Raw genomic sequence first — 47623 nt, forward strand, 5'->3', positions numbered from 1 at the left:
CGCGCGGGGCGGGCGGGGGCGGGGCCGGGGCGCGCGGGCGGGGCCGGGGCGCGCGGGCACAGCGGGGCGGGCGGAAGGGTGGAGGCGATGGGATGCCGCGTCGGCATACGCGGGGTGCCGCGAGTGCGGTAGCTTTGTTACCGGCGAGTAGGATTCGAGCATCCACGCGTTGGGAGGCTGCTGTGCCCCGTCAAGTCCGCGAGATCGTCTTCGTCGACGGCGTCCGCACCCCGTTCGGCAAGGCCGGCGGGATGTACGCCGAGACCCGCGCCGACGATCTGGTGATCCGCTGCATCCGAGAGCTGATGCGCCGCCATCCGCAACTACCACCGGAACGGGTCGACGAGGTCGCCATCGCGGCCACCACCCAGACCGGTGACCAGGGCCTGACCCTCGGGCGCACCGCCGCCTTGCTGTCCGGGTTGCCCAAGACCGTCCCGGGCTACGCCGTCGACCGGATGTGCGCCGGCGCGATGACCGCGGTCACCAACATCGCCGGCGGCATCGCCATGGGCGCGTACGACGTGGCCATCGCCGGCGGCGTGGAACATATGGGCCACCACCCGATGGGCGACGGCGTGGACCCCAATCCGCGCATCCTGGCCGAGAAGCTGGTCGACCCGTCCGCGCTGGTGATGGGCTCCACCGCGGAGAATCTGCATGACCGCCTGCCGGGCATCACCAAGGAGCGCGCCGACGCGTTCGGTCTCGCTTCGCAGGAGAAGACCGCCAAGGCGTACGCGAACGGCAAGCTCCAGCCCGACCTGGTGCCGGTCGCGATCCGCAGCGCCGAGCAGGGCTGGGGGCTGGCCACCGTCGACGAGTCGCCGCGCGAGACGTCGATGGAGAAGCTCGCCACCCTGAAGACCCCGTTCCGCCCGCACGGCCGGGTCACCGCGGGCAACGCCGCCGGGCTCAACGACGGGGCCACCGCCGCGCTGCTCGCCGACGAGGGCACCGCCCGTGAGCTGGGCCTGCCGGTCGCCATGCGGCTGGTGTCGTACGGTTTCGCCGGGGTCGAGCCGGAGATCATGGGGTTCGGCCCGATCCCGTCCACCGAGAAGGCGCTGCGCCTGGCCGGTCTCACCATCGACGACATCGGCCTGTTCGAGCTCAACGAGGCGTTCGCGGTGCAGGTGCTGGCGTTCCTGGACCACTTCGGCATCGCCGATGACGACCCGCGGGTCAACCCGTGGGGCGGCGCCATCGCCGTCGGGCATCCGCTGGCTTCCTCCGGAGTACGGCTGATGACCCAGCTCGCGCGGCATTTCGCCGAGCACCCGGAGGTGCGGTACGGGCTGACCGCGATGTGCATCGGCATCGGCATGGGTGGCTCGGTGATCTGGGAGAACCCGACCTGGGAGGGGAACGACAAGTGACCACGCTGCCCGACTACCCGAACGAGGTCGTGACCCAGGCCCTGCTGCGCATGGTGCGCGTGCCCGGCCTGGACAAGCCGGCCGCCCTGATCACGTTGGACAACGGCTTCGATCACACGAAGCCGAACAGCTTCGGGCCGGGCGGCCTGCGCAGCCTGGATGACGCGATCACCCGCGCCATGGCCGCGGAGCCGGCGTTCATCGCGCTGACCGGTAAGCCGTACATCTTCTGCGTGGGCGCCGACATCACCGGCATGCCGTATCTCACCGAGCGGGACCAGGCCGTCGCCCTCGGCGAGCTGGGCCACGCGGTCTTCGCCCGGCTGCGGGACAGCACGGTGCCCACCTTCGCCTTCGTGAACGGTGCGGCGCTCGGCGGCGGCCTCGAGGTTGCCCTGCACTGCCACTACCGCACGGTGTCCGGCGGGGCCGCCGCCCTCGGCTTGCCCGAGGTCGCGATCGGCCTGGTGCCCGGGTGGGGCGGCAGCCAGCTCCTGCCGAACCTCATCGGCATCGCCGGCGCCGCCCAGGTCATCCTGCAGAACCCGCTGACGCAGAAGACGCTCAAGCCGGCGCAGGCCGCCGAGCTGGGCGTGGCCGACGTGCTGTTCGAGCCGGCCGACTTCCTGGAGCGCTCGCTGGAATGGGCCGCGAGCGTGGTTCGCGGCGAGGTCACGCCGCAGCGCCCGGAGGTCGACCGGGAGATGTGGGACGGGGTGATGTTCTTCGCCAAGCAGCAACTCGACGAGCGGCTGCACGGCGCGGTCCCGTCCGCCAACAAGGCGCTGGAGCTGCTCGCGTTGGCCAAGGAGGCCGACTTCGCCGACGGCACCGCAGCCGAGACGCAGGCCCTCGCCGACTTGATCATGGGAGACGAGTCCCGCGCCAGCCTGTACGCGTTCGACCTGGTGCAGCGCCGGGCCAAGCGGCCCGTCGGCGTGCCGGACAGGGAGCTGGCCCGCAAGGTCACCAAGGTCGGCGTGGTCGGCGCCGGGCTGATGGCCTCCCAGCTCGCGCTGCTGTTCGCGCGCCGCCTGCAGGTGCCGGTGGTGCTCACCGACCTGGACCAGGCCCGCGTCGACAAGGGCGTCGGCTATGTGCGCGGCGAGATCGACAAGATGGTCGGCAAGGGCCGGCTCGACGAGGGCACCGCCGCGAAGCTGCGCGGACTGGTCAGCGGCTCGGTGGACAAGTCGGTGTTCGCCGACGCCGACTTCGTGATCGAGGCGGTGTTCGAGAACCTCGACCTCAAGAAGCAGGTCTGGGCGGAGATCGAGAAGATCGTGACGCCGGAGGCGGTGCTCGCCACCAACACCTCGTCGCTGTCGGTGAGCGCCATGGCCGCCGATCTGGAGCATCCGGAGCGGGTGGTCGGCTTCCACTTCTTCAACCCGGTCGCGGTGCTGCCGCTGCTGGAGATCATCAAGGGCGAGCGCACCGACGACTACACGCTGGCCACCGCCTTCGCGGTCGGCAAGGAGCTGCGGAAGTCGTGCGTGCTGGTCAAGGACGCCCCGGCGTTCGTGGTCAACCGGCTGCTCACCCGGTTCACCAGCGAGGTCTTCGCCGCCATCGACGCCGGCACTCCGCTGTCCACGGTGGACACCGCCCTGGACCCGCTCGGGTTGCCGATGCGCCCACTCGCACTGCTGCAACTGGTCGGGCCCGCGGTGGCTTACCACGTCGGCGAAACCCTGCACACCGCCTTCCCGGACCGGTTCGCGGACAGCCCCAACCTGAAGAAGATCGTCGACGCCGGCCTGCCGCTGATGGTGGACGACGAGATCAACCCCGAGGTGGCCGAGCTGGTCGAGGGCGGCTCGGCGCCGCTGTCCGCCGAGGACGTACGCGGTAAGGCCCTGGACGCGCTGGCCGAGGAGGTCGCGCTGATGCTCGACGACGGCGTGGTCGCGGAGCCGCAGGACATCGACCTGTGCATGCTGCTCGGCGCCGGGTGGCCGTTCCACCTCGGCGGTGTCACGCCGTACCTGGACCGCAGCGGTACCGCCGAACGCGTCGCCGGTCACCGGTTCCTCGCCCCGGGCGTGGCCTCGGTCCCGCGTTCCTGACCGCCCTCGCGCACGCCGGCGGAGGAGACTTCTTCCGTCGGCGTGACGCATCTTTCCCCGTACGGGCACGCGCGGCACCGCCCCGGCCGGTTAGGCTCCGCGACCGGACACACGATCGATGGAGCCACCTCATGTCGCAGCCGCCGCACCCGGGGCAGCCCCAGCCCGAGCCGCACCAGCCCCATCCCCAGCCGCACCAGGGCCAGCCGCACCAGGGCCAGCCGCACCAGGGCCAGCCGAGCCCGGGCCAGCCGAGCCCGGACGGTGCCGGCTGGGCTCCCCCGCCGCCACCGCATCCGTACGCCCAGCCCGGATATGGGCAGCCCGGCTATGACCAGCCCGGCTATGACCAGCCCGGCTATGACCAGCCCGGCTATGACCAGCCCGGATATGGGCAGCCCGGATATGGGCAGTCCGGATATCCGGCACCCGGCCAGCCCGCCCCGCGGAAGTCCAAGGCGCTGCCCATCGTGCTCGTGACGCTGGCGATCGTGGTGCTGCTGTGCGTCGGCGGCGGCGTCACCGCCTTCCTGGTCATCCGCGACCGTGCCGACGACATCGTCGACGCCGCCCGCGAGACACCCACCACCGCTCCCGCCGGTGACCCGCTGGGAACCACCGTGCCGACCCCCTCGGTCAGCCCCACGCCCACCACGACGATCACCGTGTCCGTGCCCAAGACGCTGGGCGGCCGCAAGAAGCTGACCGGCGGCCAGTTCGGCGGCGCGATCGACTTGATGAAGACGGCCGTGGACGTCGTGCCGGGCGCGACCAACACCGTCGGCGCGATGTACGGCAACGTCGGCAAGCGCGACCTGGTGGCCGTGGTCGCCGCGGAGGCGCCCATCGACGACCCCGCCGCCGAGGTGGAGAGCTCGTTCGTCAGCGCGGGACTGGGCAGCACCGACATCAAGGGCATCGTCGACATCGACCCCGGCGAACTGGGCGGCGCCGCCAAGTGCGGACGCGCCGAGGAGCAGTCGGTCAGCATGGTGCTCTGCAACTGGGCCGACGAAGGCAGCATCGGCTGGACGATCTTCTACTTCAAGTCGATCAAGTCCGCCAAGGCCGAGTTTCCTAAGGTGCGAGGCCAGATCGAAAAGAAGTCAAGCTGACACGCCGCGCCCTAAGATCACATAGTCGCATCCGTCCCGACACGAACGGGTAGCGGTTCTCCCCCGGACGACGGTTACGACATATCGAACCTTCAGGATGGTCGCCGGGTCCGGCTCGGCCGGCCCCGGCCCGGCCGGGTCAAGACCCGGACGGACCGACGGTGACCTGTCGATCGGTTGAGGAGTGTCCGGTGGTTCTCCCGCAGTTGCGTCGCGTTCGCTGGGCCGTGCGAGCGACCCTGCTCCTCGGGGTCGCGGCCTCGGTGATCGCGAACATCCTGCACGCCCGGGACAACCCGATCAGCCAGGCCATCGCCGCGTGGCCGCCGCTCGCCCTCCTGCTGACCGTCGAGCTCATCTCCCGCGTACCGGTGCATCGCCGGTCCTTGGCTGCCACGCGGGTGGTGGCCACCGCCACCATCGCCGGGATCGCCGCCTGGGTGTCGTACTGGCACATGGCCGGTGTGGCGGCACGGTACGGCGAAACGGGCGCGTCGCCGTACCTGCTGCCCCTCTCCGTGGACGGCCTGATCGTGGTGGCCAGCATCTGTCTGGTCGAGCTGAGCGGGCGCATCACGGCGCTGCAACCCGCGGACGCGACCCGGCCCGCGACGGCAGCGGCGCTCACCCGGGCCGTGACGGGCACCGCGTCGGCAGCGAGTTCCGCCCCAGACGCACCCTCGGTCGCGCCGGACCTCATCCCGGTGCCGGCCCGCAACGGCACCCGCCGGCAGGGCGGGACACCGAATGCGCCACGGCCGCGGCAAGTCGGCGCGACACGCACCGCGCCGGGTGCCCGCGCTCGTCGTTCACCGGCGGAGACCATCGCCGAAGCCGCGCGCATCAAGCACGACCGCCCCGGCATCACCGACGCCGAGATGGCTTCCGCGCTCGGCATCAGCGTGTCCCGCTGGCGAACGGTACGCCGCGAAACCGGCGCCGGCGACGAACTGCGCCTGGCCGCATAAACCCGCCCACGCCCGCCGATCGTGAACTGAGGGCGCCCGTGGCCTCACCGGCCCGGCACACGCCTATGCCGGTGTCGCCCGTGCGTCGCTCGCCGGCGATGACGCCGTCTCCGGGTTCTTCGCTCGCGGCACCGTCGCCGAACCCGCCAGCACCGGCGTGGTGTGTGCGCCCGGGAGCGAGACCGTCACCTCAAGCCCTCCGCCCGGCTGCGCCACCGCGGACACCGTCCCGCCGTGTGCGTCGCACACCGCGCGCACGATCGACAGGCCCAGGCCGGAACCGCGGGCGCCGGTTCGTTCCCAGCCGCCCCGGCGGAACGGTTCGAACAGCCCCGGCACGTCCGACGGCTCGACCTCGTATCCGGTGTTTCCCACGATCAGCCGCGCATGCCCGTCGACGGTGCAGGTGCGCAGCCACAGCCGGCCCATGAGGTGGTTGTACCGGATCGCGTTCTCGATCAGGTTGCCCGCCAAGCGGTCCAGCAGGCTGGGGTCGCCCACCACCGGGGCGGGTTGCAGATCCGTGGTCACGTCCAGCTTCATCCGGTCCGCCTCGCCGCGCACCGCGGACAGCGCGGTGGACACGCCGGTCGCCAGGTCGGCGTCCGTCTTGCGGACCAGCCGGCGTCCGGACTGGGCTTCGCTGCGCGCCAGCACCAGCAGCGCGTCCACCAGGCCGTTCGCTCGTTCCGAGGCGCTGCGGACCACCTTGGCCATGCGGCGGTATTCGTCCACGTCCGCCTCGTCGTCGCTGAGTGTCACGTCGATTTCGGTGCGCATCACCGCCAGCGGGGTGCGCAGCTCGTGCGAGGCGTTCGCCACGAACCGCTTCTGCGATTCGAACGCGGCGGTCAGCCGGTCCAGCATCGCATCGAACGTACGCGCCAGCTCCGCCACCTCGTCGTCCGCGCCCGCGTACCGGATGCGCTGGTCGAGCGTCTCCTGGCCGAGCCGGCGCGCGGTCGCCGTGACGTGGTGCAGGGGGCGCAGCGCCCGGCCGGCCACCGCGTACGCCCCGGCGATGCCGATCAGGCCGATCGCGAACAGCGCCAGCAGTCCCTTGATCAGCAGTTCCTGCGAGGCGCGGTCGACCAGCCGGGTCTCCCACTCCTGGGCGTTCTGCCGGGTGCCGTCGGACAAGACCACCTCGGAGCCGGCCTGCAGCGCATCGGCCGGGTGCATCGCGTCTCCCACCAGCCACCAGGCCAGCAACACCAGCACCGCGCCCGCGCCGACCAGCAGGATGCCGTTCAGCAGGGTGAGCCGCAGGCGCAGGGTGGGCCGCAGGTGCACGCGGTCCCGGCTGCGGCCCAGATAGACGGTCACTGCGGGCCGCCGGGGGTGACCACCACGGGTTCCGGCACGCGATATCCGGCACCGACCACGGTCTCGATCAGCGGCGGGTCGCCCACCTTCTTCCGCAGCGTCATGACCGTCACCCGTACGGTCGTGGTGAACGGGTCGGTGTTCGCGTCCCACACCCGTTCCAGCAGCTCCTCGCTGGACACCACGCCGCCGCGCGCCTTGAGCAGCTCCTCCAGCACGCCGAACTCCTTGTTGGTGAGCTCGATCGGGGCGCCCCCGCGGGTCACCACCCGGCGCGTCTGGTCCAGCACCAGGTCACCGACCGACAGCACCGGCGGGGCGGCCGGGGTGGCCCGCCGGCCCAGCGCCTGCACCCGCGCCACCAGCTCGTCGAAGGCGAACGGCTTGGCCAGATAGTCGTCGGCGCCGAGCTGCAGGCCCTCGACCCGGTCGGCGACCGTGCCGCTGGCGGTGAGCATCAGCACCCGGGTCAGGGCACCCGACTCCACCAGCGCGGCGCAGATCTCGTCGCCGTGCATGCCGGGCAGGTCACGGTCCAGCACGACCACGTCGTACCGGGTCACATAGGCCATCTCGTGCCCGCTCGGGCCGTCGTAGGCGACGTCCACCGCCATGCCCTTGCGACGCAGTCCCCGCGCGATCGCATCGCAGAGATTGCGCTCGTCCTCCACCACCAGCACACGCACGCTGACCCTCCTTGCGCCCGGATGCAGCCTCGCCGACGCCGTGTGAAGAGGCCGTGAATACGAGGCTACTTGAGGGGCCAGATGCCGATCGAGGCGTCCATCCGGCGGCACACGAGCACGTCCCGGGTCGTCTGGCAGTCGCCGGAGACGTCGCGGGCCGCGCCGATCAGCCGCACGGTCATGCTGTCCAGGTCGATCCGGCCGTACCACGCCACCGGGCCGTTCGATTCCTCGCGCAGCCCGATCCGGTCTCCCCCGGACGCGACGGAGTTGACCACGGTCCACTTGTCGAACGTGCCGAGCACCCGGCCGGTCGCCGGGTCCAGGATGCCCGGCCCGGCGGCGTCCACCGGACCGCTGCCTCCGTAGACGGGGTAGGCCAGCAGGTTGTCGCCCACCTGGCCGGTGGCCGACCAGCGGTACGAGCGCCACAGCTTCCGCCCGGTCGCCGCGTCGACCGCGGTGGTGCCGCCGGACCGGTGGATCACGCAGATGATCGCCGCGCAGCTCGGGTTGACCCAGCTTCCGGTCAGGTCCAGCGAGGTGCGCCAGAGCCGGGTCAGGTCGCCGGTCCGGTACGCCATCGTGCCACCGGGCACGCCGACCAGGATGCTGTCGCCGGCCTGCCACAGCGGGCCCACCGGGGTCGGCACCGTGGTGGCGGCGATCGTCGCGCCGGTGCGGGAGCTGCGCACCGTCAACCGGCCGTCCGGCTCGACGGCGGTGATGAGGGCGGTGCGGCCGGTCTCCCCGGTTTCCGGGTCCGCGAGGGCGGCGGTGACGTCCACCCGTCCCGGCACGCGGACCGACCAGCGCCGGCGCCCGGTGGCCAGGTCGACGCCCTGATACACCTCGCCCGGCCCGGCGTCCTCCGTCTGGAGCAGGAGCAGCGAGTCCGGCACCGAGATGCCGATCACCGACGCGGACCGCCGCCACAGCGCCCGGTCACCACCGGCGGTCAACGCGACGGTCACCGTCGAGTCGGCCGATTCGGACCGGTACGACACGATCAGCGTGGCACCGGCCGCGGCGGCGAAGTAGATCTGCCCGGTCACCGCCACCGTGGTCCGCGACTCCAGCCGGCCCGACGGCAACGCGTACGCGCTGACCAGGTCGGTCTCCACCGCCGCCGTCCGCGCCGGATCCTCCCGGCTCACCACGAAGAGCCGGTCCGAGGTGACGAACATGGTGTCGCCCAGCCGGGCCGGGATGGCCGTCGGTCCGGGCGGGGGCACCCGGTGCGCCCCGCCGGTCAGCGTCGCCAGCATCGCGACGGCCAGCAGGGCGAGCACGGCGCGCCGGGGCACCGGCCGGGCGGTCGGCGACGGTGCCGGGCCGCGTGCCTCACCAAGATCGATCAGCACGTCGCCCATGGGGCCATTGTGCGCGTCGCGCGGCGCAACGCCGCGGGCTCACACGCGATACGACCAGACCTGAATCCCGGCCGGCGACAGGCATGCGATGTGGCGTGTCCCGGCGCGGCAGGCCACCATGCGGGCGTCCGCGTACCCGAGCGGCTGCACCGCGACCGCGCCCGGCAGCACCGCGCCGAAGACCGTGCCGTGCGATCGGACGTTCCTGGTCACGATCAGCGGCCCGGGTTCCGGCACGTCCAGGTAGGCGTCCCAGGCATGCAGGTCGGTCCGGGTACGGCCGGTGTCCGCGTCGACCGTGCGCAGCGGCCGGACGTTCGACTCACCGGCCTCCAGCAGCGTGTCCGGGTCCAGTGCCAGCAGGCTCCGCCCGCCGTTCGGCCGCCAGCGCACCGTTCCGGTCGCCGGATTCAGCACCGCCGGTCCCGGCCCGTCGTTTGCGCACAGCACGCCCGAGCAGTTCGCCGCGCTGCCCGGCACGGGTATGTCCGGGCGCTGCCACAGCCGGCGCAACGTGGCGGTGTCGTACCCGGTGACCCTCCCACCGTCGCCGTACGCGCCGGAGTACACGCGCAGCACGTCCCCGACGATGTCCGAACTCAGCCCGGCCGCGCCGCGCAGCTCGTCCAGCTCGCGACGGCGCAGCACCGCACCGGTCGCCGCGTCACGCAACACCAGCCGGGTCGCGGTGAGCACCAGGACCGAGCCGGGCGCCGCGTCGGGCTGCGAGACGCCCACCGAACCGGGCTCGGCGGTGCGCCAGAGCCGTCGGCCGGTGGCCAGGTCGACGCCGGTGAGCACGGTGCGTTCGGGCGGTTCCCGGTGCGCCACGCCGGACGGCGAGAAGTAGAGCATGCCGGGATCCCCCGAGGAGGTGTCGTAGACGCTGCCCGGCCGGTACACCTGTTCCTGCACCACGCCGAGCCGTCCGCCGGGCACCGGGTCCACCGGGACGGCCGAGCGCCACCGCACGGCCCCGGTGTCGCGGTCCAGCACCAGCGTGTACGGGTCGAAGCTGACCAGCAGCACACCGCCCGACTCGCGCAGGGAGCCGGGACCGGGCATCAGCACGAGGCCCGGCGACGGCGCGGGTTCCGGCGGGGTCAGCGTCACGCTCCACAGCCGCCGCACCGGGTCCAGCGACCAGGCCGTGGTGACATGCCGGTGTCCTTCACCGGCGATGGTGTAGAGGCGGTCACCGACGATCTGATAGTCGGCGTCGCTGCGGTCGCCGAGCGGAATCACCGGCAACCGGTGCCAGAGCACCGACCCGGTCGGCGCCGCCCCGCCCAGTGCCAGCACCAGGAGCGTCGCCAGCAGCAGCCCGACGTCGCGGTGCCGGCGGACCGGCGGCGTCGTCCCGGCGCCCGCCCGCGGAACGGGGCGGTCGAGCTCGATGAGGGCGGCTTCGTCGGTCATGGTGATCGGCAAGGATACGACGGGATCGGGTGCGCGGGATACGGCGGAACCGGCGTCCGCCGACATCAATGAAACTGCCGGTACGCCCACACGCGCAGCTCGCCGCCGCCGGATCGGCAGATCAGCCGGCCCGCAGCGGCCTGGCAGTCGCCGGCGCCCGGGGGCAGCTCGGACAGCGGCTGCGGCCAGGAGTTCCCCGGAGCGGCGACCGCCAGCAGCGTAGCGGCGCCGGCGTCCACCACCCGGGTGACCAGCAGATGATCACCGGTCGCCGGGCCGCCCACGAGACGCCAGCCGGCCAGGTCGACCAGCAGCCGCCCGGTGCGCGGGTCGACCACCCCGATCGGATCGGTGGGCATGGTCGGCGCGGAGTAGGCGATCAGCAGGTCGCCGCGCTGCTCGACGTCGCGCCACCCGCTGCGGTGCCAGCGCTGCACACCGGTGGCCGGGTCGAGGGCGCGTACCCCCGCGGGACCGGCGAGGCAGGCGAGGTTCCCGCAGGCCCGGATCTCGTACGCGTCCCAGGCCGGGCGCCGCCACCGCGGTTGCAGAGTCTGCGGGTCGTACGCGGAGACTTCCGGCCCGTCCGCGCCCGGGTGCCGCAGCAGGAGCATCCCCCCGACGACCACCGGGTTGTCCCCGCCGTAGTTGGCCGGCGGCAGCGGACCGGTCGCCAGCATCCTGCCGGTGGCGAGGTCGTGCACCGCGGCCGTGCGGTTGTCGTGGACCAGCAGCATGCGGGGCGGGGTGTCGCCGTGACCGGGCGCCGCGAGCAGCACCGCCGTGGACGGCACGTCGACGCGCCAGAGCACCGCGCCGGTGCGCGGGTCGAGCGATTCGACCGGTCCCTGCACCCGCCGGGCCGGGCCGGAGCTGCGCACGTTCGAGGTGGCCAGCAGCACGTCGGTGCCGGACACCGACACCACGCGGCCGGCATGCCGCCAGCGCGCCGCCCCGGTGCGCAGCGACAACGCGGTCGTCCGCGGCTGCCCGTAGCTGCTGCTCCACGGACGCACCAGCACCAGGTCGGCGCCGGTGCGCAGCCGGTACGTCGCCGCGGTGTCCGTGGTGCTCCAGCGCAGCCGGCCGTCGGCCAGGTCGTACGACTGGAGGGTGCCGAGCGTCTGTGCGAGCAGTTGCGCCGAGTCGGTGACCGCGTAGGCGTCCGCCGGGCCGACCGGCACGCTGAACACCGGCTCCAGCGGCGGGGCCGGTGGGGCCGCGGATCCGCCCGCGCAGACCAGCACCAGCAGCGCCACCATCGCCGGCGGGAACCAGGGCGACGTGGTGGGCCGGGTGGGCCGTGAATAGGTCTCGGGTTCTCCGCGGTCCACTCCGAGATCGATGATCACCGTCGCGCCGCTGATGGTGTCCGGGGCCATGCTTCAAAAGTAACGTTCCGATAACGAATCGCCTCGTGAAGCGCCGTGTCCGGATTTCACACTGTGCTGCGTGACTCCGCGGGGCTCTCCTCCAGGCCGGACACGTGCTCGGTGACGTCACGTGCCACGTCCTGGGCGGTGAGACCCACCGCGGCCAGGACCTGCGCCCGCGTGCCGTGCGGATGGAAGCCGGCCGGCACCCCGAAGTCACGCACCGGCACCGAGACGTCCGCATCCCGCAGCCGCGCGGCCACCGCGTCGCCGACGCCGCCCGTCCGCACGCCGTCCTCCAGGGTCACCACCAGGCGATGCGAGCGAGCCAAGGCGGCGATCTCCACCGGTACCGGGCGCACCCACCGCGGGTCCACCACGGTCACCCCGTACCCGTGCTCGGCGATCCGCTCGGCCACCTCCATGCCGAGCGCGGCGAACGCGCCGACGGCCACCAGCAGCACGTCGTGACGGTCGTCGGTGCGCAGCACGTCGACCGGGCCGACGCGGCGCAGCGCGGGCAGGTCCGCGGCGACCGAGCCGGTCGGGAAGCGCACGACGGTGGGACCGTCGTCGATCCCGACCGCCTCGCGCAGCTCCTCGCGCAACGTGGCGGCGTCCCGCGGCGCCGCGATCCGCAGGCCGGGGACCACGCCGAACACGCTCATGTCCCAGATGCCGTAGTGACTCGGCCCGTCCGGACCGGTCACGCCGGCCCGGTCCAGCACGAAGGTGACCGGCAGATGGTGCATCGCCACGTCCAGCAGCACCTGGTCGAACGCCCGGTTGAGGAAGGTGGCGTAGACGGCCACCACCGGGTGCAGGCCACCCATCGCCAGGCCGGCTGCCGAGGTCGCCGCATGCTGCTCGGCGATGCCCACGTCGTACGCCCGATCGGGGTACTTCTTGGCGAGCGCCGCGATGCCGGTGGGCTCGGCCATCGCCGCGGTGATGCCCACCACGTCGGGACGCTCGTCGGCCAGGGCGACCAGTTCCTCGGCGAACACGTGGGTCCACTTCACCGACGGCGCCGCCAGCAGCTTGCCGGTCTCCACGTCGAAGGCGCTGCTCGGGCCGTGCAGGCAGTCCGCCTCATCGTCCTCGGCCGGCCGGTAGCCGTACCCCTTGCGGGTCACCACGTGCACGATCACCGGCGCGTGGAAGCCCTTCGCCCGGCGCAACGCCGACTCGACGGCCTGCTCGTCGTGCCCGTCCACCGGGCCCACGTATTTCAGGCCGAGGTCCTCGAACATCGGCTGAGGACTCACCGCGTCCTTTATTCCGCGCTTGACCGCATGCAGCACCTCGTAGACCGGCTTGCCCACCATCGGCGTCGAACCGAGGGCGTCCTTCACCAGGTCGAGCACCTTTTCGTAGCCCGGGTTCAGACGCAGCGTCGACAGGTGATCGGCCAGCCCGCCGATCGTCGGCGCGTACGACCGGCCGTTGTCGTTCACCACGATGACCAGCCGGTTCTTCGCCGCGGCGATGTTGTTCAGCGCCTCCCAGCACATGCCGCCGGTGAGCGCGCCGTCGCCCACCACGGCCACCACGTGCCGGTCCTCGCCGCGCAGCGCGAAGGCCTTCGACAGCCCGTCCGCGTACGACAGGGCGGTCGAGGCGTGGGAGTTCTCGATGAGATCGTGCTCGCTCTCCGCCCGGCTCGGATAGCCGGACAGCCCGCCCTGACGGCGCAGCAGGTCGAAGCCGTCCTGCCGACCGGTCACCATCTTGTGCACGTACGCCTGGTGGCCGGTGTCGAAGAGCAGCCGGTCCTGCGGCGAGTCGAACACCCGGTGCAGCGCCAGGGTCAGCTCGACCACGCCCAGGTTCGGGCCCAGATGGCCGCCCGTGCGGCTGACCTTCGCCACCAGGAAGTCGCGAATCTCGGCCGCCAGCACCGTCAACTGCTCCTGGCTCAGGCGCTTGACGTCGTCCGGCGAGGTGATCCCGGCGAGCAGGCCGGCGGGGGCGGGGAGGGCTTCGCTCATGAGGGACGAGTCTAACCAGCGGCCGCTCGCGCGCATCCGCTCTCGCCGTCCGTGCGCCCGGCCCGGCACAACGATGCCGCCGAGGTGATGACTCAGATCACTTCACGCGGTAGAAACAAGTCATGAGCGTCGATGACGGCCGCCGTACGCGCCGGGACCGCAGCCACATCCTCTACGTGTCGGTCCTGGTCGCGATGGCCCTCGGCATCATGGTCGGGTTCCTGTTCCCCGGGTTCGGCGAGAGCCTGCGCCCGCTGGGCACCGGGTTCGTGGACCTGATCCGCATGATGATCGCCCCGGTCATCTTCTGCACCATCGTGATCGGCGTCGGGTCGATCCGGCACGCGGCCACCGTGGGCAAGGTGGGCGGCCTGGCCCTCGGCTACTTCCTGATCATGTCCACCGTGGCCCTCGCCATCGGCCTGGTGGTGGGCAACATCCTGCAGCCCGGCGCCGGGCTGCACCTCAGCGACGAGCTGGCCGCCACCGGCACGGCCCAGGTCGGCGAGGAGGCGACGGGCACCGTCGACTTCATCCTCGGCATCATCCCGGACACCTTGTTCTCCGCCCTGACCGGCGATCAGGTGTTGCAGACCCTGCTGGTGGCGCTGCTGGTCGGCTTCGCGATCCAGGCGCTCGGCTCGAACGGGCAGCCGGCCATCCGGGCGGTCATCGTCCTGCAACGTCTGGTCTTCAAGATCCTCTTTATGATCATGTGGCTGGCCCCGATCGGCGCGTTCGGGGCGATGGCCGCGGTCGTCGGCGCCACCGGGCTCGACGCGCTGAAGAGCCTGGCCACCATCATGGTCGGCTTCTGGACCACCTGCCTGATCTTCGTGCTGATCGTGCTGGGTCTGCTGCTCCGCCTGGTCGCCGGGATATCGATCTTCAAGTTGCTGCGCTACCTGGCGCGCGAGTTCCTGCTGATCCTGTCCACGTCGTCCTCGGAGTCGGCGCTGCCCCGCTTGATCGCCAAGATGGGGCACCTCGGCGTCAGCCGGCCGGTCGTCGGCGTGGTGGTGCCCACCGGCTACTCGTTCAACCTCGACGGCACGGCCATCTACCTCACCATGGCCTCACTGTTCGTCGCCGACGCGATGGACAATCCGCTCTCCGTGGGGCAGCAGATCTCCCTCCTGCTGTTCATGATCGTGGCGTCCAAGGGCGCGGCCGGCGTCACCGGCGCCGGGCTCGCCACGCTGGCCGGCGGCCTGCAGAGTCACCGACCCGATCTGGTCCCCGGCGTGGGCCTGATCGTCGGCATCGACCGGCTCATGTCCGAGGCGCGCGCGCTCACCAACTTCGCCGGCAACGCCGTGGCCACGGTGCTGGTCGGCGCCTGGACCAACGAGCTCGACCGCGAGCAGGCCCGGCTGGTGCTGGCCGGCCAGGCGCCGTTCGACGAACGCACGCTCAGTGACGACCCGCACAGCGAGACCCACCACGAGCCGGGCCTCGCCCAGCCCAGCGCGACGACGGACGACGCCGCCACAGAGCGTCCTGGCGCGACGCTCGGCGCCGCCACGCATCCGGAACCGGACGGCACCGAGACCACCCACCAGCGTCCGGTCCCATGACAGCGCGTCAGCGGGTCGGGTCGGTGCCGTCCGGGGTCAGCAGCGCCACGCACTCCACGTGCTGGGTCATCGGGAAACAGTCGAAGGCCCGCAAGGCCGCCAGGCGGAAGCCGGCGGCCCGGAACGTGGCGATGTCGCGCGCCAGCGCGGCCGGGTCGCACGCCACGTAGGCCACCGCCCGCGGCCCCGCCCGGGCGATGGTGCGGACCACCGTCGCGCCCGCACCCGAGCGCGGGGGATCCAGCACCACCAGATCGACCGGGCCGGTGAGCCGGCGCCGGGTCAGCGCGGCCTGCACGGTGGCCGCGACCACCTCCAAGCCGCGCAGGTCGGCCAGATTATTTCGTGCGGCCGCGACTCCGGCCGGCGCGGACTCGACCACCACGGCACGCCCGCCGGTGCGGCCGGCCACGGCCGCCGCGAACAGGCCCGCGCCGCCGTACAGGTCCCACACCGACTCCCCCTGCGCCGGCCGCAGCATGTCCAGGACGACCTCGCAGAGCACGTCCGGCGCCGACGGATGCACCTGCCAGAACGCCTCCGTGGGCAGGTGCCACTCGCGCCCCGCGGCCGACTCGCGCACCTGCGCCGGGCCATGCCGCACGACGCCCCGCGGGCCGGGCGCATCCCGCGCGTCGTCGCCCGCGTCACCGCCCGCGTCACGGGTCGACACGCTCACCTCGCCGTCGGCGGACGTCACCACCTCGATCGCCGACTCGGTCGGCCACGACCGCGCCAGCAGATCCAGCGACTGCACCCGGGGGTGTGCGATGAGGCAGCGATCCACCGGCACGACCTGGTGCGAACGATGCTGGAGCAGGCCGGCCCGCCCGGCCGCGTCCACCGCGTACCGCACCCGGGTCCGCCAGCCCAGTGAACCGCCGGGGAGCTCCTCGACCCGTACGCCGAGGGCCTCGACCTCGTCCTCGGTCAGGCGGGCGAGCCGGGTCAGTTGCTCGCGCACCACGGCCGCCTTCCACTCCCGCTGCGCCCGCGGGGCGACATGCTGCAGGTCGCACCCGCCGCAGCCACCCGGATGCGCGTACCGGCAGGGCGGGGTGACCCGGTCGGCGGACGGCGAGTGGATCTCGACGGCGTCTCCCCGCAGATGTCCGCGGTGCCGCTCGGTGATCTCGACGGTGACCCGTTCGCCGGGCAGCGCGTGCCGGACGAACACCACCCATCCGTGGTCGCCGCCGATCCGGGCGACGCAGTGCCCGCCGTGCGCGACCGCTCCCACGGTGACCGTTACCCGATCGCCCTCCACCAGGTCCGGTGCGACGTCGTCGGTCATCGCTGCTCCGCGCCCTGCGAGACGGTCTCCCCGGACTCCCCCCGCGACCGTGGACCGCGGGCCGGCGCGCGGCTCAGGCCCCGGTCGAAACGGTCCAGGTCCTTGTCCTGGCTGGAACGCAACTGCCAGGGCACGCTGGTGACCATCACCCCGGGCTCGAACAGCAACCGGCCCTTGATCCGCAGCGCGCTCTGGTTGTGCAGCAGGTTCTCCCACCAGCGGCCGACCACGTATTCGGGGACGAACACCGTCACCACGTCCCGGGGCGACCCGCGGCGCACGCTCTTGACGAAGTCGATGATCGGACGGCTGATCTCCCGGTACGGCGAGTCGACCACGGTCAGCGGCACCGGCACCTGGCGGCGTTCCCATTCCTCCTGGATCGCCCGGGTGTCCTTGTCGTCCACATTGACCGTCACCGCGGTCAGCGTGTCCGGGCGGGTGGCCTGCGCGTACGCGATCGCCCGCAGCGTCGGCAGGTGCACCTTGCTGACCAGCACCACGGCGTGGTTGCGCGACGGCAGGATGGGGCGCTCCTCGGTGGGCTGCAACTCCCGCGCCACCCGTACGTAGTGCTTCTTGATGGCCAGCATGAGGGTGTAGATGACCACCATCGCCACCAGCGCGATCCACGCGCCGAGCAGGAACTTGGTCACCAGCACGACGATCAGCACCGCACCGGTGAGCACCATGCCGAAGGAGTTGATCGCCCGCGAGCGCAGCATCCGGCGACGGCGGTCCGCGTCGCGCTGGGTGCTCAGCAGCCGGTTCCAGTGCCGGATCATGCCCGCCTGCGACAGCGTGAACGACACGAACACGCCCACGATGTAGAGCTGGATGAGCCGGGTCACCTCGGCCTCGAACGCCACGATCAGCACCATCGCGGTGACCGCCAGGAAGATGATGCCGTTGGAGAAGGCCAGCCGATCACCGCGGGTGTGCAGTTGCCGGGGCAGGTACCGGTCCTGGGCGAGGATCGAGCCGAGCACCGGGAAGCCGTTGAAGGCGGTGTTGGCCGCCAGGAACAGGATCAGCGCGGTCACCGCGCCCACCAGGTAGAGCAGCACCGACCCGGCCCCGAAGACGGTCTCGCCGAGCTGCGCGGTGACCGTCTTCTGCACGTAGTTCTGCGGGCCGGAGATGATCTGGCTGGGGTCTTCGACGTACTGCAGATGGGTGGCCCGGGACAGCACGATGATGCCGACAAGCATCATGATGGCGATGCCGCCGAGCATCAGCAGGGTGGTGGCTGCGTTGCGGCTCTTGGGCGCCTTGAAGGCGGGCACGCCGTTGGAGATGGCCTCCACGCCGGTCAGCGCCGCGCAGCCCGAGGAGAACGTCCGCAACAGCAGGAACACGAACGCGAAGCTGGTGAGATGTTCCTCCTCGGCGTGGATGACCAGCCCGGCGCTGGGCGCGCGCAGGTCCTGGCCGAGCACGAACACCCGGATCAGGCCGGTCACGATCATTCCGACGATCACCACGATGAACGCGTACGTGGGAATGGCGAACGCGGTGCCGGACTCGCGCAGGCCGCGCAGGTTGAGCGCGGTCAGCAGGGCCACCGCGGCGAGCGCGATGCCCACCTTGTGCTCGTCGACGAACGGGATGACCGAACCGAGGTTGGACACGCCGGCGCTGACCGACACCGCGACGGTCAGGATGTAGTCCACCAGCAGCGCGCTGGCCACCGCGAGGCCGAACCGCGGCCCCAGGTTCACCGTGGCGACCTCGTAGTCGCCGCCCCCGGACGGGTAGGCGTGCACGTTCTGCCGGTAGCTGGCCACCACGGTGACCATCACCACCGCCACCGCCAGGGTCACCCAGGGGGAGTAAAGGTACGCCCCGGCGCCCGCGATGGACAGCGTCAGCAGGATCTCGTCCGGCGCGTACGCCACGCTCGACAGCGCATCGCTGGCGAAGACGGGCAGCGCGATCCGCTTCGGCAACAGCGTGTGCTGTAACCGGTCGGACCGGAACGGCCGGCCGACCAGCAGCCGTTTGACGAGTGAGGTCGAACTTGCCACAAGCGAAGAGTACGGCCGTCGTTCGCGCGCCGTATGCCGCCCCGGGCAGCGTGCGCTGACGTCACATGGCACGCTTGCGCAGGAGAGATGTACGCAGGAAGGCGCGATACTTTGCACGTGGTGATCATGGGTTGCGGGCGGCTGGGTTCGACCCTGGCCGGCAGCCTCGAGTCGCGGGGCCACTCGGTGGCGGTGATCGATCAGAACGCGGACGCGTTCCGGCGGCTCGGCGCGGAGTTCGCCGGCATCACGGTGACCGGCATCGGCTTCGACCGCGACGTGCTCCGGGCCGCCGGCGTCGAGCGTGCCGACGCCTTCGCGGCCGTGTCCAGCGGCGACAATTCCAACATCATTTCGGCCCGGCTGGCCCGCGAGACGTACGGGGTGCCCCGCGTCGTGGCCCGCATCTACGACGCGCGCCGGGCGCTGGTCTACGAGCGCCTCGGCATCCCGACCGTGGCCACCATCCGGTGGGCCGCCGACCGGATGGTGCGGCATCTGGTGCCGGAGGGCACGGTCGAGGTGTTCCGCGACCCGACCAGCGCGGTCTCGATCGTGGAGGCTCCGCTGCACCGTGACTGGGTGGGGCACACCATCGGGTCGCTGGAGGAGGCCATCGGCGCCCGGATTGCCTACCTGATGCGCTTCGGCATCGGTTCGCTGGCCGTGCCGTCCACCGTGCTGCAGGACGGCGATCAGGTGTTCGTGCTGGTCACCGACGAGACCGTGGGATCGGTGCTCGAAGTGGCGGCGGCCGGCGTACAGGGAGGGCACTGACCATGCGGATCGCCATCGCCGGAGCCGGCAACGTCGGCCGTTCGATCGCGCAGGAGCTGATCGGCAACGGCCACCAGGTCATGCTCATCGAGCGCCAGCCGCGCCAGCTACGCCCGGAGCGAGTGCCGGAGGCGGAATGGGTGCTGGCCGACGCGTGCGAGGTCAGCAGCCTGGAGGAGGCCGACGTCGCGGGTTGTGACGTGGTGGTCGCGGCCACCGGCGACGACAAGGCGAACCTGGTCGTGTCGTTGCTGGCCAAGACCGAGTTCGCGGTGAACCGCGTGGTGGCCCGGGTGAACCGGGCGGAGAACGAGTGGCTGTTCACCGAGCAGTGGGGCGTCGACGTGGCGGTCAGCAAGCCCCGCCTGATGGCCGCCCTGGTCGAGGAGGCGGTGACCGTCGGCGATCTGGTGCGGCTGATGACGTTCCGACAGGGTGAGGCCAATCTTGTCGAGATCACCCTGCCGGGTGACGCACCCTATGTCGGCGCCCCGGTGCGCAGCGTCCCGATGCCGCGCGACGCCGCTCTGGTCGCCATCCTGCGCGGCAAGCGGGTCGTGGTGCCCACACCGGACGATCCGCTGGAGGCGGGCGACGAGCTGATCTTCGTCTGCACCACGGATGTGGAGGATCAGGTCCGCGCCGTCGTGCTGGGCAGCGACCGGGTGCGCGAACTGGGCTGACCGCCGAAGGGGCCGGCCGGCACGCCCGCCTCGTGGCGCTATCGCCGCGGTGCGGGCACCGGCTCGGCCTCGTCGCCCTCCGGGACACGCTGCACCCGGCGCACCGCCCACACGGTGAGCGCCAGCATCGCGGCGTACATCGGCCAGCTCACCAGGATCCGCACCACGCCGATCAGGTCGCCCTGGTCCGCCAGGTAGAGCAGACCCTGGCTGCCGCCCCGGAACACGAGCGAACCCGCCCAGGCCAGCGTCAGCCACTGGAACGTGCGGTGCAGGGCCGGCTTGTCCAGCCAGTCGTGCCGGCCCTGGTTGACCATCACCGCCCAGATGTACCCGATGATCGGCTTGCGGAAGAACACCGACACCACCAGCACCACGGCCTGCCCCAGGGTGAGCAGGATGCCGGGCAGGTAGAAGTCCCGCGCGTCACCCGAGCGGTAGGCCAGGTAGGCGCCCAGCGCGATGCCGACCACGCCGTTCACCGCGTGCCGCACCGATTCCCGGCGCAGCAGCCGGAAGGCGCCGATCAGCACCGCCGTGCCGACCGACCCGGCGATCGCGATGTAGAGCCCGTTGGGCCGCGGCAGGTCCAGCATCGACCCGCCGAGGATGAAGTTGAGCAGCACGAACGCCAGTACCGGCACGCTCGACTCAAGGAGCCCGCGCATCCCGCCGAGCTGCTGGGCGATCTGCTCGGACATGGTCGGATAGGTCTCGGCCTCGGGCTCGGCGTGGCCGAGCTCCATCTCCTCGGCCAGTTCCCCGGCGACCCGGTCGGGCAGGCCCTCCTCGGGTGTGCCGCGGCCGGGCTCATGGCCGGATGTCACCGGGGCGCCTCCAGCTCGTAGTACGGGTTGTAGATCACTTTGCGATCGTCTCGGATGGCGATCCGGCCCTTCGCGGTGAGCTGCCGTCCCGGCTCGATGCCGACGATGGACCGGCGGCCCAGGAAGACCAGCGTCACCACGTCACTGCCGTCGTAGAGTTCGGCCTCCAGCGTCGGCAGGTTGGTCCGTGGAGTGTACGCGACGGTGCGCAGCCGCCCGGAGACCGAGACGACCTGTCCCCGGCGGCACTGGCCGGCCGGCATGGCGCCGCACTTGGCGCTCTCCTGTTGCAGATGACGCGCGTCGAGTTCCGCCTCGGAGGCGGTCAGCCGTTCGAAGAAGCGCCGCAGTCCGGTGCCGCGATGCTCCCCGGTGCGCTCGTCGGTGGCCATGGCCCCCTCCGTCTCGACCCTGATGATCCGTCGTCGGCCCGCCGCGTGGAGACCGACCAGAAGTGTCGGCCGCCGCCGTCATCTCACGGTACGCCGGAACCGCCAGTAGTGGCCTGTGTCACTGCCGCCCGGGTCAAGCCTGCTGCCCGTTTGCCTGTGGCATCTGCTCGCCGTGTTCCTGGGCATGCTGGGCCATCTCCTGCGGCAACCGCAACGGCAGCGGTTCGCGCACCGGGCGCGGTTCGTCGTCGCGCACCACCACCAGCCCGGCCAGGCATTCGCCGAGCGTCCCTTCCGCGCCCGGCTGCTGCGCGACCCGGCCCTGGTAGAGGGCGCGCACCATCCAGCGAGGGCCGTCCACGCCCACGAACCGGACCTCCGCCGGACCGTCCGGCGTGTTGACCCGGGCGGCCAGTTCCACGCCGTACGGCCCGGTCAGTTCCCGCGAGGTCACCCCGTCCGCCTTCATCGACGCGGCGATCTCGTCCCGCACCTCGCCCCAGATGCCCTCGGTGCGGGGGGCGGCGAACACGCCGAGCTGCAGCGCGCTGTCGCCGTCCACCAGGACGACCTGCTCGACGCCGCCGTCCGGGTTGGCCTGCACCCGGACCTCGACGCCCTCCACCGCCGGGATCTGCAGGCTGCCCAGGTCGAGGCGGCGCGTCCCCGCGGGGGCGTGCTTCACGTCGTACGGGCCGTGCTCCGGCGCCGGCGCCTCGGCGTCCATGTCCGCCATGCTCTGGGCGAGAACCTCGGAGGGCGGTGCGTCACCGGTGCGTACGTGCCGCGGACCGCCGCGCTTGCGGGAGAACATGGCTGCCTACCTTCCCTGCTGACGGTGAGGGGATCACCCGTATGTGTGCCGGACCATGTGGTGCTATCGGGGCGCGGACTGCGCCGGCAGCGTCCGGTGGCCGCCGGTGGAGCCGTGGCCGCCCGCGCCGCGGACCGTCTCGCTCAGATCGTCGACCACCCGGAAGGCGGCCCGCTCGACCCGTTGGACGACCAGTTGGGCGATCCGGTCCCCGCGGGCGATCTTGGCGGGGTTGGCCGGGTCGTGGTTGATCAGGTTGACCATGATCTCCCCGCGGTAACCGGCGTCGACGGTACCGGGTGCGTTGAGCACCGTGACACCGAGGCGGTGCGCCAGGCCGGAGCGCGGGTGCACCAGGCCGACGAACCCCTCCGGCAGGGCGATGGCGACGCCGGTGGGCACCAGCGCCCGCTCCCCCGGGGCGAGTTCGACGTCGCGGGACGCGACCAGGTCCGCGCCGGCGTCACCGGGGTGCGCGTACGCGGGCAGCGGCAGATCCGGGTCGAGCCGGCGCACCGGCACGTCAACGGAGTCGATCACGGGACCATCCTCGTCGTCGGGGACAGGGGTGTCGGGACAGGGGCGGCACCCACCCTGCCATCCTGCCCCGCGCCGGGGCGCAGGCGCGCCGTACCCTTCCAGGGTGACACCCACGCCGCCGGAGCACACGTCCCGGCCGCCCGCCTACGTGGAGCGCCTGCGGGCCCCATTCTGGGCGTGGCCGCTGATGCTGATCGGCGCCGCCCTGCTGGCCGCCGAGGTGTGGCTGGGTTACCCGGGCCTGCGCGCCTGGGTGCCGTTCGCCGTGCTGCTGCCCGCCACGGTCGGGGTGCTGCTGTGGGCGGGCCGGATCCGTGTTGCGGTGACCGACACGGAGCTGCAGGTCGACGACGCCCGCCTTCCGCTACCCGTGATCGCCGACGTGGTCGCGCTGGACGCGGCGGGCAAACGTGAGGCGCTCGGTGTCGGGGCGCATCCGATGGCGTTCGTGGTACAGCGACCGTGGATCGGCGGCGCCGTACAGGTGGTCCTGGACGACCCCACTGATCCGACCCCGTTCTGGGTGGTCAGCAGTCGGCACCCGCTGGAATTGGCGGCGGCCTTGCGCACCGCTGTCGACGCTGCCGCGCCGGCCCGCCCGGAGGGTCGCTGACCGTCCGGCCCGGGGCCCGGACCGGGTCAGGATTCCGGCAGCGCCTTGCGCCGATGCCGTCGCAGCTCCTTGCGGAGGTGCTCGCCCAGGTGCCGGGTCGCCCGGCGGTTCAGATAGCTGGCCACCGCCGCACCGGTCAACAGCGGGCCCATGGTGGTCAGGTTGCGGCCGAATCGCCGCATCAGCGCCGTCTGGAGCTCCTTGCGTGCCGCCGTGCCCAGCACCGACGCCACGCCGGTGCCCGGCACCATCGGGTTGACGCCGCGCTGCGACGACCAGACGTGAATCAGGGTGGTGGCGCGTTGCCCCGCGGTTCCGGTCACCGGACGGCCGTACACCTCGTGCAGTTCGCCGATCAGCTTGAGCTCGACCGCGACCACCGCCACCGTCTCGGCGACCAGCAGGATCGGGGCGGAGAGCAGGGTGGGCGTCGCGGCCCATTCCAGCGAGGCGACGCCGCCACCCGCTGCGCCGATCCCGGCGGTGGCACGTGCGGCGTTGCGCACCAGGCGCTCGGCCAGTGCGTCGTCGTCCAAGTCGGGGAAGTGCCGGCGCAGGGTGTCCCGATCGCGCACCGGCACATGCGGGGCGATCCGCCCCACCGTGTCGGCCATCCAGCGCATCGCGGCCTTGGGCCGGAACATCTGCCCCAGGCCGGAGCGGCGGATGTCGGACACCAGCCGGCCGAGCAACTGGCGCCGGCCGGCTGGTTCGATGTCGTCCGCGGTCAACGCGGCGACGGTGGCGCCGAGGTCGGCTTCCGCCTCCTGGCGGTCCGCCGACTCCTGGCGGGAGATCTCGGCGCCGTCATGCGCCGGGGCCGAGATCTCCGTTGACGTCTCTCGGGTTTCATCCGGGCGGCTCATGTGATCCTCCCCGTCATCACCGTTGACTCCTCGATGCCCGTTCGGGAGACCGGTGAAACGGCGGCCGCCCCTTGTCCGGCTGCCGATGCCCGCTCGGCGAACCGTTCGTTCTCCGGGTCCGGTCGCGGCCTGCGGGTGCGGGCTACGGCCGGGGTGCGGCGTGTCGCGCCGCGGGCGCCGTCAGACGCACTCGCGACAGATCAGGTCCCCGTTGCGTTCTTTCGCCAGTTGGCTTCGATGATGCACCAGGAAGCAGCGGGCACAGCGGAACTCATCGGTCTGCATCGGCAGCACCTTGACGGTGAGTTCCTCGTCGGCCAGGTCGGCGCCGGGAAGCTCGAAGCTCTCCGCCACCTCCACCTCGTCGACGTCCACAGAGCCCGACTGCGAGTCGGCACGGCGAGCCTTGAGCTCTTCGAGGCTGTCCTCGCCGAGGTCGACCTCATCGCGACGCGGAGCGTCGTAGTCGGTGGCCATCGGTCTTCACTCTCCTGTATCGATGTGTCACTTGGCGTTAGTAACGCCTATGACGTCGTTCTGGTTCCCGGTTCCGGCGGACTTTTCCTCATCCTGGAGCCACCGAGCCCGGCCGGATTCCCTCACCTCGGAAAACTGCCCCCGCGAGCGCGGTACCTTACCGCCCGGGTCCGAGGCTTGTACGCCCGGGAGCAGCTCATTGTTCCCGATGTGATGGAGGCGACACCAAGGTAGGGGTTCCGACTAGTCGATCATCGTCGGCACGCCGGAAGGGGTTCCCGGTTTCCCTCGCCGTGGCACACAGACGCTAACCTCACCGCAGACCGTTCGACCGATTGCGGCCCTCGCCGCGCCACCAGGAGCCTGCCTCATGAGCTTTGCCCGCGTTCGAGCGCTCGTCGTGGTCGGTGTGCTGGCCGTGGCGGCGGTGGTGTTCGTCGTTGTGGCCCTGGTGAAGGACACCCAGCGCGACGTGGTGGCCGGTGAGAGCTGCCCGACCGGCGCGCCGCTGGCCGACGTGCAGCTACCGGACGACCCCGCCCAGGTGACGCTCAAGGTCTACAACGCCACCGACCGCAGCGGCCTGGCCGGTCAGGTCACCGACGCATTCAAGAACCGCCGGTTCAAGACCGAGAAGCCCGCCGAGAACAAGAAGCAGTACGACGGCGTGGCGATCATGCGGTACGGGCCGAAGGCGGTCGGCTCGGCCCAGTTGGTCCGGGCCTACTTCCTGGACCACGCGAAGCTGGAGTACGACGCCAAGCGCACCAACAAGGTCATCGACGTGGTGATCGGACAGGACTTCCAGCAACTGGCCACCACCACCGAGGTCAACCAGTCGCTGGTGGAGATCGGCGAGCCGGAGGCACCCCCGGGTTCCTGCCCCGCACCGGCCGACGAGGACGCCCAATAGCGACGCGGACGGCCGCGCGCAGAGGCTGCCGGGCCCCGTCCTGCCGGACCGCGTCCTGCCGGGCCCCCCGTCCTGCCGGACCGTGTGGCGCCGGCCGGCCCGCCGCGGGCCGGCCGGGGCCCCGGAACGCGACCTAGGCGCCGCCCGCGGCGTCCAGTTCCACGAGCACGTCGTGCAGCGGGCCGAACAGCGCCGGCGGCGCCGCCACCAGCATCTGCTTGCCGGCCGCGTCACCGTCGAGCCCGGACACCCGCAGGCCGGCCTCGGCGGCGATGAGCCCGCCGGCCGCGTGGTCCCAGGGGTTCAGGCCCTTCTCGAAATACGCGTCGACCATGCCCTCGGCGGCCATGCAGAGGTCGATGGCCGCGGCGCCGAAGCGGCGGATGTCGCGGATCCGCGTGATCAGCCCGGCCAGCACCCGGCCCTGGTGCGCCCGGCGTGCCGGGTCGTACCCGAACCCGGTGGCCACCAGCGACTGGTCCAAGGTGGTGCGCGCCGATCCGGAGAGGCGCCGCGGGCCGCGCCAGGCACCGCCGCCGCGGGTCGCCGTCCACTCGTCCCCGGTGGCCGCGTTGCGGACCACGCCCGCCACCACCACGCCGTTGACCTCGGCGGCCAGCGACACGGCGTACTGCGGAAGCCCGTACAGATAGTTCACCGTGCCGTCGATCGGGTCCACGATCCAGCGCACGGCTCCCCCGGTCGGTTGCGCCGAGTCGCCGTACTCCTCACCCAGCACGCCGTCGCCGGGGCGCTCGGCCCGCAGCGCCTCCACCACCTGCCGCTCGACCGCACGGTCGGCGGCCGTCACCACATCGGTGTCGGTGCTCTTCGTCTGCACATCGGTGATCGCCTCGTCGCGCATGCGCCGGGCCGTCTCGGCCGCCTCCCGGGCGATCCGCACCGCCACCGCGAGCAGGTCGTCCGCCGCGGTCGAAGATTTCTCGGTCACGTCTGCCGCCTTCCGCCTGTCACATTGTCGCCGCACCGTCTTTCCGGGCAGGCAGCGACCCCCGCGGCGTGCCGCTGGCGTGCTGCGACGGCAGGAACTCCCCCGACGGCGCTACAATTCACCCCTGCCCGCGCTTCACGGAAGCCCCGCTTCGCGTCGCAGCCGTGTCCCACGGGCTCCCCGACAACACCGGCCGACACCGACGCCTCGCGCTGCGCCGGCACTTGGCCGTGCTCACACTCATCGCCTCCGGAAGGTCATTCGTGACAGAAGCCCACCAGACCGGTGCCGACGTTCGCTCTCTCACCGAGGCCCTGATCGCCCACGCGCGGGGTGCGGGCGGGCAGATCACGTCGGCCGAGGTCGTGCAGACGGTCGAGTCAGCCGAGGTGACACCGGCACAGGCTAAGAAGATTCTCCGCGCTCTCGTGGATGCCGGCATCACCGTCGTGGTCGACGGCTCGGCCAGCACCAAACGCAAGGTCGCCGCCGCGCGGTCCGCGACGCCCGCGTCGAAGGCCACCACGGCCAAGGCGGCGCCGGCCAAGAAGGCTCCCGCCGCGCCCAAGCAGAACGCCGCCGACGGCGAGGTCGCCCCGGCGGCGAAGAAGGCGGCGCCGGCCAAGAAGGCGACCAAGGCCACCGCCAAGAAGGCAGCCGGGCCGGGCAAGGCAGCCCCGGGCAAGGCCGGCAAGCCGGGCGAGGGCGGCGAGGAAGAGATCGATGCCGCCGAACTGGCCGGCGAGATCGAGGACGTGGTGGTCGACGAACCCGCCGCCATGGTGCAGGCCGCCGCGTCGGACGCGGCCTCGTCGGCGACCGACGGCGACTTCGAGTGGGACGACGAGGAGTCCGAGGCGCTCAAGCAGGCCCGCCGGGACGCCGAGCTGACCGCGTCGGCGGACTCCGTCCGGGCGTACCTCAAGCAGATCGGCAAGGTCCCGCTGCTGAACGCCGAGCAGGAGGTCGAGCTCGCGAAGCGGATCGAGGCCGGGCTGTACGCCGCGGAGCGGCTGCGCGCCTGCGACGAGGGCGAGGAAAACCTCGACCGCACCTACGAGCGGGACCTGCGCTGGATCGGCCGCGACGGCGAGCGCGCCAAGAACCACCTGCTGGAGGCGAACCTGCGGCTCGTGGTGTCGCTGGCCAAGCGTTACACCGGCCGCGGCATGGCGTTCCTGGACCTGATCCAGGAGGGCAACCTGGGCCTGATCCGCGCGGTGGAGAAGTTCGACTACACCAAGGGCTACAAGTTCTCCACGTACGCGACCTGGTGGATCCGCCAGGCCATCACCCGCGCCATGGCCGACCAGGCCCGCACCATCCGCATCCCGGTGCACATGGTCGAGGTGATCAACAAGCTCGGCCGCATACAGCGTGAGCTGCTTCAGGACTTGGGCCGCGAGCCCACTCCGGAGGAGCTGGCCAAGGAAATGGACATCACGCCGGAGAAGGTGCTGGAGATCCAGCAGTACGCGCGTGAGCCGATTTCCCTCGATCAGACGATCGGCGACGAGGGCGACAGCCAGCTTGGTGACTTCATCGAGGACTCGGAAGCCGTCGTCGCGGTGGACGCGGTATCCTTCTCACTCCTGCAGGACCAGCTTCAGCAGGTGTTGCAGACACTCTCCGAGCGTGAGGCCGGCGTGGTGCGGCTGCGGTTCGGCCTGACCGACGGGCAACCTCGCACGCTGGACGAGATCGGCCAGGTCTACGGGGTGACCCGCGAACGGATCCGGCAGATCGAGTCCAAGACGATGTCGAAGCTGCGCCATCCGTCGCGCTCCCAGGTATTGCGTGACTACCTGGACTAGGGTCTGCGGTCAACTCTTTGTGCCCGATTGGTCACCACCCGTACATCATCGGGCGGTGCTCAGACCGTTGTGCAGAAGTGATCGTTGACGTGGCACCCTTGACCCAGGGCACACTTGGTTCAGCCGGGTGTGACCTGGCTCCCGCAGGGGCACTGTGGGAAGGCTGCAACGGTGCAGGGTGTTGCACGATGTGTCAGCAGTAGCCGAGGAACATGTTCATCGGTGACGACCAGAGGAGGAAGGCGATGACCCCGACTCTCACGCCGCCGGCGGGAACGGTGGCCGGACCAGCAGCCGATGAACGGTGCGACCGCTGCAATGCAGCCGGGAAGCTCCGTTTGACCCTGGCTGGTGGCGGCGAGCTGGTGTTCTGCGGACACCACGCCAATCGGTACGCCGAGGATCTGGTGAAGATCGCAGTGCAGTACGCGGCCGACCCCGAGTTCAACTGGCGCGGCGCGGACATGATGTCCAACTCCAACTAGCAGCACTCCCCGGAGACATAGGAGGGGCGCACCACAACCTGTGGGGCGCCCCTTTTCCCTGCCCTGACCGCCGGGCGGCGGCGTCACATCGTCTGGATGGTGGCGATGCGCTCCTCCAGTTGTTCGATCGACGCCTGGGCGCTCGGCGGGCCACCGCACACCCTGCGCAACTCGGCGTGGATCTTGCCGTGCGGCAGGTTGGTCCGGTGGTGGTGCGCCGCGACCAGGGTGTTGAGCTGGCGGCGCAGGCTGTTGCGGCGTTCCCCCGCGCTCATCGGTGACGGCGCGCGTTGTTCCGGAACGGGCTCGTCGGTGTCCCGCTGCGTCTGCGCGGCATCCCGCTTCTGCGCCGCCAGTTGCGCACTCTGCCGCTTGTTCAGCAGCATGGTGACCTGGTCCGGGGTGAGCAGGCCGGGCAGGCCCAGGAAGTCCGCCTCCTCCGCCGAACCGGCCCGGGCGCCGGTGCCGAAGGACGTGCCGTCGTAGATCACCTGATCGAGTTCCGCGGTGGCGGAGACGGCCTCGAACCGGTTCTCCAGCTCACCCTCGGCCTTCTCGGCACGCTGCGCGCGCTCCAGCAGCGCGTCGTCCAAGCCGTCCGGATCCTTGGGCGCGCCGAGCACGTGGTCGCGCTGCGCCTCCATCTCGCTGGCCAGGCCGAGCAGGTGCGGCACGCTCGGGAGGAAGACGCTGGCCATCTCCCCTTCCCGGCGGGCCCGGACGAACCGGCCGATGGCCTGCGCGAAGTAGAGCGGGGTGGAGGCGCTGGTGGCATAGACCCCGACGGCCAGGCGCGGGATGTCCACCCCCTCAGACACCATGCGCACCGCGACCAGCCATCGCTGCGTGGAGGAGGCGAAGGCGGCGATGCGTTCGGAGGAACCCGCGTCATCGGACAGCACCACCGCGGGGCGCTCTCCGCAGACCGCGTCGAGCAGTTTCGCGTACGCCCGAGCGGCCTGCTGGTCGCTCGCGATGACCAGTCCCCCGGCGTCCGGAATGCCGTTCGCCCGCAGCCGGGACAATCGCTCGTCGGCCGCCCGCATCACCTGCGGCATCCAATCGCCGCGATGGTCCAGGGCGGTACGCCACGCCTGGGCGATCAGGTCCTTGGTCATCGGTTCGCCCAGGCGAGCGGCCAGTTCGTCACCGGCGTTGGTGCGCCAGCGGGTCTCCCCCGAATAGGCAAGGAAGATCACCGGGCGCACGACGCCGTCGGCCAGCGCGTCGGAGTATCCGTAGGACGCGTCGGCCCGCGACCGCAGCAGGCCGTCCTGCCCGCGCTCGTACTCCACGAACGGAATGGGATTGTCATCCGACCGGAACGGCGTGCCGGTCAGCATCAGACGCCGGACGGCCGGCTCGAAGGCGTTCTTGACGCCGTCACCCCAGGTCCGGGCGTCTCCAGCGTGGTGGATCTCATCCAGGATCACCATGGTGCGCCGGGTCATGGTCCGCCGCCGGTGCACGGCAGGGGCCATGCCCACCTGCGCGTACGTCAGGACGGCACCGTGGAAGTCGCGAGCCGAGTGCACGTCGGCGTTGCGGAACGTCGCGTCGAGTTGAATGCCGACGCGTGCCGCCGCGGTCGCCCACTGCCCCTTGAGGTGTTCGGTCGGGCAGACCACGGTGACCGCCTCCACGGTCTTGTCGGCGAGCAGCTCGGCGGCGATGCGCAGGGCGAAGGTGGTCTTTCCGGCCCCCGGCGTCGCCACTGCGGTGAAGTCATCGGAGCGCCGGCGCAGATATTGCACCAGCGCCTTGCGCTGCCAGGCCCGCAGAGGCGGGAAGGTGTCCAGGTCGGGCAGTGGCGGGCTCACGAAAGCGACGATCCCCTTCGGCGCGAGAACGCCCCCGCGCCGTGGGTGCGGAGGCGGGGGCACGAAACATGCGCGGCGAAGCAGGGACGCCTCGCCGCGACTCAGCGGATCACCGGGTCAGTGCTTCATCGCCTCGTAGATCTCCTTGCACTGCGGGCACACCGGCGAACCCGGTTTCGGCGACTTGGTCACCGGAAACTTCTCACCGCACAGCGCCACGACGAACGTACCCATGACGGCGCTTTCGGCGATCTTCTCCTTGCGCACGTAGTGGAACATTTCCGGCCCGGTGTCGGAGTCCTTGGTCTCCGGGCGCTCCAAGATCTGCGTGCTCACGGCATCCGCCTCTCATTCACGTCTGCACTGTCTCACCCATATGCGCACCCCGGACGGCCACGACGGCATCGACCGGGCCCTGTCAGCAGGCTCAGCGGGGCAGGCTCAGTTGGGCAGGATCGACCTGCTCCCCATGTCGCAATCCCTAAGTCTTGCATCTCACCTTCGGCCGGTCCAACGACAACGCGACAACGGATCGCCGTACCGTTGGCGGTGTGACGGATTTCGCCCTGCAGTTCGGCGCGCACGTGCAGCGTGCGCGCCGCGAGGGACGGCCGGTGGTCGCCCTGGAGAGCACCCTTGTCTCGCACGGCCTGCCGCGGCCGGACAACCTGCGTGTCGCCCGCGAGATCGAGCAGACGGTACGTGATCACGGAGCCGTGCCGGCGACGATCGGCATGATCGGCGGACGGCTGATCGTCGGCCTCGACGACGCCCAGATCGAACACCTGGCCGGTGCCGACGACGTGGCGAAACTTTCCGTCCGCGATCTCGCCGTGGCGGCGGCCACCGGCGCCAACGGCGCCACCACGGTCGCCGCCACCAGCGCGGTCGCCGCAGCGGCGGGCATCGACGTGTTCGCCACCGGTGGCCTGGGCGGCGTGCACCGGGAGGCGGCTCAGACGTTCGACGAGTCGGCCGACCTGACCACCTTGGCGCGCACCCCGATCACGGTGGTCTGCGCCGGGGTCAAGTCGCTCCTCGACGTCGGCGCCACCCTGGAACGCATGGAGACGCTGGGCGTGACGGTCGCCGGGTATCGCACACGGCGGTTCCCCGGCTTCTTCGTGACCGATGGCGGATTTGACCTGGACTGGTCGCTCGACTCCGCGCAGCAGGTCGCCGACGCTGCCGCCGCCCGGACGCACCAGGGTGTCAGCCGTGCCGCGCTGATCGTGGCGAACCCGCTGCCACCCGACGAACAACTCGACCCGGCGCTGCACGACCAGACGCTGCGTACCGGCCTCGCCGAGCTGGCCGAGCGGGGCGTCAGCGGCAAGGACGTCACGCCCTTCCTGCTGGCGCACTTCCACTCCCGCACCGAGGGTCGCAGCCTGGCCGTCAACGTACGGATCATCCTGCGCAACGCGGCACTGGCCGCACAGATCGCGGTCGCCGCCGCGCCGGCTCCGGCAGCTCTGGGCTTCGGCCTTCCCGGGTGAGCATCATCGTCGTCGGCGACCTGGTCACCGACGTGGTGGTAGCGCACCGGGAAGAGATCCAGCCCGGCACCGACACGCCGGCCATGATCCGGCCGCACGGGGGCGGGCAGGGAGCGAACACGGCCGCATGGCTCGCCCACGCCGGTGCCGCGGTGACCCTGATCGCCGCGGTCGGCGATGACACCGCGGGCCGCGAGCGCGTCGCCGAGCTCGACGCCGCAGGCGTGCGATGTGCGGTGCGCGCGCACGCGGGCGCGGTCACCGGCACGGTGGTGGTGCTGAGCAGCTCCCGGGAACGGACCTTGATCACCGACCCGGGCGCCTGCCTACTCCTCGACCCGGACCATGTACGCACCGCGGTACGCGACGTCCCGCACGCCACCCATCTACATCTGTCCGGGTATGCCCTCCTCAACGAGGGTTCCCGCGCGGCCGGCCGGGAGGCGCTGCGCGCGGCCCTGCGGCACGGTCTGACGGTGAGCGTGGACGCCTCCTCCGCCGGCCCGTTACGCGCCGTCGGCGCGGAGGCGTTCCTCGACTGGGTCCGGGGCGCCGACCTGCTCCTGTGCAACGCGGACGAGGCAGCCGTGCTCAGCGGCCACGACGAACCGGAGGCGCAGGCCGCGGCACTCATCGCGGCGGCCGGACATGTCGTGATCAAGCTGGGCGGCGACGGAGCGCGGTGGACCGGGCCGGACGGCAGCGCGACGGTGCGCGGGACCCGGCAGCCGATGGTCGACCCGACCGGGGCGGGTGATGCCTTCGCGGCGGGTCTGCTGCATTCCTGGATGTCCGGGGCGACACCGGTCGAGGCGTTGGCCGCCGGTGCGGCCCTCGGCGCGACCGCGGTGGGCCGGGTCGGCGCCCGGCCGTCGATCACTGAACCTTTATCAACCTGACATCGAGCACGTCCGGTTCGCGCCGCCGGCCTCGCCGCGTTGAAAGTTCAGTCCTCGGCGTCGATGACCCGCTCCCGCTCCCGCTGGGCGGGTTCGGCGGCGATCGCCGTCCGCGTCCGTTCGGTGTCCGCGGCGTGGCGCTCGGCCTTGGTCCTCGGCGGCCGATCGTTGGCGATCAGGACGGCCGCCCACGGCAGGAAGACCATCCCCGCGGCACACAGGATCAGCCACAGCGGCAGAAGCGGCGGCTGGACGCTGATCAGGATCGCGCCGACGATCAGACAGACCGCGCGCATGGCCATCATCGAGACGTAGCGGATCTCACGGCTGCGGAGCTGGTCGCTCTGGCTGCGCGCGGCGTTGGTGATCAACGCCGGCCGCTCCGGCTGCTTCTTCACGCTCTCATCTCCGATCGACTCCCCATCCTTGCACCGGGCCCGCCGAGGCGGCCAGTACCGTCGCCGGGGCCGAACCCCTCGGGACCGATCGGTCAGCCCTTGGCCGCCGCCTTCATCTCCTTCTTGTATGCCCTGACCTGTTCCAACGATGCCGCATCGACGATGTCCGCGACCGACCGGTGGCATCCCGGCTCGCCGTAGGCACCGGCCGCCTCCTGCCACCCGTCCGGGCACACGCCGCGCTGCTTGCCCAGCAGCGCCACGAAGATCTGCGACTTCTGCTTGCCGAACCCGGGCAGCGACGCCACCCGCTTCAGCAACTCGGCACCGTCCGGGACATCCGCCCAGAGATTCGCGGCCACGCCGTCGTAGCTCTGGACCAGCGCACGGCAGACCTCCTGCACGCGCTTGGCCATCGCCTTGGGGAACCGGTGCAATGCCGGCGTCTCGGCGAAGACCGCCACCAGCGCGTCGGGGTCGAACTCAGCGAGCTCGGTGGCGGTGGGTGCGTGGCCGAGCCGCTGAGCGAGCACGTACGGCGACGAGAACGCCTTCTCCATGGACACCTGCTGGTCCAGGACCATCCCGATGAGCAACGCCAGCGGGTCCCGGTCCAGCAGATCGTTCGCCTCGGCGGCGATGGGCAGCGAAATGGCCATGTCTTCGTCCTGTTCGCGAGCACCGGCAACGCGCCGGCCGCACGTGGCGCGTTCAATGACATCCTGACCCGGCGGCCCTCGACGACCGATCCGGAACGAAGACTCACTACAGCACGACGAGCGCCGTTGTTCCAGCCGACACAGACCCACGGATCCGCCCCTCTCCCCTCGCCGTCCCTGCGAGCGACCACCCTTACTCTTGCTGCCCCTCCCACGAGCCGCCGCTGCCACGAGCCGCCGCTGCCCGCGAGCCGCCGCTGCCACGAGCCGCCGCTGCCCGCGAGCCGGCACCCCTCCCACGAGCCCGCCCCAGCCCCTGAGCTGGCACCCCTCCCACGAGCCCGCCCCAGCCCCTGAGCTGGCACCCCTCCCACGAGCCCCCAGCCGTGAGCCGCCCCCGCCCGCAGCCGCCGCCCGGGTCGATCTTGGAGATTGCGCCCCGCAGGCACTACTTTTACGGCGATTTCGCCGACAGAATCCGAAAGATCGATCGGCGGCGACGTTCCGACCATCTCCGTCGGTAGCGCCACAACCGGCAGACATCGTTGGCGGCCCCTCTGCGTTGACCGATTTGAGCACGGCACGACCGGCCGACGCTCCGCGAATGCGAATGCGCCATCGCGCGAAAGTCCACGACACCCCTCGCGTCATCTGCGAACATTCTGTGCGGCCTTTCTTTTCGCATTTCCCGGGCCCGGCTGCACCCTCTCGCTTGCCCGGCCAACCATTCCACGAGCCCGCTCGTGCACCCCACATGTCCAACCGCGCACCCCGCGCCCCAGCCGCCCCTCCCGCACACCCATGGCCATCGGCCACCCTCCCGCGCCCCGGCCACATTCCGCGCCCTGCCACATTCCGCCCCGGCTGCGTTCCGCCCCGACTGCGTTTTCCTCTCCGACCCGGCTGCGTTTTCCTCTCCGACCCGGCTGCGTTTTCCTCTCCGGATCGGGCACGACCCGGTCCAGGATCTGCGAACGGCGCACCCGGCAGAGGACGCGGCGGCGTATAGCGGGCCGGACCGAGAACGGCGTCGCCTCCGAAGATCCGGCTGCCGCCCTCCCACCGGCCTGGCACCACCACGCACCACTGCCGGCCCGGTTCCGTCCCGCTCGTTCGCGTCTGTTTGACTCCATTCCCGTCCCGCTCGGCCGGTCCGCACTCGGCTCCATCCTGATCAGCCGCCCCGGCCTCGGCCCCGCCCTTCTCAGTGACCCAGCCGCAACCAGCTCACGCTGGGCCAACTCACGCTTAGCCACCCCAGGCTCAGCCACTCCAGGCTCGACCAGCTCGGGCTCGGGCAGCCCGGACCCGCCCAGCCCAGACCCGCCCAGCCCAGACCCGCCCAGCTCGGGCTTGACCGTCATGGGTTCCGCGCCAACGGCACCGTAGACCGACGGCAGAACCGGCACGAGCTGGCCAGCATCGACAGTCCGCACCCGTCCTGACACCGGGCCGAGTCGCGTTCCTGACTCCGGCGGCCTCGGTTCGCCATCCGGCAATGGCGTTGGCCCGGCCAGGCTCGGCCGCTCCGGCTCCGGCTCCGGCTCCGGCACCGGCACCGGCACCGGCACCGGCACCGGCACCGGCACCGGCACCGGCGAGGAGAGTGATGCACCGCGGCGAGGCCGACAACGACCGGGGGCTGTCGACGGCCCAAGGGCTGTCGACGACCCGGCGCCGCCGTCGGGCACCATGCCCGGCTGGCCATCATTCGCCGGCTCGGGCGGCCGAGGCTCGGCCATCCGTTCGTTCCAGTTTGCGATCAGCTCCGCGTCATCAGGAACATGGCCATACCGGCGGCACAGCTTGCGCGCATGTCGTTGCGCCAGTCCCCATTCCCTGTGCCGCGCATGCTCACGACGGAATTCCTCGGCCTCGGCGGAATAGTTGCGGCGCTTCGTCCGGTCGCGCATGGAGGCCAGTTGAGCCGTGGTGAAGAATTGTAGCTGCCGCATGCAGAAATCCTCCCACGCCACCATCTAACCCCACCATTAGTTGATCTCATCAGCATTTCCGTGAACGAAAAATCCGACCAATCATCGGAGGTAGGGATCGGACGTATATGCGCGCTCCGAACCCGAGCAGAGAATTGCCACAATGGCGAGATCAACGAAATCATTTTCGGCAGGAAACCCGGCGGAGGGGTCAGACGTCAGGCTGCACATCGGCGACGTCCTGACCGGCGCGGGCGCAGGACGCAGGCGCAGGACGCAGGCGCAGGACGCGGGCGCAGGCGCAGGACGCGGGCGCAGGCACAGGGCGCAGGCACAGGACGCAGGCACAGGACGCAGGCACAGGACGCAGGCACAGGACGCAGGCACAGGACGCAGGCACAGGGGCGCGCCCCGCCCACGTCACCGGACCGGAAGGCAGATCAGCGATGGGGACAGCGCGGGCAGCCACAGGGCGGGAGCGACGATCGCCCGGAAGACAGCGCCGAGGACAGCACGGGAGCCACAGGGAAGCCACAGCGCGGAAGCGACAGCACGGAAGCCACGGCACGGAAGCCACAAAGAGGAAGCCACAAAGAGGAAGGAGCGCTGCAGAAAGGGTAAAAGTGGGCCAGATGACGGAAGCTGCGACCCGGAGGCGGCAGCGCGAGAGGCCAACTCGGGAACAACACAGCGCGACAACGCCCGCCGGGAACAACACAGCGCGTCAGCGCCAGCGCCAGCGCCGGAACAACACAGCGGAAGCTGCTGCGGGGCGGATCCACCGAAGAGGCTTCCGCCGCGCGTCGGCGCGCGGTCTCCGGTGGACCCGAAACGGCCGGTCACCGTGCGGCAACCGGCCGTGGTGGTAGTGGTGGTTCGTGGTGCCCGGTCTCAGCTCGCGTATGCCTCCAGCCTGGATGCCCGCTCCGGGGCCCGCAGCTTGAGCATCGTCACCTTCTCGATCTGGCGGATGCGTTCCCGGCTCAGGCCGAACTCGCGCCCCACCTCGTCCAGGGTGCGCTGGCGTCCGTCGTCCAGCCCGAACCGCAGCCGGATCACCGCCGACTCCCGCTCGGACAGCGTGGCCAGCACGATCTCCACCTCGCTGCGCAACTCGCCCGCGGCGACGGTGCCGCCCGGCTCCGCGTGGGCGTCGACCGCCGCGACGAAGTCACCGAGCGCGCTCTCGCCGTCCTCGCCCACCGCCTGGTCCAGGCTCACCGGCTCACGGTCATAGGAGATCAGCTCGATGACCTGGAACTCCGGCACGCCCATGGCGGCTGCGATCTCGGCGACGCCCGGCTCGCGACCGAGCGAGACTGACAGGTCACGGCGTGTCCGAACCATGCGGTTGACCTGCTCGACCATGTGCACCGGGATGCGGATGGTGCGGGCCTGGTCGGCCATGGCGCGGGTGATGGCCTGGCGGATCCACCAGGTCGCGTACGTGGAGAACTTGTAGCCCTTGGTGTAGTCGAACTTCTCCACCGCGCGGATCAGGCCCAGGTTGCCCTCCTGGATCAGGTCCAGGAACGCCATGCCACGGCCGGTGTAACGCTTCGCGATGCTGACCACGAGCCGCAGGTTCGCCTCCAGCAGGCGGTTCTTCGCGGCCTTGCCCTCGCCTGCGACGATGTGCAGTAGCCCGGTCAGATCGGCGTCCCGGATGTGCCCACCGGCCAGCTTTTCCTCCGCGTAGAGGCCCGCCTCGATGCGCTTGGACAGGGTGACCTCCTCGACGGCGGTGAGCAGCCGGGTGCGGCCGATGCCGTTCAGATATGCCCGGACCAGGTCGGCGGAGATGCCGCGCTCGTCCGTCGCGTCCAGGTCGGCCTGGGGCTCGACACTGTCCGTCATGCTGTTCTCGATGCTCATCTGCAGGACCACCTTTCAGTCCCCTCCCCGCGATAGCCGAGTGGTGCACACCAGTCGCGGTCGCGCCGGTGATCACCAGCTTGGCCCTGAGGACGTTAAGTGGGGGTGAGGCAAGCCTTCAGGTGGCATGAATCAGGGAGAACCCTGAGGTCGTCAACCCGACAACAAGTACGGATCGCCATGACCTGGAGCGGCCCGCGCCGCCCCGATGGGCGCGCTCGATCGAGAAAGGACGAACAGTGGTCTTCAAGCGTCTGATGCAGGCGATGGGGGTCGGGGGGCCGTCGGTGGAGACGGTGCTCGACAACCCGAACTGCCGCCCCGGCGGCTTCCTGGAAGGCCACGTGCAGGTGGCCGGGGGCGACCACGCCACCGACATCGAATACATCGCCATCGGACTGATCACCCGCGTCGAGGTGGAGGCTGGTGACAGCGAGTACGTCACCGACCAGGAGTTCCACCGCCAGCGGCTGACCGGTTCGTTCCGGCTGGAGGCGGGCGCACGCCACGACGTCGCGTTCCGCTTCGACGTCCCGTGGGAGACGCCCGTGACCGAGGTGTTCGGGCAGCATCTGCACGGTATGACGATGGGCCTCACCACCGAGCTTGAGGTGGCCCGCGCGGTGGACAAGAGCGACCTGGACGCGGTGGCCGTGCACCCGCTGCCCGCGCAGGAGCTCATCCTGGAGGCGTTGCAGCGCCTGGGCTTCCGCTTCAGTCGCGCCGACGTGGAGCGTGGCCGGGTGTACGGCGTGGAGCAGCAGTTCCCCTTCTACCAGGAGATCGAGTTCTACCCGCCGGCCGCGTACGCGAGCGGCATCAACCAGCTTGAGGTGACGTTCCTGCCGACGCCGCACAAGCTGCAGGTGGTGCTGGAGATCGACAAGCGGGGCGGCTTGTTCACCGAGGGCCACGACGCGTTCGGTCGGTTCGACGTCGACTATCACACCGCGGACCAGTACGACTGGGCGCAGCAACTGGACGGGTGGCTGCGGCAGTCCGCGCAGCGCCGCGGGCTGTTCTAGACCGTCCCGTCAGATCTCCAACCAGACCGTGCGCGGGCCGACGTTGACGCTCTCCACCAGCATGTGGGCGCGGAACCGGCCCGTCGCCACGGTCGCGCCGCGGTCGCGCAGGGCCGTCACGAAGGCGGTGACCGTCGGCTCGGCGACCTCCGCGGGAGCCGCCGCAGACCAGGTCGGACGGCGACCCTTGCGCGCATCGCCGTAGAGCGTGAACTGGCTGACCACGAGCAGCGGGGCGCCCGCCGTGGCGGCCGACGCCTCATCGTCCAGAATGCGCAGTTCGTGGACCTTGCGGGCCAGTTCTCGGGCGGTCGTTGCGGTGTCGTCGTGGGTGACGCCGACCAGCACCAGCAGTCCGTCGGCGATCTCCCCGACGACCTCGTCGCCCACCGTGACCGAGGCCCTGCTGACGGTTTGTACGAGGGCCCGCATCACGCCTCCCCACGGACACGGGCGACGGCACGGGGGAACAACCGGCGTTCCTGGTCGCTCATGGTGGGTTGCGCGGTGCGGATCCGCACCGCCCGGTCGAGGTGACGCCGCGGATCGCCCGGGGCACACTCCAGGAACGCGTCCAGGAACTCGCCCACCCGCCCGGCCAGCGGGTGCTCGAAGGCGCCTACCGCCACCTCGGCCACGATCAGCGCGGTCATCGCGACGTCCAGGTCCGGATCGTTGGCCATGGCGTTGGTCCAGTCGATGACCACCGGGCCGCGGGCGGTGATGATCACGTTCTCCGGGTGCAGGTCCAGGTGTGTGATCACGGTGCCCGGCTCGGCGCCGGGCCACGGCGGCAGCGCGTGCAGTCGCCGCATCAGGTCGGCGAGCATCATCGCGCCGGACGTCATCGCCATGTCACCGCTCATCAACGCCTGCGCCATGGTCGGGCCCGCCAGGTGTTCCAGCACCATGTCGGCGCCCTCGGCCCGGTGCACGGCGGGCACCGGGAATCCGAGCCCGCCCACGTACGTCATCGTGGCGGCCTCGCCGGTCGTGTCCCGGCCGCCGCGATGACGGCGCAGCACGAGCCCGTCGCCGTACCGGAAGATGTCCGCCTCGCGTCCCGAGGCGAGCAGATCACTCACGCCGAGAACGATATGCGGTCAGCCACCGTTCAGACGCCGCGGGCCGGAATCCCGGCGCACGCCGGCCGCGCCCAGCTCCATCGCGCAGTGCAGCACCGAGTATCCGTCCGGCCGGGCCAGCACCGGATTGAGCGACAACGTACGCATCCGGGGATGCTCATCGGCCAGCCGGCCCACGCGCAGCAAGAGGTCGATCAGGGCGTCGCGGTCGACCGGGGCGGCGCCGCGATAGCCGTGCAGCAAGGGCGCGGCGCGTGGCTCGTCCACCAGCGCCTCGGCCGCGCGGTCGGTCAACGGGGCGGCACGCCACGCGATGTCGCCCAGCAGTTCGCCGGCCGCCCCGCCCAGCCCGAATCCGACGATCGGCCCGAACGCCGGGTCCTCCACCACGTCCACGGTGCACGCGATGCCGGGCGCGACCATGGTCTGCACCAGCACGTCCGGCCCGAAGGCGGCGGACAGTTCGGCGTACGCGGCGCGCACGTCACCCTCGTCGGCCAGCGCCAGCCGCACCGCCCCGAGATCGAGGCGATGCCGCAGTGCTCCCCCGGCGGCCTTCACCGCGACCGGGTAGCCGGCCTGCGCCGCCGCGGCGAGCACGCCGGGCAGGGACGAGGCCGGCACGCAGGGCACCACGTCGATCCCGTACGCGGCGAGCAGCTCCACCGGGGCGGCGTCCGACCCTGCCGCGACCGGGTCCACACCGGACAGTTCGGGCACCGTTCCGGGCGGCCGGCGCAGCCATTCCGCGTACGTGGCGACGCGTCCCAGCGCCCGCACCGCCTCCTCCACCGAGGGGTAGCCGGGCACCCGCGGCGGCAGCGAGCCGAGCAGGAACGTGGCGACCGTGGGCTTCTCCCCGGCCAGCGCCACGCTGCCCAGCGCGGCGCCGAAGTCGGCATCCTCATCGGGCAGTTGACCGGGCAGCGGCGGCGCGAACACCACCACCAGCGCGTCCACGCAGGGATCCACCGCGGCGTCGGCGAGCGCGTCGCCGAACTCGTGCGCGCCCGCCTGCGGGCTCAGATCGTGCGGATAGCCTTCCGCCACCACCAGCCCGGCGGCGCGGCAGGCGGCCACGGCCAGCCCGGACAGCGCCGACGAGTTGCCCACCACGGCCACCCTCCGGCCGGCCGGCAGGGGCTGATGGGCCAGCACCAGGCCGACGTCGAACAGCTCGGCCACGGTGTCCACCCGGATCACTCCGGAGCGGGCGAACAGGGCGGTGACCGCCTTCGGATCGGGTCCGGGCAGGTCACCGGCGAGCCCCGGCGGCCGGGTCGCCGAGGAGACCGCCACCACCGGCTTGACCCGGCTCATCCGGCGGGCCAGGCGGGCGAACTTGCGCGGATTGCCGAACGTCTCCAGGTAGAGCAGCACCACGTCGGTGCCGGGATCGTCCTGCCAGTACTGCAACAGGTCGTTGCCGGACACGTCGGCGCGGTTGCCCGCCGACACGAACGTGGACAGCCCCAGACCGCGGCGGTCCGCCTCGGCCAACAACGCCACGCCGAGCGCCCCGGACTGGCTGAAGAATCCGACCCGGCCGGCGCCGGGCAGGCGCGGGGCGAGGGTCGCGTTGAGACACACCGCCGGGTCCACGTTGGCCACGCCCATGCTGTTCGGCCCGACCACCCGCAGCCCCGCAGCGCGGGCGGCCTCGACCAGCGCGCGCTGCGCGGCCGCGCCCTCCGGCCCGGCTTCGGCATATCCCGCGGACACCACCACGATGCCGCTTGCCCCGGCGCCTGCCGCATCCGCCAAGGCCTCGGCCACCCCGTCCGGCGGCAGCGCGATCACCGCCAGGTCGATCTCCGTACGGGCGTCCGATGCGGACGGGTACGCGGGCAGTCCGGCGACCCGGTCGGCGCTGCGGTGCACCGGCACCACCGCGCCGGTGTACCCGCCGTCGCGCAGATGGCCGAGCAGCGCCGCCCCGATGCCCTGCCCGCTGGCGCTCGCGCCGTAGACGGCCACCCCGCGGGGCGCCAGCAGACGGGCCACGGAACGTGCCTCGGTGCGGTGCTCGCGGCTCTCCTGCACCTCGCGCGACTTCTCGGTGGGGGCGATCGGGAAGCTCAGGTGCACCACGCCGTCGGCGTACCGCCGCTGCACCTGATAGCCGAAGTCCCCAAAAACCCGCAGCATGCTGCCGTTCTGCGGAAGCACTTCGGCGACGAACCGGTGGATGCCGTTCTCCCGCGCCGCCTCGGCGAGATGCTCCAACAGGACCGAGCCGATGCCGCGGCCCTGGTGCGCGTCCTCCACCACGAACGCCACCTCGGCGTCCGGCGAGCCGGGACCCAGTCGCTCGTACCGGCCGACGGCCATGATCCGCCGGCCGGTGACGACCACGAAGGCTTCCCGGTCGCGGTGGTCGACGTTGACGAAGCGCTCCAGGTCCCGCGGTGGGATGCGCGGATAGGGCGAGAAGTACCGCAGATATCGGGTGCGCTCGCTCATCCGGGAGTGGAAGTCCACGAGGGCGTCGGCGTCCTCGCGGCGGATCTGCCGCAGGTGCACCGCGCTGCCGTCGGAGAGCAGGACGTCGGCGTGCTTCTCGACGGTCACGGCTCAGTCCCGGGCGTCGTGCGGGTCGAGGCCGTGCCACGGGAACACTGCCGTCCGGGTGGCCAGGATCGCCTTGTCGATCGCGTCCGGCGTGGTGCCCGGCTGCCAACGCTCCGCCGGGGGCTCCGCGCCGTCGCTGAGATCGGCCGGCACGTCGGTGCCCGGCCGGCGCTGGGCAGCCAGCCGCCGCCACTCCGGCGGTGTCGGCGTGCCGGGCGGCAGCGGTTCTCCGGTGGCCACCGCCAGCAGATGCGTCCACGCCCGCGGCACCACCTCGACCAGCGCGTACCCGCCACCGCCGGTGACCACCCAGCGGCCGTCGCAGACCTCGTCGGCGAGCCGCCGCATGGCGATGTACGCCGCACGCTGGCCGTCCACGGTCAGCCGCAGGTCGGCGAGCGGGTCGAGGCGGTGCCCGTCCGCGCCGCACTGACTCACCACGATCTCCGGCGCGTACGCGCGCACCACCGACGGGACGATCGCGTGGAAGGCACGCAGCCAGCCGGCGTCGCCGGTGCCCGGCGGCAGCGGGACGTTCACCGCGGTGCCCTCGGCGCCCGCACCGCCCACCTCGGTCGGGAACCCGGTGCCCGGGAACAGCGTTAGCGGACTCTCGTGCAGGCTCACCGTGAGCACGCGCGGGTCGTGGTAGAAAGCCGCCTGCACCCCGTCGCCGTGATGCACGTCCACGTCCAGGTAGGCGATGCGCTGCGCGCCGAGGTCCAGCAGCCGGGCGATGGCCACCGCGGGGTCGTTGTAGACGCAGAAGCCGGAGGCCCGCGCGGCCATCGCGTGGTGCAGACCGCCGGCCACATTGACCGCGCGCTGCGCGGCGCCGTGCCAGACCGCCTCGGCGGCGGCGATGGTGGCGCCGCAGATCCGCGCGCTGGCCTCGTGCATCCCCTCAAACACCGGGTTGTCCGGCGTGTTCAGGCCCCAGCCGGAGAAGAACGGGTCGGCCGGCGCGGCCCGGACCGCGTCCAGGTAGTCCGCACGGTGAATGCGGGTGAGCGCGGCGTCGTCGGCCGGGTGCGGCGTCAGCATCCGCACCCCGGGGCGGTCCAGGACGCCGAGCTCGCGCGCCAGGGCCATGGTCAGTTCGACCCGCACCGGATCCAGCGGATGATCGCCCATGTCGTAGTCGAGCAATGCCTTGTCCCAGACGACCGCGGTCGTGCTCTCCGCCATTTCGCCATCGTCGCACGGTAAGGTCGGGTCTCCCCACCTCGCCGAAACCCTGTCAGACCTGCACGCGAGGTAACATCGGCCGAGGAGGATCGCACCGTGAACGACCTAGTCGACACCACCGAAATGTATTTGCGCACCATCCTCGAGCTCGAAGAGGAAGGCGTTCCTCCGTTGCGCGCCCGGATCGCCGAGCGGCTGCACCAGAGCGGCCCCACGGTGAGCCAGACGGTCGCCCGGATGGAACGTGACGGCCTGCTGACCATCGAGAACGATCGGCACCTCGTGCTCACCGCGCACGGCCGCGACGCCGCCGTCTCCGTGATGCGCAAGCATCGCCTCGCCGAGCTGCTACTGGTCAACGTGATCGGCATGCCCTACGAGGAGGCCCATGAGGAGGCCTGCCGCTGGGAGCACGTGATGAGCGACTCGGTGGAGAAGAAGGTCTACGAGCTGCTCAACAAGCCGACCCGCTCGCCGTACGGCAATCCGATCCCCGGCCTGGACGCCCTGGGCGACATCGTGCCCGCACCGAACGAGGCGGTGTCCGCCGAGCGCAACCTCGCCTTCCCCGGCCTGACCGGCAGCGTCGTGGTGCGCCGCATCTGCGAGAGCGTGCAGACCAACGCGGGCGTGCTACGCCAGTTGCACTCGGCGGGGATCGACCCGGGCGCGACCGTGACGGTGGCGCAGGAGCGCGACGGTGTGACAATCGACCGCTCCGGCGACAAGATCAGGCTGCCGCGCGAGGTGGCGTCTCGGGTGTTCGTGGATGCGGTCTGACCAGCGACGCCGTCAGCCGTTGGTGGTGTCCATCGCCTTGGCGAGGTCGAGCAGGCTGTCCGACATCGCGCTGACGTCGTCGGACTTCGCGCCGGGCGCGAAGACGAACTTGAGCGTCTGCAACTGCTTGGCCTCGCTGAGCCAACTGATCTCGATGGTCGGCCCGTGCCCGTCGGTGGCCGTGCCGACCACCCGGTAACCGGTCTGGCCCAGGCCCTTGAGTTTGCTGGACCCCTTGGGCGCGCCGTCGGCGAACAGGTCCGCGTCCACGCTCTTGTTCTGCGCCACGGCGAGAGCGAGGTACGGCCAGGTGCCACCCTGGGTGCCCACCACGCACGTGGCGGTGTCGTCCGCCGACCGGGCTGCGGCCACGTCGAACCGCACACCGATGGTGTCGGCGATGAAGTCGTAGTCCCAGAGGATGCAGATGCCGCCGGCCGACGCGGCCGGTTCCTGGACCGGTGACGGCGCCGGGGCGGAAGCGGTGGCGGCTTCATGCTCGGTGCAGCCCGCGAGCGCGAGCACCAGTCCGATGGCGAAAAGTCGCGAGCGCACCTGATGTCCTCCCGGGTGATCGGGCCACACCGTACTGGTCCGAACACCCGAGGCGAAAGACCGGCTCAGCAGTCACCAACGTACGGACAGTGACGACAGCCCCGTCCGCAGCAGGTGCCCCGGCGCGCGAGAAACGCCGCGGTCAGCACAAACAGGCCGCTGTCCGGGTCGGCGTAGCCGGCTTGGCCGGCGTCCAGGGCCGCGGCGTGCGCCGCGAGAATGTCGGCACGCCGGGGGTGATCCGGCGCCAGCCGCGTGGGATGCGGCTCGGTGAGCGGGCGCCGGTCCATGGCCCGACGATACGGCCCGGCCCGCAGGCGCGGTCTAATGGAACCCACCCGCGAACGAGGAGAGCCCGTGATCAACGATCGGCTGATCGACGCCGGGGAGCTGCCCATCGCCGTCCGCGACTTCGGCGGCAGCCGGCCGCCGCTGGTGCTGTTGCACGGCGACGGGAGCAATCTGGCGCACATGACCACGCTCGCCCGCGCGCTGCGCCCCCGGCACCGGGTGATCACCATGGACCTGCGCGGGCACGGCCGTTCCGGAGATGGGCCCTGGACCTGGGACGCCGCCCTGGCCGACATCGCCGCGGTCGTGGTGCAGATGGAACTGGACCGGCCCGCGGTGGCCGGTCATGCGCTGGGCGGCATGCTGGCTGCCCGGTGGGCCGCACGGCATCCGGAGTCGCCCGGTGTGATCAGCCTGGACGGCGTCCCGCCGCCCAGCCGGCCCGACCGTCTCCCGGGTCTGCCCGCGGACAAGGCCGAGACGCAACTGGCCGAGCTGCGCACGCTGGAGGATGCCGAGCACCCGGGAGCCGGCGGGGTGATCGAGCCGGACCAGCTTGCCGACCTGGTGGAACGGCAGCGCATGGCGGCACGGGACATGGGCGCCAACGAGAAGGTGTGGATCGAGGGCTTCCGCCGCAACCTGGTGCACCGCGACGGCGCGACGTCGATGCGGCCGTCCGCGCCGGACCGGGCGCAAATCCGGGCGATGATGACCGACCTGGACCTCGCTCACGCGTACGCGGAAATCCGCTGCCCGGCCCTGTTCGTGCTGGCCACCCGGGACGAGCCGGGGCGGGAGGCGTTCGGCGACCTCTACGCGGCACACCGCCGGTTCCTGACCGAGCAGGTGGCGGCCGCGCCGCACGTACGGCATCTGCAGCTCGCGGACGCCTCGCACGCCATGGTGATGGAGCAGCCCGAGTTGCTGGCGCAGGTGATCGGCGACTTCCTGGCCGACGCGGGCTGACGTTCCCTCAGCGGGAGGCGGGGCGCGCCGCACCGCTCGCCGCGACGCCCAGGCCCAGCGCGACAAGCACGGCCAGCATCGCGTGCAGCACGCCGAAGCGCCCCGCCAGGAACCCGATCAGCGGCGGCCCGGCCAGGAACGCGCCATAACCGATGGCGCCCGCCACGGACACGTCGACCGCGGCCCGCACCGGGTCGTCGGCCGCCGCGCTCATGCCGATCGGGAAGCCCAGCGACGCCCCGGCACCCCAGAACACCGCGCCGGCCAGCGCCACCGGTACGCCCGCGCCGACGACCACCAACAGCAGGCCCAGCACGCCGGACCCGGCGGTCAGCCGCAGCACGGTCACCCGGCCCCAGCGTTCGATGGCGACGCCGCCGAAGAACCGAGCCACGGTCATCGCGGCGACGAACGCCCCGAACGCCGTCGCGGCGACCGTCTCCCCCGCCCGGTAGTCGTCCACCAGACCGATGGCCAGCCAGTCGTTCGCCGTACCCTCGGTGAAACCGAACCCCAGCATGACCAGCCCGATCAGCAGCGTGCGCGGGGTGCGCCACGCTTGACGTACGCGGGGCGGCTGCCGACCGCCGGGGGGAGGCGCCGGATGCGGGAGGAAGCGGCGCACCGTGACCACCATCGCGCCGCCGGTGAGCACCGCGGTGCCGGCCAGTTGAACGGACAGCGACACCCCGGCCGCGGCGGCGGCCGCGCTGAGCCCCGCACCGGCCACCGTGCCCAGGCTGAACCCGGCGTGGAAGCGCGGCATGACGGTGCGGCGCAGAGACCGCTCGACGGCCGCCCCTTCCACGTTCATCGCCACGTCCCAGGTGCTGTTGCCGACGCCGACGAGCACCAGGCCCACGCCGGCCAGCGGCACCGAAGCGGCGTACGCTCCGACGGCCAGTCCGATCAGGCCGAGCGCAAGCGCGGTGCTGCCGGCGAGCACCGCCCGCGCCGCACCGGCACGGTGCACGAGCGGCCCGGCCAGCGGCACCCAGGCGATGGCGGCAGCCGACAGGCAGAGCAGCAGCAGGCCGAACCCGGCCGGGGAGAGACCGAGATCATCGCGGGCGGCGGGAGCGCGACCGAGCCATCCGGCGTAGGCGAGACCATTGGCGGCGAACGTGACGCCGACGGCGACCTTGGCCCGGCGCAGCCGTGACCGGTCGAGCTCCAGCGTCATGATCTCAACCTAGCCCGCAGGCAGCCCAGCACCGCGCCACCGGCCCACCCACCCAGCGCCCGCCGCTCGTGCCCGGCCTACCCGCCGCCCGCGCCAGGCCTGCCCGCCGCCCGCGCCCGGCCCGCCGCCCGTGCCAGGCCGT

At 71.6% G+C, this 47623-nt stretch carries 43 protein-coding genes; 16 read left to right on the forward strand and 27 right to left on the reverse strand.

What is annotated here, in order from left to right; all coding sequences use genetic code 11:
• The first annotated feature begins 182 nt into the window (after positions 1 to 182).
• The 4 genes from IEY73_RS27870 to IEY73_RS33835 all read left to right on the forward strand — a co-directional run bounded on the left by IEY73_RS27870 (position 183) and on the right by IEY73_RS33835 (position 5531).
• Entirely contained in the window at positions 183 to 1379 is a 1197-nt protein-coding gene (locus IEY73_RS27870; RefSeq protein ID WP_189082306.1) for a thiolase family protein, read from the forward strand.
• 50 nt (positions 1380 to 1429) lie between these two features.
• Positions 1430 to 3448, forward strand: coding sequence for a 3-hydroxyacyl-CoA dehydrogenase NAD-binding domain-containing protein (locus tag IEY73_RS27875; protein WP_189082342.1), 2019 nt, complete (start codon positions 1430 to 1432; stop codon positions 3446 to 3448).
• A gap of 131 nt (positions 3449 to 3579) precedes the next feature.
• Complete coding sequence (locus IEY73_RS27880) at positions 3580 to 4563, forward strand: hypothetical protein (RefSeq protein WP_189082307.1); 984 nt, start codon at positions 3580 to 3582, stop codon at positions 4561 to 4563.
• A 191-nt stretch (positions 4564 to 4754) separates the two neighbouring features.
• Positions 4755 to 5531, forward strand: a complete 777-nt coding sequence (locus tag IEY73_RS33835) for a DUF2637 domain-containing protein (protein WP_229716220.1) — start codon at positions 4755 to 4757, stop codon at positions 5529 to 5531.
• A gap of 63 nt (positions 5532 to 5594) precedes the next feature.
• Here IEY73_RS33835 and IEY73_RS27890 read toward each other — a convergent pair whose 3' ends face one another.
• The 6 genes from IEY73_RS27890 to dxs form a co-directional block, all read right to left on the reverse strand.
• Positions 5595 to 6857 (reverse strand): sensor histidine kinase, encoded by a 1263-nt coding sequence (locus IEY73_RS27890; protein ID WP_189082308.1) that lies wholly within the window; start codon positions 6855 to 6857, stop codon positions 5595 to 5597.
• Complete coding sequence (locus tag IEY73_RS27895; protein ID WP_189082309.1) at positions 6854 to 7543, reverse strand: response regulator transcription factor; 690 nt, start codon at positions 7541 to 7543, stop codon at positions 6854 to 6856. Before IEY73_RS27895 ends, IEY73_RS27890 begins: the two co-directional genes overlap by 4 nt.
• Positions 7544 to 7608: 65 nt before the next feature.
• On the reverse strand, positions 7609 to 8916 hold the full coding sequence (locus IEY73_RS27900; protein ID WP_189082310.1) for an outer membrane protein assembly factor BamB family protein: 1308 nt from the start codon (positions 8914 to 8916) through the stop codon (positions 7609 to 7611).
• A 39-nt stretch (positions 8917 to 8955) separates the two neighbouring features.
• The gene (locus IEY73_RS27905; protein WP_189082311.1) at positions 8956 to 10335 is read right to left on the reverse strand and encodes an outer membrane protein assembly factor BamB family protein; all 1380 of its coding nucleotides are present in this window, start codon (positions 10333 to 10335) and stop codon (positions 8956 to 8958) included.
• 65 nt (positions 10336 to 10400) lie between these two features.
• Positions 10401 to 11717, reverse strand: coding sequence for an outer membrane protein assembly factor BamB family protein (locus IEY73_RS27910; RefSeq protein ID WP_189082312.1), 1317 nt, complete (start codon positions 11715 to 11717; stop codon positions 10401 to 10403).
• A 56-nt stretch (positions 11718 to 11773) separates the two neighbouring features.
• Positions 11774 to 13699 carry a 1-deoxy-D-xylulose-5-phosphate synthase gene (gene dxs / locus IEY73_RS27915; protein WP_189082313.1) on the reverse strand — a complete coding sequence of 642 codons (1926 nt, stop codon included), beginning with the start codon at positions 13697 to 13699 and terminating at the stop codon, positions 11774 to 11776.
• 122 nt (positions 13700 to 13821) lie between these two features.
• Between dxs and IEY73_RS27920 the strand changes: the two genes are divergently transcribed.
• Positions 13822 to 15276: a cation:dicarboxylate symporter family transporter gene (locus IEY73_RS27920; RefSeq protein WP_189082314.1), complete on the forward strand. Its 1455-nt coding sequence runs from the start codon at positions 13822 to 13824 to the stop codon at positions 15274 to 15276.
• Positions 15277 to 15283: 7 nt separating this feature from the next.
• Here the strand turns inward: IEY73_RS27920 and IEY73_RS27925 are convergent, their stop codons facing one another.
• Entirely contained in the window at positions 15284 to 16570 is a 1287-nt protein-coding gene (locus IEY73_RS27925; RefSeq protein ID WP_189082315.1) for a class I SAM-dependent RNA methyltransferase, read from the reverse strand.
• Entirely contained in the window at positions 16567 to 18597 is a 2031-nt protein-coding gene (locus IEY73_RS27930; protein ID WP_189082316.1) for an APC family permease, read from the reverse strand. The genes IEY73_RS27925 and IEY73_RS27930 overlap by 4 nt, the downstream gene beginning before the upstream one ends.
• Before the next feature lie 111 nt (positions 18598 to 18708).
• On the opposite strand from IEY73_RS27930, the gene IEY73_RS27935 reads away from it, so the two are divergent.
• Both IEY73_RS27935 and IEY73_RS27940 read left to right on the forward strand, forming a co-directional pair.
• Positions 18709 to 19374, forward strand: a complete 666-nt coding sequence (locus IEY73_RS27935; RefSeq protein WP_189082317.1) for a potassium channel family protein — start codon at positions 18709 to 18711, stop codon at positions 19372 to 19374.
• Positions 19371 to 20057 carry a potassium channel family protein gene (locus IEY73_RS27940; protein ID WP_189082343.1) on the forward strand — a complete coding sequence of 229 codons (687 nt, stop codon included), beginning with the start codon at positions 19371 to 19373 and terminating at the stop codon, positions 20055 to 20057. Before IEY73_RS27935 ends, IEY73_RS27940 begins: the two co-directional genes overlap by 4 nt.
• A 38-nt stretch (positions 20058 to 20095) precedes the next feature.
• Here IEY73_RS27940 and IEY73_RS27945 read toward each other — a convergent pair whose 3' ends face one another.
• From IEY73_RS27945 to dut, 4 genes are all read right to left on the reverse strand, one after another.
• Positions 20096 to 20884 carry a DUF3159 domain-containing protein gene (locus tag IEY73_RS27945; protein WP_229716221.1) on the reverse strand — a complete coding sequence of 263 codons (789 nt, stop codon included), beginning with the start codon at positions 20882 to 20884 and terminating at the stop codon, positions 20096 to 20098.
• On the reverse strand, positions 20881 to 21276 hold the full coding sequence (locus IEY73_RS27950; protein WP_189082318.1) for an OB-fold nucleic acid binding domain-containing protein: 396 nt from the start codon (positions 21274 to 21276) through the stop codon (positions 20881 to 20883). Before IEY73_RS27950 ends, IEY73_RS27945 begins: the two co-directional genes overlap by 4 nt.
• Before the next feature lie 133 nt (positions 21277 to 21409).
• Positions 21410 to 22090, reverse strand: coding sequence for a DUF3710 domain-containing protein (locus tag IEY73_RS27955; RefSeq protein ID WP_189082319.1), 681 nt, complete (start codon positions 22088 to 22090; stop codon positions 21410 to 21412).
• A gap of 63 nt (positions 22091 to 22153) precedes the next feature.
• Positions 22154 to 22630: a dUTP diphosphatase gene (dut, locus tag IEY73_RS27960; RefSeq protein WP_189082320.1), complete on the reverse strand. Its 477-nt coding sequence runs from the start codon at positions 22628 to 22630 to the stop codon at positions 22154 to 22156.
• 103 nt (positions 22631 to 22733) lie between these two features.
• Between dut and IEY73_RS27965 the strand changes: the two genes are divergently transcribed.
• Positions 22734 to 23243 carry a DUF3093 domain-containing protein gene (locus tag IEY73_RS27965; protein WP_189082321.1) on the forward strand — a complete coding sequence of 170 codons (510 nt, stop codon included), beginning with the start codon at positions 22734 to 22736 and terminating at the stop codon, positions 23241 to 23243.
• 26 nt (positions 23244 to 23269) lie between these two features.
• On the opposite strand, the gene IEY73_RS27970 is transcribed toward IEY73_RS27965, so the two are convergent.
• A complete protein-coding gene (locus tag IEY73_RS27970) occupies positions 23270 to 24109 on the reverse strand; it encodes a hypothetical protein (protein ID WP_229716222.1) in 840 nt (279 codons plus the stop codon).
• A gap of 180 nt (positions 24110 to 24289) precedes the next feature.
• Positions 24290 to 24586, reverse strand: coding sequence for a DUF4193 domain-containing protein (locus IEY73_RS27975; protein WP_189082322.1), 297 nt, complete (start codon positions 24584 to 24586; stop codon positions 24290 to 24292).
• Positions 24587 to 24956: 370 nt separating this feature from the next.
• On the opposite strand from IEY73_RS27975, the gene IEY73_RS27980 reads away from it, so the two are divergent.
• Positions 24957 to 25499, forward strand: coding sequence for a LytR C-terminal domain-containing protein (locus IEY73_RS27980; protein WP_189082323.1), 543 nt, complete (start codon positions 24957 to 24959; stop codon positions 25497 to 25499).
• Between the two features lie 133 nt (positions 25500 to 25632).
• Here the strand turns inward: IEY73_RS27980 and IEY73_RS27985 are convergent, their stop codons facing one another.
• Positions 25633 to 26451, reverse strand: a complete 819-nt coding sequence (locus tag IEY73_RS27985) for an inositol monophosphatase family protein (RefSeq protein ID WP_189082324.1) — start codon at positions 26449 to 26451, stop codon at positions 25633 to 25635.
• Positions 26452 to 26714: 263 nt separating this feature from the next.
• Here IEY73_RS27985 and IEY73_RS27990 point away from each other — a divergent pair, with 263 nt between their 5' ends.
• Complete coding sequence (locus tag IEY73_RS27990; RefSeq protein WP_229716223.1) at positions 26715 to 28265, forward strand: RNA polymerase sigma factor; 1551 nt, start codon at positions 26715 to 26717, stop codon at positions 28263 to 28265.
• Positions 28266 to 28510: 245 nt separating this feature from the next.
• Positions 28511 to 28750 carry a DUF7455 domain-containing protein gene (locus tag IEY73_RS27995; protein WP_189082325.1) on the forward strand — a complete coding sequence of 80 codons (240 nt, stop codon included), beginning with the start codon at positions 28511 to 28513 and terminating at the stop codon, positions 28748 to 28750.
• An 83-nt stretch (positions 28751 to 28833) separates the two neighbouring features.
• On the opposite strand, the gene IEY73_RS28000 is transcribed toward IEY73_RS27995, so the two are convergent.
• Positions 28834 to 30570, reverse strand: coding sequence for a DEAD/DEAH box helicase (locus tag IEY73_RS28000; protein WP_189082326.1), 1737 nt, complete (start codon positions 30568 to 30570; stop codon positions 28834 to 28836).
• Between the two features lie 117 nt (positions 30571 to 30687).
• Positions 30688 to 30906 carry a DUF3039 domain-containing protein gene (locus tag IEY73_RS28005; RefSeq protein WP_189082327.1) on the reverse strand — a complete coding sequence of 73 codons (219 nt, stop codon included), beginning with the start codon at positions 30904 to 30906 and terminating at the stop codon, positions 30688 to 30690.
• A 215-nt stretch (positions 30907 to 31121) separates the two neighbouring features.
• On the opposite strand from IEY73_RS28005, the gene IEY73_RS28010 reads away from it, so the two are divergent.
• Positions 31122 to 32069, forward strand: a complete 948-nt coding sequence (locus IEY73_RS28010) for a pseudouridine-5'-phosphate glycosidase (protein ID WP_189082328.1) — start codon at positions 31122 to 31124, stop codon at positions 32067 to 32069.
• A gap of 2 nt (positions 32070 to 32071) precedes the next feature.
• Positions 32072 to 32968 carry a carbohydrate kinase family protein gene (locus IEY73_RS28015; RefSeq protein ID WP_189082347.1) on the forward strand — a complete coding sequence of 299 codons (897 nt, stop codon included), beginning with the start codon at positions 32072 to 32074 and terminating at the stop codon, positions 32966 to 32968.
• A gap of 47 nt (positions 32969 to 33015) precedes the next feature.
• On the opposite strand, the gene IEY73_RS28020 is transcribed toward IEY73_RS28015, so the two are convergent.
• The 3 genes from IEY73_RS28020 to sigB form a co-directional block, all read right to left on the reverse strand.
• Positions 33016 to 33366 carry a DUF3099 domain-containing protein gene (locus IEY73_RS28020; protein ID WP_189082329.1) on the reverse strand — a complete coding sequence of 117 codons (351 nt, stop codon included), beginning with the start codon at positions 33364 to 33366 and terminating at the stop codon, positions 33016 to 33018.
• A 92-nt stretch (positions 33367 to 33458) separates the two neighbouring features.
• A complete protein-coding gene (locus tag IEY73_RS28025; RefSeq protein ID WP_189082330.1) occupies positions 33459 to 34025 on the reverse strand; it encodes an HhH-GPD-type base excision DNA repair protein in 567 nt (188 codons plus the stop codon).
• 2825 nt (positions 34026 to 36850) lie between these two features.
• Positions 36851 to 37834, reverse strand: a complete 984-nt coding sequence (gene sigB, locus IEY73_RS28030; protein WP_189082331.1) for an RNA polymerase sigma factor SigB — start codon at positions 37832 to 37834, stop codon at positions 36851 to 36853.
• Between the two features lie 239 nt (positions 37835 to 38073).
• Between sigB and IEY73_RS28035 the strand changes: the two genes are divergently transcribed.
• Positions 38074 to 38859, forward strand: coding sequence for a sporulation protein (locus IEY73_RS28035; RefSeq protein WP_189082332.1), 786 nt, complete (start codon positions 38074 to 38076; stop codon positions 38857 to 38859).
• 9 nt (positions 38860 to 38868) lie between these two features.
• Here IEY73_RS28035 and dtd read toward each other — a convergent pair whose 3' ends face one another.
• From dtd to IEY73_RS28055, 4 genes are read right to left on the reverse strand one after another with little or no spacing between them, the layout of a single operon-like run.
• Entirely contained in the window at positions 38869 to 39291 is a 423-nt protein-coding gene (gene dtd, locus IEY73_RS28040; protein WP_189082333.1) for a D-aminoacyl-tRNA deacylase, read from the reverse strand.
• Complete coding sequence (locus IEY73_RS28045; protein WP_189082334.1) at positions 39291 to 39944, reverse strand: phosphotransferase; 654 nt, start codon at positions 39942 to 39944, stop codon at positions 39291 to 39293. Before IEY73_RS28045 ends, dtd begins: the two co-directional genes overlap by 1 nt.
• 18 nt (positions 39945 to 39962) lie before the next feature.
• Positions 39963 to 42515 carry a bifunctional acetate--CoA ligase family protein/GNAT family N-acetyltransferase gene (locus IEY73_RS28050; protein ID WP_189082335.1) on the reverse strand — a complete coding sequence of 851 codons (2553 nt, stop codon included), beginning with the start codon at positions 42513 to 42515 and terminating at the stop codon, positions 39963 to 39965.
• Positions 42516 to 42518: 3 nt separating this feature from the next.
• A complete protein-coding gene (locus IEY73_RS28055) occupies positions 42519 to 43703 on the reverse strand; it encodes an acetoin utilization protein AcuC (protein ID WP_189082336.1) in 1185 nt (394 codons plus the stop codon).
• 96 nt (positions 43704 to 43799) lie between these two features.
• On the opposite strand from IEY73_RS28055, the gene IEY73_RS28060 reads away from it, so the two are divergent.
• On the forward strand, positions 43800 to 44483 hold the full coding sequence (locus tag IEY73_RS28060) for an iron-dependent transcriptional repressor DtxR (RefSeq protein ID WP_189082337.1): 684 nt from the start codon (positions 43800 to 43802) through the stop codon (positions 44481 to 44483).
• A 12-nt stretch (positions 44484 to 44495) separates the two neighbouring features.
• Here IEY73_RS28060 and IEY73_RS28065 read toward each other — a convergent pair whose 3' ends face one another.
• Both IEY73_RS28065 and IEY73_RS28070 read right to left on the reverse strand, forming a co-directional pair.
• Complete coding sequence (locus IEY73_RS28065) at positions 44496 to 45038, reverse strand: hypothetical protein (RefSeq protein WP_189082338.1); 543 nt, start codon at positions 45036 to 45038, stop codon at positions 44496 to 44498.
• A gap of 65 nt (positions 45039 to 45103) precedes the next feature.
• Positions 45104 to 45328, reverse strand: a complete 225-nt coding sequence (locus IEY73_RS28070; RefSeq protein WP_189082339.1) for a DUF5522 domain-containing protein — start codon at positions 45326 to 45328, stop codon at positions 45104 to 45106.
• Between the two features lie 67 nt (positions 45329 to 45395).
• On the opposite strand from IEY73_RS28070, the gene IEY73_RS28075 reads away from it, so the two are divergent.
• A complete protein-coding gene (locus IEY73_RS28075; protein WP_189082340.1) occupies positions 45396 to 46298 on the forward strand; it encodes an alpha/beta fold hydrolase in 903 nt (300 codons plus the stop codon).
• 7 nt (positions 46299 to 46305) lie between these two features.
• Here IEY73_RS28075 and IEY73_RS28080 read toward each other — a convergent pair whose 3' ends face one another.
• The gene (locus IEY73_RS28080; RefSeq protein ID WP_189082341.1) at positions 46306 to 47481 is read right to left on the reverse strand and encodes an MFS transporter; all 1176 of its coding nucleotides are present in this window, start codon (positions 47479 to 47481) and stop codon (positions 46306 to 46308) included.
• Positions 47482 to 47623: the final 142 nt, after the last annotated feature.

Source organism: Mangrovihabitans endophyticus (assembly GCF_014646155.1).
Lineage (GTDB): Bacteria > Actinomycetota > Actinomycetes > Mycobacteriales > Micromonosporaceae > Actinoplanes > Actinoplanes endophyticus.

Excerpts from the sequence above, each read along its gene's own strand:
- IEY73_RS28055 (WP_189082336.1), bottom strand. The coding sequence starts at position 43,703 with ATGGCGGAGAGCACGACCGCGGTCGTCTGGGACAAGGCATTGCTCGAC.
- dtd (WP_189082333.1), bottom strand. The coding sequence starts at position 39,291 with ATGCGGGCCCTCGTACAAACCGTCAGCAGGGCCTCGGTCACGGTGGGC.
- dxs (WP_189082313.1), bottom strand. The coding sequence starts at position 13,699 with ATGAGCGAAGCCCTCCCCGCCCCCGCCGGCCTGCTCGCCGGGATCACC.
- IEY73_RS27950 (WP_189082318.1), bottom strand. The coding sequence starts at position 21,276 with ATGGCCACCGACGAGCGCACCGGGGAGCATCGCGGCACCGGACTGCGG.
- IEY73_RS27975 (WP_189082322.1), bottom strand. The coding sequence starts at position 24,586 with ATGGCCACCGACTACGACGCTCCGCGTCGCGATGAGGTCGACCTCGGC.
- IEY73_RS27880 (WP_189082307.1), top strand. The coding sequence starts at position 3,580 with ATGTCGCAGCCGCCGCACCCGGGGCAGCCCCAGCCCGAGCCGCACCAG.
- IEY73_RS27970 (WP_229716222.1), bottom strand. The coding sequence starts at position 24,109 with ATGAGCCGCCCGGATGAAACCCGAGAGACGTCAACGGAGATCTCGGCC.
- IEY73_RS27905 (WP_189082311.1), bottom strand. The coding sequence starts at position 10,335 with ATGACCGACGAAGCCGCCCTCATCGAGCTCGACCGCCCCGTTCCGCGG.
- IEY73_RS28080 (WP_189082341.1), bottom strand. The coding sequence starts at position 47,481 with ATGACGCTGGAGCTCGACCGGTCACGGCTGCGCCGGGCCAAGGTCGCC.
- IEY73_RS27875 (WP_189082342.1), top strand. The coding sequence starts at position 1,430 with ATGGTGCGCGTGCCCGGCCTGGACAAGCCGGCCGCCCTGATCACGTTG.
- IEY73_RS28070 (WP_189082339.1), bottom strand. The coding sequence starts at position 45,328 with ATGGACCGGCGCCCGCTCACCGAGCCGCATCCCACGCGGCTGGCGCCG.
- IEY73_RS27920 (WP_189082314.1), top strand. The coding sequence starts at position 13,822 with ATGAGCGTCGATGACGGCCGCCGTACGCGCCGGGACCGCAGCCACATC.
- IEY73_RS27910 (WP_189082312.1), bottom strand. The coding sequence starts at position 11,717 with ATGGCCCCGGACACCATCAGCGGCGCGACGGTGATCATCGATCTCGGA.
- IEY73_RS27980 (WP_189082323.1), top strand. The coding sequence starts at position 24,957 with ATGAGCTTTGCCCGCGTTCGAGCGCTCGTCGTGGTCGGTGTGCTGGCC.
- IEY73_RS28025 (WP_189082330.1), bottom strand. The coding sequence starts at position 34,025 with ATGGCCATTTCGCTGCCCATCGCCGCCGAGGCGAACGATCTGCTGGAC.
- IEY73_RS27955 (WP_189082319.1), bottom strand. The coding sequence starts at position 22,090 with ATGTTCTCCCGCAAGCGCGGCGGTCCGCGGCACGTACGCACCGGTGAC.
- IEY73_RS27995 (WP_189082325.1), top strand. The coding sequence starts at position 28,511 with ATGACCCCGACTCTCACGCCGCCGGCGGGAACGGTGGCCGGACCAGCA.
- IEY73_RS27900 (WP_189082310.1), bottom strand. The coding sequence starts at position 8,916 with ATGGGCGACGTGCTGATCGATCTTGGTGAGGCACGCGGCCCGGCACCG.
- IEY73_RS27925 (WP_189082315.1), bottom strand. The coding sequence starts at position 16,570 with ATGACCGACGACGTCGCACCGGACCTGGTGGAGGGCGATCGGGTAACG.
- sigB (WP_189082331.1), bottom strand. The coding sequence starts at position 37,834 with ATGAGCATCGAGAACAGCATGACGGACAGTGTCGAGCCCCAGGCCGAC.